The 57,671-nt window shown below is 65.4% G+C and carries 49 protein-coding genes and 3 pseudogenes (1 of these 52 running past the window's edge); 13 read left to right on the top strand and 39 right to left on the bottom strand.

The window, feature by feature from the left end:
• The 15 genes from lnt to murJ form a co-directional block, all read right to left on the bottom strand.
• A protein-coding gene (gene lnt / locus XI09_RS19990; RefSeq protein WP_271568359.1) for an apolipoprotein N-acyltransferase crosses the window boundary here: on the bottom strand, positions 1-1,588 show its 5' portion. Its footprint begins 26 nt before the window's first position; the window shows 1,588 of its 1,614 coding nt (coding positions 1-1,588); it begins with the start codon at positions 1,586-1,588; its stop codon lies off the left edge, out of view.
• Positions 1,585-2,703: a hemolysin family protein gene (locus XI09_RS19985; RefSeq protein WP_271568358.1), complete on the bottom strand. Its 1,119-nt coding sequence runs from the start codon at positions 2,701-2,703 to the stop codon at positions 1,585-1,587. The genes lnt and XI09_RS19985 overlap by 4 nt, the downstream gene beginning before the upstream one ends.
• Before the next feature lies 1 nt (position 2,704).
• The gene (gene ybeY, locus XI09_RS19980; RefSeq protein ID WP_235885657.1) at positions 2,705-3,193 is read right to left on the bottom strand and encodes an rRNA maturation RNase YbeY; all 489 of its coding nucleotides are present in this window, start codon (positions 3,191-3,193) and stop codon (positions 2,705-2,707) included.
• Positions 3,194-3,276: 83 nt separating this feature from the next.
• Positions 3,277-4,272, bottom strand: coding sequence for a PhoH family protein (locus XI09_RS19975; protein WP_271568357.1), 996 nt, complete (start codon positions 4,270-4,272; stop codon positions 3,277-3,279).
• Between the two features lie 64 nt (positions 4,273-4,336).
• On the bottom strand, positions 4,337-5,734 hold the full coding sequence (gene miaB, locus XI09_RS19970) for a tRNA (N6-isopentenyl adenosine(37)-C2)-methylthiotransferase MiaB (protein ID WP_271568356.1): 1,398 nt from the start codon (positions 5,732-5,734) through the stop codon (positions 4,337-4,339).
• 167 nt (positions 5,735-5,901) lie between these two features.
• Positions 5,902-6,306: a hypothetical protein gene (locus XI09_RS19965; RefSeq protein WP_271568355.1), complete on the bottom strand. Its 405-nt coding sequence runs from the start codon at positions 6,304-6,306 to the stop codon at positions 5,902-5,904.
• Positions 6,307-6,322: 16 nt separating this feature from the next.
• The gene (locus XI09_RS19960) at positions 6,323-7,006 is read right to left on the bottom strand and encodes an HAD family hydrolase (RefSeq protein WP_271568354.1); all 684 of its coding nucleotides are present in this window, start codon (positions 7,004-7,006) and stop codon (positions 6,323-6,325) included.
• A gap of 174 nt (positions 7,007-7,180) precedes the next feature.
• Complete coding sequence (locus XI09_RS19955; RefSeq protein WP_011083619.1) at positions 7,181-7,636, bottom strand: Fur family transcriptional regulator; 456 nt, start codon at positions 7,634-7,636, stop codon at positions 7,181-7,183.
• Between the two features lie 38 nt (positions 7,637-7,674).
• Positions 7,675-8,160, bottom strand: a complete 486-nt coding sequence (gene rimI, locus XI09_RS19950; protein WP_271568353.1) for a ribosomal protein S18-alanine N-acetyltransferase — start codon at positions 8,158-8,160, stop codon at positions 7,675-7,677.
• A complete protein-coding gene (tsaB, locus tag XI09_RS19945; RefSeq protein WP_271568352.1) occupies positions 8,157-8,852 on the bottom strand; it encodes a tRNA (adenosine(37)-N6)-threonylcarbamoyltransferase complex dimerization subunit type 1 TsaB in 696 nt (231 codons plus the stop codon). The genes rimI and tsaB overlap by 4 nt, the downstream gene beginning before the upstream one ends.
• A gap of 220 nt (positions 8,853-9,072) precedes the next feature.
• Positions 9,073-9,642 (bottom strand): NifU family protein, encoded by a 570-nt coding sequence (locus XI09_RS19940; RefSeq protein WP_271568351.1) that lies wholly within the window; start codon positions 9,640-9,642, stop codon positions 9,073-9,075.
• A gap of 163 nt (positions 9,643-9,805) precedes the next feature.
• Positions 9,806-10,300 carry a universal stress protein gene (locus tag XI09_RS19935; RefSeq protein ID WP_271568350.1) on the bottom strand — a complete coding sequence of 165 codons (495 nt, stop codon included), beginning with the start codon at positions 10,298-10,300 and terminating at the stop codon, positions 9,806-9,808.
• A gap of 67 nt (positions 10,301-10,367) precedes the next feature.
• Positions 10,368-10,646, bottom strand: coding sequence for a hypothetical protein (locus XI09_RS19930; protein WP_271568349.1), 279 nt, complete (start codon positions 10,644-10,646; stop codon positions 10,368-10,370).
• Positions 10,647-10,776: 130 nt separating this feature from the next.
• The gene (gene trpS / locus XI09_RS19925; RefSeq protein ID WP_271568348.1) at positions 10,777-11,829 is read right to left on the bottom strand and encodes a tryptophan--tRNA ligase; all 1,053 of its coding nucleotides are present in this window, start codon (positions 11,827-11,829) and stop codon (positions 10,777-10,779) included.
• A 208-nt stretch (positions 11,830-12,037) separates the two neighbouring features.
• Positions 12,038-13,573, bottom strand: a complete 1,536-nt coding sequence (murJ, locus tag XI09_RS19920) for a murein biosynthesis integral membrane protein MurJ (RefSeq protein WP_271568347.1) — start codon at positions 13,571-13,573, stop codon at positions 12,038-12,040.
• A 124-nt stretch (positions 13,574-13,697) separates the two neighbouring features.
• Here murJ and XI09_RS19915 point away from each other — a divergent pair, with 124 nt between their 5' ends.
• A complete protein-coding gene (locus tag XI09_RS19915) occupies positions 13,698-14,699 on the top strand; it encodes an adenosine kinase (RefSeq protein WP_271568346.1) in 1,002 nt (333 codons plus the stop codon).
• Between the two features lie 252 nt (positions 14,700-14,951).
• Here the strand turns inward: XI09_RS19915 and XI09_RS19910 are convergent, their stop codons facing one another.
• Complete coding sequence (locus tag XI09_RS19910) at positions 14,952-16,145, bottom strand: serine hydrolase domain-containing protein (RefSeq protein ID WP_271568345.1); 1,194 nt, start codon at positions 16,143-16,145, stop codon at positions 14,952-14,954.
• Between the two features lie 348 nt (positions 16,146-16,493).
• Between XI09_RS19910 and XI09_RS19905 the strand changes: the two genes are divergently transcribed.
• Positions 16,494-16,814 (top strand): hypothetical protein, encoded by a 321-nt coding sequence (locus tag XI09_RS19905; RefSeq protein ID WP_271568344.1) that lies wholly within the window; start codon positions 16,494-16,496, stop codon positions 16,812-16,814.
• Positions 16,815-16,997: 183 nt separating this feature from the next.
• Positions 16,998-18,491: an NAD-dependent succinate-semialdehyde dehydrogenase gene (locus tag XI09_RS19900; protein WP_271568343.1), complete on the top strand. Its 1,494-nt coding sequence runs from the start codon at positions 16,998-17,000 to the stop codon at positions 18,489-18,491.
• Between the two features lie 51 nt (positions 18,492-18,542).
• Here the strand turns inward: XI09_RS19900 and XI09_RS19895 are convergent, their stop codons facing one another.
• The 5 genes and pseudogenes from XI09_RS19895 to XI09_RS19875 form a co-directional block, all read right to left on the bottom strand.
• Entirely contained in the window at positions 18,543-18,818 is a 276-nt protein-coding gene (locus tag XI09_RS19895; RefSeq protein WP_271568342.1) for a hypothetical protein, read from the bottom strand.
• Between the two features lie 419 nt (positions 18,819-19,237).
• Positions 19,238-19,427: pseudogene (locus XI09_RS45790) on the bottom strand (hypothetical protein); the annotation flags it as partial.
• Between the two features lie 361 nt (positions 19,428-19,788).
• Positions 19,789-22,005: an SLC26A/SulP transporter family protein gene (locus XI09_RS19885; RefSeq protein ID WP_271568340.1), complete on the bottom strand. Its 2,217-nt coding sequence runs from the start codon at positions 22,003-22,005 to the stop codon at positions 19,789-19,791.
• 324 nt (positions 22,006-22,329) lie between these two features.
• The gene (locus XI09_RS19880; RefSeq protein ID WP_271568339.1) at positions 22,330-23,244 is read right to left on the bottom strand and encodes a phosphoribosylaminoimidazolesuccinocarboxamide synthase; all 915 of its coding nucleotides are present in this window, start codon (positions 23,242-23,244) and stop codon (positions 22,330-22,332) included.
• A 78-nt stretch (positions 23,245-23,322) separates the two neighbouring features.
• Positions 23,323-24,240, bottom strand: a complete 918-nt coding sequence (locus XI09_RS19875) for a pirin family protein (protein ID WP_271568338.1) — start codon at positions 24,238-24,240, stop codon at positions 23,323-23,325.
• A 295-nt stretch (positions 24,241-24,535) separates the two neighbouring features.
• Between XI09_RS19875 and XI09_RS19870 the strand changes: the two genes are divergently transcribed.
• Positions 24,536-25,597, top strand: coding sequence for an AraC family transcriptional regulator (locus XI09_RS19870; protein WP_271568337.1), 1,062 nt, complete (start codon positions 24,536-24,538; stop codon positions 25,595-25,597).
• Positions 25,598-25,946: 349 nt separating this feature from the next.
• Positions 25,947-27,374 (top strand): serine hydrolase domain-containing protein, encoded by a 1,428-nt coding sequence (locus XI09_RS19865; RefSeq protein ID WP_271568336.1) that lies wholly within the window; start codon positions 25,947-25,949, stop codon positions 27,372-27,374.
• 169 nt (positions 27,375-27,543) lie between these two features.
• Here XI09_RS19865 and XI09_RS19860 read toward each other — a convergent pair whose 3' ends face one another.
• A complete protein-coding gene (locus XI09_RS19860) occupies positions 27,544-28,914 on the bottom strand; it encodes an MmgE/PrpD family protein (RefSeq protein ID WP_271568335.1) in 1,371 nt (456 codons plus the stop codon).
• A 124-nt stretch (positions 28,915-29,038) separates the two neighbouring features.
• Here XI09_RS19860 and XI09_RS19855 point away from each other — a divergent pair, with 124 nt between their 5' ends.
• Positions 29,039-30,154, top strand: a complete 1,116-nt coding sequence (locus XI09_RS19855; RefSeq protein ID WP_271568334.1) for an FUSC family protein — start codon at positions 29,039-29,041, stop codon at positions 30,152-30,154.
• Between the two features lie 38 nt (positions 30,155-30,192).
• Positions 30,193-30,591 carry a VOC family protein gene (locus XI09_RS19850; protein ID WP_271568333.1) on the top strand — a complete coding sequence of 133 codons (399 nt, stop codon included), beginning with the start codon at positions 30,193-30,195 and terminating at the stop codon, positions 30,589-30,591.
• Between the two features lie 112 nt (positions 30,592-30,703).
• Here XI09_RS19850 and XI09_RS19845 read toward each other — a convergent pair whose 3' ends face one another.
• From XI09_RS19845 to rpsT, 13 genes and pseudogenes are all read right to left on the bottom strand, one after another.
• A complete protein-coding gene (locus XI09_RS19845; RefSeq protein WP_271568332.1) occupies positions 30,704-31,192 on the bottom strand; it encodes a DUF2867 domain-containing protein in 489 nt (162 codons plus the stop codon).
• Positions 31,189-32,583, bottom strand: a complete 1,395-nt coding sequence (locus tag XI09_RS19840; protein WP_271568331.1) for an MATE family efflux transporter — start codon at positions 32,581-32,583, stop codon at positions 31,189-31,191. The genes XI09_RS19845 and XI09_RS19840 overlap by 4 nt, the downstream gene beginning before the upstream one ends.
• Positions 32,584-32,670: 87 nt before the next feature.
• Entirely contained in the window at positions 32,671-33,966 is a 1,296-nt protein-coding gene (gene murA, locus XI09_RS19835; protein WP_271568330.1) for a UDP-N-acetylglucosamine 1-carboxyvinyltransferase, read from the bottom strand.
• Positions 33,967-34,099: 133 nt separating this feature from the next.
• Complete coding sequence (locus XI09_RS19830; protein WP_271568329.1) at positions 34,100-34,567, bottom strand: hypothetical protein; 468 nt, start codon at positions 34,565-34,567, stop codon at positions 34,100-34,102.
• Positions 34,568-34,767: 200 nt separating this feature from the next.
• Positions 34,768-37,203: a DNA topoisomerase (ATP-hydrolyzing) subunit B gene (gene gyrB, locus XI09_RS19825; protein WP_271568328.1), complete on the bottom strand. Its 2,436-nt coding sequence runs from the start codon at positions 37,201-37,203 to the stop codon at positions 34,768-34,770.
• 281 nt (positions 37,204-37,484) lie between these two features.
• Positions 37,485-38,168: a hypothetical protein gene (locus XI09_RS19820; RefSeq protein WP_271568327.1), complete on the bottom strand. Its 684-nt coding sequence runs from the start codon at positions 38,166-38,168 to the stop codon at positions 37,485-37,487.
• 140 nt (positions 38,169-38,308) lie between these two features.
• Positions 38,309-40,449: pseudogene (locus tag XI09_RS19815) on the bottom strand (hypothetical protein).
• 119 nt (positions 40,450-40,568) lie between these two features.
• Entirely contained in the window at positions 40,569-41,309 is a 741-nt protein-coding gene (locus XI09_RS19810; protein WP_271568326.1) for a hypothetical protein, read from the bottom strand.
• A gap of 91 nt (positions 41,310-41,400) precedes the next feature.
• Complete coding sequence (gene recF, locus XI09_RS19805) at positions 41,401-42,537, bottom strand: DNA replication/repair protein RecF (protein ID WP_271568325.1); 1,137 nt, start codon at positions 42,535-42,537, stop codon at positions 41,401-41,403.
• 88 nt (positions 42,538-42,625) lie between these two features.
• Positions 42,626-42,991, bottom strand: a complete 366-nt coding sequence (locus XI09_RS19800; protein ID WP_271568324.1) for an endonuclease domain-containing protein — start codon at positions 42,989-42,991, stop codon at positions 42,626-42,628.
• Positions 42,992-43,120: 129 nt separating this feature from the next.
• Entirely contained in the window at positions 43,121-44,239 is a 1,119-nt protein-coding gene (dnaN, locus tag XI09_RS19795) for a DNA polymerase III subunit beta (protein ID WP_271568323.1), read from the bottom strand.
• Positions 44,240-44,499: 260 nt separating this feature from the next.
• Positions 44,500-45,912, bottom strand: coding sequence for a chromosomal replication initiator protein DnaA (gene dnaA, locus XI09_RS19790; RefSeq protein WP_271568322.1), 1,413 nt, complete (start codon positions 45,910-45,912; stop codon positions 44,500-44,502).
• A gap of 1,282 nt (positions 45,913-47,194) precedes the next feature.
• Complete coding sequence (rpsT, locus tag XI09_RS19785; protein ID WP_011083654.1) at positions 47,195-47,461, bottom strand: 30S ribosomal protein S20; 267 nt, start codon at positions 47,459-47,461, stop codon at positions 47,195-47,197.
• A 362-nt stretch (positions 47,462-47,823) separates the two neighbouring features.
• On the opposite strand from rpsT, the gene XI09_RS19780 reads away from it, so the two are divergent.
• The 3 genes from XI09_RS19780 (at position 47,824) to XI09_RS19770 (ending at position 49,881) form a co-directional block, all read left to right on the top strand.
• Positions 47,824-48,141: a hypothetical protein gene (locus XI09_RS19780; RefSeq protein WP_011083655.1), complete on the top strand. Its 318-nt coding sequence runs from the start codon at positions 47,824-47,826 to the stop codon at positions 48,139-48,141.
• A 145-nt stretch (positions 48,142-48,286) separates the two neighbouring features.
• Positions 48,287-48,943 carry a peptide-methionine (S)-S-oxide reductase MsrA gene (msrA, locus tag XI09_RS19775; RefSeq protein WP_271568321.1) on the top strand — a complete coding sequence of 219 codons (657 nt, stop codon included), beginning with the start codon at positions 48,287-48,289 and terminating at the stop codon, positions 48,941-48,943.
• Positions 48,944-49,146: 203 nt separating this feature from the next.
• Complete coding sequence (locus tag XI09_RS19770; protein ID WP_271568320.1) at positions 49,147-49,881, top strand: polysaccharide biosynthesis/export family protein; 735 nt, start codon at positions 49,147-49,149, stop codon at positions 49,879-49,881.
• A 180-nt stretch (positions 49,882-50,061) separates the two neighbouring features.
• Here XI09_RS19770 and XI09_RS19765 read toward each other — a convergent pair whose 3' ends face one another.
• The 4 genes from XI09_RS19765 to XI09_RS19750 all read right to left on the bottom strand — a co-directional run bounded on the left by XI09_RS19765 (position 50,062) and on the right by XI09_RS19750 (position 52,874).
• Positions 50,062-50,544 carry a hypothetical protein gene (locus tag XI09_RS19765; RefSeq protein ID WP_271568319.1) on the bottom strand — a complete coding sequence of 161 codons (483 nt, stop codon included), beginning with the start codon at positions 50,542-50,544 and terminating at the stop codon, positions 50,062-50,064.
• Between the two features lie 250 nt (positions 50,545-50,794).
• The gene (locus tag XI09_RS19760; protein WP_271568318.1) at positions 50,795-51,466 is read right to left on the bottom strand and encodes a dienelactone hydrolase family protein; all 672 of its coding nucleotides are present in this window, start codon (positions 51,464-51,466) and stop codon (positions 50,795-50,797) included.
• A gap of 276 nt (positions 51,467-51,742) precedes the next feature.
• Positions 51,743-52,084: a hypothetical protein gene (locus XI09_RS19755; RefSeq protein WP_271568317.1), complete on the bottom strand. Its 342-nt coding sequence runs from the start codon at positions 52,082-52,084 to the stop codon at positions 51,743-51,745.
• 25 nt (positions 52,085-52,109) lie between these two features.
• The gene (locus XI09_RS19750) at positions 52,110-52,874 is read right to left on the bottom strand and encodes an alpha/beta fold hydrolase (protein ID WP_271568316.1); all 765 of its coding nucleotides are present in this window, start codon (positions 52,872-52,874) and stop codon (positions 52,110-52,112) included.
• A 375-nt stretch (positions 52,875-53,249) separates the two neighbouring features.
• Between XI09_RS19750 and XI09_RS19745 the strand changes: the two genes are divergently transcribed.
• From XI09_RS19745 to XI09_RS19735, 3 genes and pseudogenes are all read left to right on the top strand, one after another.
• Positions 53,250-53,741: a (2Fe-2S)-binding protein gene (locus XI09_RS19745; RefSeq protein ID WP_271568315.1), complete on the top strand. Its 492-nt coding sequence runs from the start codon at positions 53,250-53,252 to the stop codon at positions 53,739-53,741.
• Positions 53,738-56,031, top strand: a pseudogene (locus XI09_RS19740) (molybdopterin cofactor-binding domain-containing protein). The gene XI09_RS19745 and the pseudogene XI09_RS19740 overlap by 4 nt, the downstream one beginning before the upstream one ends.
• Positions 56,032-56,447: 416 nt before the next feature.
• The gene (locus XI09_RS19735; protein ID WP_271568314.1) at positions 56,448-57,542 is read left to right on the top strand and encodes an HD-GYP domain-containing protein; all 1,095 of its coding nucleotides are present in this window, start codon (positions 56,448-56,450) and stop codon (positions 57,540-57,542) included.
• Positions 57,543-57,671 lie beyond the last annotated feature (129 nt).

The raw sequence follows: 57,671 nt of genomic DNA, 5'->3' as shown, positions 1-57,671 counted from the left end.
GGCGGACCGCGAGAAGCACGGCCAGCGCGACGAGCACGGCCGCGGGCACGTCGCCCACCCGCGCATAGATCGTCGGCGGGATCGCGGCGGGCAGGTTTGCGTCCAAAATGCCTTCGACGCCGAGACCGAGGCTGGCGATGGTTCGTCCCGCCGGATCGATCACCGCGGAGATGCCGGTATTGGCGGAGCGGACCAGCGGCAATCCGAGTTCGATCGCGCGCATCCGCGCCTGCTCCAGATGCTGATAGGGGCCGGTCGAGATGCCGAACCAGCCGTCATTGGTGAGGTTCACGATCCAGCCCGGACGTTCGTTGCGACCGGCAACCTCGCCGGGAAAAATTGCTTCGTAGCAGATCAGCGGCAGCGCGGACGGCGCGCCGGCGACCGGCAGCGCATGCCGCACGGTGCCGGCGATGAAGCCGCCGCGCACACGCGTCAGCTGCTCGAAGCCGAGCTTCTCCATCAGGCCCTGGTAGGGAAGATACTCGCCGAACGGCACCAGATGCAGCTTGTCGTAGACCGCGAGCACGCTGCCGTCGTGATCGATCACGTAGATCGAATTATAGGCACGCGTGATCGGCGTTCCCCGCGGCAGATCGGGCGCGCGGACCGAACCCGTTATCAGCACCGTGCCCTTCGGCAGAAGCTCGGCGATCTCTGCCATCGCGTCGGCTTCGCGGGTCAGGAAGAACGGAAAGGCGGATTCCGGCCAGATCAGGATGGTGGCATCGCGCACGCCGGTCGATTGCGGTCCGGAGGCGCGGTCCGACAGCGCCAGGTATTTCTTCATCACCTCCGCCTTGGCGGCGTAGTTGAATTTCGCGTCCTGCTGGAGGTTCGGCTGCATCAGGCGCAGCTTGGCGCCCGCGACCATCGTGGTCGGATGCAGCGACAGGCGGATCGCGCCGAAGATGCTCATGACAATCAGAAGCGCGACTGCCGCGGCCGGCGCGCGCCAGGCCACGCGGCGATCGGGCGTGCGGTCGATCAGCGTCGCGGGGCTCGCAAAGATCGCCACCGTCAGGAACGTCATCCCCCACAGGCCGATCAGCGACGCCGTCTGCGCCAGCGGCAACGGCTCGGACAGCGCATAGCCGAACGCGTTCCAGGGAAAGCCGGTCAGCGCGTGACCGCGCAGCCATTCGGCGATGGTGAGGCTTGCCGCGAGCGCAAGCACGCGCGTGGCGTTCTTGGTCCAGAGCAGGCGTGCCAGCGCAAAGCCGATCGCCGTGAAGATGGAGAGATAGGCCGGCAGGCCCAGCACGGCGAACGGCGTCAGCCAGGCGAATACATCGGCATCGACGAAGAAGGCATAGCCGATCCAGTAGAGGCCGGGGACGAAATAGCCGAGCCCGAACCAGTAGCCGGTCAGCGCCGCGGCGGGGATGCCGCCGTATCGTCCAGCGCCGGCGCCGTCGATCAGCCAGACCAGCACCGGGAAAGTGATGAACAGCACGGGGAAGAGATTGAACGGCGCCAGCGCCAGCACCGACAGCGCGCCGGCGGCCATGGCGAGGAGGGCGCGCTTCCATCCCCAGGTGAGGATGATGGCAAGCGCAATCTGCCGGAGTCGCTGGAACGCGCTCACTGCGGGCCGGACCCGTCGCTTGGCGGCGGGGTCGGCGTGTCACCGGCCGGCGGTTGACCGCTCTCCGGCGCGGCCTCGCGGCGTCGGCTCTCGCGCTGGGTGCGCGGCGCGGGGCGTTCCTTCCGCGTCGAGATGCGCAGCCGCTTGACGCGGCGCGGATCGGCATCGAGCACCTCGACCTCGTAGTTGCCGGGGCCCGAGATCACCTCGCCGCGCACCGGCAGGCGCCCGACGAAGCTGACGAGATAGCCGCCCAGCGTCTCGACTTCCTCGCCGGCCTCGCCGGTGACGAAGTCCGCGCCGATCACGGTGCGGACGTCATCGAGGCTGGCGCGGGCGTCGGCGATGAAGGCGTTGTCCGGCAGGCGCACGATCGAGGGCGGCTCGTCGCTGTCGTGCTCGTCGTCGATCTCGCCGACGATCTGCTCGACGATGTCCTCGAGCGAGACCAGCCCGTCGCTGCCGCCATATTCGTCGACCACCAGCGCCAGGTGGATGCGCGTGGCCTGCATCTGCGCGAGCAGGTCGATCGCCCGCATCGACGGCGGCACGTAGAGCAGCTTGCGGATGATACGCGCGTCCTCGAGCGGCATCGCGAGATCGACGGTACGAAGGTCGAGGCCGGCCGGCAGCGGCTTCTTGCGCTTGGTCTTGGTGGCGTCCGACACGCGCGCCCGCGCGGTCATGAACGCGAGCAGGTCGCGGATGTGGACGATGCCGACGGGATCGTCGAGCGTCTCGTTGTAGACGACGAGGCGCGAATGGCCGGCGCTTTCGAAGCGGTCCATCAGCTCGCCGAGCGGGATGTCGCGCTTCACCGCGATGATGTCGGCGCGATGCACCATGACGTCGGCGATGCGGCGCTCGTGCAGACCGAGGATGTTGCGCAGCATGGTGCGCTCGACAGCGGAGAAGCCGGTGTCGTCGGGCGTCGAGGCGTCGAGCACGACCTGGAGATCGTCGCGCACCGACCCCGCCTTCCAGCCGAACAGCGTGCGGATCGCGCGCAGCAGCCAGCCTTCGGCGGTCGGACGCAGCACCTCGCCGGGTGCCACCACGACCGGCAAATTGGGCGTGTTGCGGGGATTGTCGTGGATCGGGTCGGAATCCGGCATCTCAGTGCGTCCCCGGGCGGTCGGCATAGGGATCGGGAATGCCGAGATGGGCCAGGATCTGCGTCTCCAGCGCTTCCATCTCCTCCGCGTCGTCGTCGTTCTCGTGGTCGTAGCCGATCAGGTGCAGGAAACCGTGCACGGCCAGATGGCTCAGATGGTGGTCGAACGGCTTCTTTTCCTCGTCCGCCTCGCGCCGCATGGTCTCGTAGGCGATCGCGATGTCGCCGAGCATGCGCGGCGCATCGCCTGGCTTCCATTCGCCCTCCGGCTGGAGCGCGGGAAACGACAGCACGTTGGTCGGCTTGTCGATGCCGCGCCAGTTGCTGTTGAGCGTGCGGATGCCGGCATCGTCGGTCAGCATCACCGCCACTTCCGCCTCCGCGACGTCTTCGTCGACGCTCTCGGCGGCGGCCGCGACCGCGCGCTGGATCACGGCTTCGGAATCGGGTTCGCGCTGCCAGCAATCGGCGACGACGAGGACCTCGGTCATGGGAAGGTTGGGGTGTGACATTGTCTTTGTTCGGAACGAAAAGGCGCTTGCGTCCGCGCCCATATGGTCCGGCTGTTGTCCCGTCAGGATTTACCGGTCGCCGGCCGCTGCGGCGACCCTTCATAGGCGGCGACGATCCGCGCCACGAGCTCGTGGCGGATCACGTCCTCGGCTTTGAAATGAACTTGTGCAATGCCTTCGACACCGTCCAGCAGGCGGGTTGCCTCGGCGAGGCCCGATGTCTGGCCGTTCGGCAGGTCGATCTGCGAGGGGTCGCCGGTCACGATCATGCGGCTGTTCTCGCCGAGACGGGTCAGGAACATCTTCATCTGCATCGACGTGGTGTTCTGCGCCTCGTCCAGGATGATGGCGGCGTTGGTCAGCGTCCGGCCGCGCATGAAGGCGAGCGGCGCGATCTCGATCTCGCCGGTCTGGAGCGCCCGCTCGACGATGCGTGCGTCCATGAGGTCGTAGAGCGCGTCGTAGATCGGGCGCAGATAGGGATCGACCTTCTCACGGAGATCGCCGGGCAGGAAGCCGAGCCGCTCGCCGGCTTCCACCGCCGGGCGCGACAGGATGATCTTGTCGACCTCCTTGCGCTCGAACAGTTGCGCGGCATGCGCGACCGCGAGCCAGGTCTTGCCGGTGCCGGCCGGGCCGATGCCGAACACCAGCTCGTGGCGCTTCAGGGCGCGGATGTAGGAATCCTGCGCGGCGGTGCGTGCGCGCACCGGGCGTTTGCGCAGATTGATGCTGTCGAAGGTCGACTTGGCCGACTTGGCGTCGAACTCGAACAGCGAGCCCTGCGCGATCACGGCGCGGATCGCGCCTTCGACCTCGCCCTGGTCGAGATCCTGTCCCTTCACAGCCTGGGCATAGAGCGTCTCCAACACGCGCCGCGCGGCATCGCAGCCGTCGCGTGTGCCGCCGATGGTGATGTGGTTGCCCTTGGAATCCACGACCACGCCGAGCCGCCGCTCGATCTGCGCGAGGTTCTGGCCGTAGGGGCCGACCAGCGCGGATGCGGCGCGATTGTCGTCGAAGTCGATGACGACCTGGGTCTCGGGCGGAACTTGCATGTCGCGGTCAAATTTGCGGCTGGGAGCGATAGAAGACGAATCCGATGCGCTTTTTGGCAAGGGTTCAGGCTCCCGTGGCGATGGATGATAAAGCGGGCTCGCGCGCAACGCGCGCTGTGGCGAGCTCGCCGAGGAAGCTGTAGCGCTCGAGGCTGTCGATCCGCACCGGCAGGATTTGTCCGATGATGTCGGGCGAGGCCATCACATGCGCGGGCTGGAGGAAGGCGGTGCGGCCGACGATCTGGCCGTCCTTGCGCGCCGGACGCTCGAACAGCACGTCGACGGTTGAGCCAATCGCGGCCTTGTTGAAGGCCGATTGCTGGCTGTCGATCAGTTCCTGGAGCCGCTCCAATCGCTGGTCCATCTCGGCGGGGGACACCGTCTCCTGCATGTCCGCGGCCGGCGTTCCCGGCCGGGCGGAGTATTTGAACGAATAAGCCGCAGCGTAGCCGATTTGCGTGACAAGCGCGAGGGTGGCGAGAAAATCTTGCTCGCTTTCGCCGGGGAAGCCCACGATAAAATCTGATGAAAAAGCAATGTCTTGGCGCGCGGCCCGGAAACGGTCGATGACACGCCGATAATCATCGGCGGTATGTTTGCGGTTCATGGCCGCCAGAATCCGGTCCGAGCCCGACTGCACCGGCAGGTGCACGAAGGGCATCAAGGCCCCGAGATCGCGATGGGCGGCAATCAGACTGTCATCGACGTCGCGGGGATGGCTGGTCGAATAGCGCAGCCGCGCGATACCGGGAATCCCTGCCAGATGTTCGAGCAGCCGGCCGAGCGGCCAGGTTTTTCCGTCCGGTCCCTCGCCGTGATAGGCGTTGACGTTCTGCCCGATCAGCGTGAGCTCGCGCACGCCGTTCTCGGCGAGCCGCTTCACGTCGTCGACGATCCTTGCCACGGGGCGCGACACTTCGGCGCCGCGCGTATAGGGCACGACGCAGAAGGTGCAGAACTTGTCGCAGCCTTCCTGCACCGTGACGAAGGCGGAAATGCCGCGCGCGCGGATCGCGTCGGGCTTCGGCTGGGCGAGGAAGCCGAACTTGTCGGCGGCGGGAAATTCGGTCTCGATCGCGCGGCCTTCGTTGCCGGCGCGCCTCAAGAGCTCCGGCAGATGATGGTAGCTCTGCGGGCCGACCACGACGTCAACCACCGGCGCCCGGCGCACGATCTCCTCACCCTCGGCCTGCGCCACGCAGCCTGCGACCGCGATCTGCATCGCGCGGCCCCCGCGGGCGGCCTCGTCCTTGGCGACGCGCAGCCGGCCGAGCTCGGAATAGACCTTTTCGGAGGCCTTCTCGCGGATATGGCAGGTGTTGAGGATGACGAGGTCGGCGTCCTCTGCGCTGGCCGTCTCCACGAATCCTTCCGGAGCCAGCGTGTCCACCATGCGCTGGGCATCGTAGACGTTCATCTGGCAGCCATATGATTTGATGTGCAGCTTGCGCGGCGGCGTCATGGAACCCGAAAATGGAGGTGGAGGACGGCCTTCAGATATAGGCTGGAGGGGGGAAAATCCAGCGAATGGGCTCCTTGGAGGGATATTCCGGGGGCTACCCAGAGGGCAAAAACCCGGAATTCGCTCCAAAACCTCCGGAATCGGCCTCGCTTCGCCTGGATTCAGCGCTACACGCGAGGGGTGGCGAGCCATTCCCGCCAGAACTCTTCCTGAGCGTCCACTGACGCCGGGATCACATCAGGTCCCGTGTTGAAGATTTCGACGAGGTCGGGCGGGCGCGCATGAACGCCTTTCTTCATCCGATATGCTTTGAGCCCCGCGCCCATGTCCCTCGCCATTCCGGACGGATACACGTTGAGGCTGGCGCCGTAGCAGAACGGAATGAGCCCCTCAGGCTCGAGCTGACGGCGGATCAAGCTTAGCGCCTCGAAAAAGTCCGGGGCCTCGGCTTCGATCATCTTACCGCGATAAGCGCAGGTCAGCTTGCAGACGGGACCGATTTCGTACTCGGTGAATACTGCCCTTTCGTCGTCACCGGCGCCGATCAGAGCGATTTCGTGCTGCTCGTCCATGGTGTTGATACGCTCTTTACGACCGAAGCTCGGCCACGGCTACGTTCCGCCGGACGAGCTCCGGCAGCTGGTGCATGTCGGCAAAGAGCAGGTCCGCGCCGGCCTGGCGCAGCGTCTCGGCATAACCGTCGCGGCAATGGCTGCCGCCATGGAAGCCAAATACGGTCATGCAGGCCGCCCGCGCGCCGGCGATGCCGGCAAGGCTGTCCTCGATCACGACACAGCGCTCAGGCGGGACGCCCATTTCCTTCGCGGCAAACAGGAACAGGTCCGGTGCTGGCTTGCCGTTTGTGACCTGCGAGGACGAGAAGATATTCGGCGCAAGGCGTTCATAGAGGCCCGTGCTTCCGAGACTCACCCGCATGCGCGGATGCGAACCGCTCGAGGCAACGCAGACACGTTGCGTCACGACGTCGAGCACGTCGTGGATGCCACGGATCGCTTCGAGGTCGGCTTCGAATGCGCGAAACAGCTCGTCCTGCAGATCGCCGTGATAGGCCTCGGGCAGCTTGCGGCCGAGTTCGGTTTCGATCTCCAGGTTGGCCTGTTTTGTCGAACGGCCAAGGAAGCGCTCGGACACCTGCTCCGATGTGATCGGATAACCGTGGCGCGTCAGCACGTCTGCATGCGCACGACAGGAGATCACCTCGCTGTCCACGAGCACGCCGTCGCAATCGAAAATGATGAGGTCGATGGGCACTTCAGCTCGCGGTGCGGGTGGTGTCACCTCTCCCGAAGGGAGAGGTCGGCGCGAAGCGCCGGGTGAGGGGATCAGCTCTCTCGTGGGACCCGAGGCCCCTCACCCGATTTGCTTCGCAAATCGACCTCTCCCCGTCGGGGAGAGGTAAAGAGAGGCCGCCGAAAGATCTGTTCATCAAGACGTCGGCTTGTCGTCGTCGAGCGGGACGCAATAGAGCTCGAGCCGGTGATCGACCAGCTTGTAGCCGAGCTTGCGGGCGATCTCCGCCTGCAGCTTCTCGATCTCCTCGGAGGTGAACTCGATCACCTTGCCGTCGCGCAGATTGATGAGGTGGTCGTGGTGGCTGTCGCGCATCGTCTCGTAGCGCGCGCGTCCCTCGCGAAAGTCATGGCGTTCGATGATGCCGGCATCCTCGAACAGCTTGACGGTGCGATACACGGTCGAGATCGAGATCTTGTCGTCGACGGCGACACAGCGCCGGTACAATTCCTCGACGTCGGGATGATCGACCGCCTCCGCGAGCACGCGGGCGATGACGCGGCGCTGCTCGGTCATGCGCATGCCGGTGGCGGCGCAGCGCGCCTCGATGCCGGACGCCTTGGATGCAGAAGAGGGTTTCAGTGCGGTCATGATCTGTCTGCCTGACGGGGCGCTTTCTGCCATCAATGTTACGACAAGTCACGCCGCATCAGAAGGGCGTTCAATTGTTCCCCGTTTGCCTGCTTATAGTAGCGTTCGCGGCGCCCGACCACCACGAATCCGCACCCCGCATAGAGCCGCCGTGCCGGCTGGTTGTTTTCCTCGACCTCGAGAAATATCGTGCGCACTCCGCGCCCGGCGAGGTGGCCGAGATGGCTCATCAGCAGCGTGCGGGAGAGGCCGCGGCCGCGATGGGCCTGGTCGACCGCGATCGAGAGGATCTCCGCTTCGTCCGCGCCGATCCGCGACACCGCAAAGCCGATGGTCTTGCGGCCGAGGCGCAGCCGATGCACCAGCGTATTGCGCTCGCTGATCATGCTCTCGAACTCGCCTTCGCCCCAGCCATGCGCGAAGGAGGCGCCATGAAGCTGCGCGAGCCGCACGGCATCGCGCGCGGAAGCCGGCTCGACGGCGGCCGTGCCGCCGCGCCACCATTCCGACAGCCAGCTCATCACGAGGTTGCGGCGTGAGCTGCGAGCGGGGGCTGCGCTGCTGGTTTTGCATCGGGTGCGCGCAGATAGAATGGCCGCGCCGGATTTGTCTCGGGATCGGCGGCAGCGCCAAGCCATGCGACCCAGCCGATATCGGGCGCGGGCTGCGCATCGATCGCGACCGGCTGCGGTGCATCCTTCGGCCAGCGATCGGCGAGGATGTTTGCGGCATTGCCGACCAGATGCGGTGCGCCGAACTGCGAGGCCGCGATCGCCTCGTCGATGGGAGTGACGCCCGGCGGCACCAGCTGGCTACCGTCGCCGGCGACGATCTGGAAGTAGACGTGATCGTGCCGCGCATCGATCGCGGAGATCACCGGCGCCGATTTGCTCTGGCCGACGACGGTGGCGGCATAGGCCGATAACGTCGTCAGCCCGACGGCCGGCCGCTTGGCCGCGAGTGCAAGGCCGCGTGCCGCCGAAATGCCGACGCGGAGGCCCGTGAAACTTCCCGGGCCGACGGTAACGGCGATGCGGTCGAGCGCGGTGAAGGCGAGATTGGCCGATTGCATGACGCGCGCGATCATCGGCATCAGCGCCTCGGCGTGGCCGCGCTTCATGAGAAGCTGCTCCTGCGCAAGGAGCTCGCCGGCGTCGGTATCGAGCACGGCGGCCGCGCACGCTTCCAGCGCGGTATCGATGGCAAGGATCAGCATGAGAGAGCGAATAGCGAGTGGCGAATGGAGAGCAGTCTAGCGAACCAAGCGCCTATCCGCCATTCATCACGCACGATTTGCAGGCCTCCAAAATGCCCTACGACAACTGTCATTCCGGGATGGTGCGTCAGCACCAGACCCGGAATCTCGAGATTCTCAGGCGCGCAACTGCGCGCCGGGGCTCGGTCCTTCGGACCGCCCCGGAATGACGACTTCGTCGTCACATCGGCCGGACTTCGACCACGTCGGGCACGAAGTGCTTGAGCAGGTTCTGGATGCCGTGCTGGAGCGTCGCGGTCGATGACGGGCAGCCGGAGCAGGCGCCCTTCATGTTGAGATAGACGATACCGTCCTTGAAGCCGCGGAAGGTGATGTCGCCGCCGTCATTGGCGACCGCCGGACGCACCCGGGTCTCGATCAGGTCCTTGATCATGTCGACCGTCTCGGCATCGGCCTCGTCGAAGAACTCGTCCTCGTCGTCGAGATCGGCATCGCTTTGCGCCGCGCCGTCGGCGAGCAGCGGCGCGCCGGACATGTAGTGCTCCATGATGGCACCGAGGATCGCGGGCTTGAGCTGCTGCCATTCACCGTTCGCCTTGGTCACGGTGATGAAGTCCGATCCATAGAACACGCCGGTGATACCGGGCACCTCGAACAGCTTCTCGGCGAGCGGCGAACGCGCCGCGGCTTCGCGGCTCGCAAATTCCATCGGGCCGCCGTCGACCACGACGCGGCCGGGAATGAATTTCAGCGTGGCGGGATTGGGGGTGGCTTCGGTTTGAATGAACATGGTTTTCTCCAGACGTCGCCGGTTCAAGGCCGGCGCGTGGCCTATCCACTAGCAGATGGCGACGGCGAACGCACGATCAAGGGGTGAGAGCGCCTGTTTTGCAGTTATATCAGCGAGTTAAGGTGCTCTTCCCCTCCCCCTCCAGGGGAGGGGAAGAGGCAGCCTATGACAGCGAATCCACGCTTTGGTCGCTCAGCGCGCCGGAAACGATCGTCACGGGAACGGGGAACGTGCCCAGCGCATATGTGAGCAGCGAGACCAGTGGCCCGGGGCCTTCCGCACCGGGATTGGCAGCGAGCACCAGCATGGCGATGTCGGGGTCCTCGTCGATCACCGCGAGCAGCTGTTCCATCGGCGCGCCTTCGCGGATCACCCGTTCCGGCGTGATCGCGGCAATGCCGTTGGCGCGGCCGGCGGCGCGGTCGAGCGCGGCTTCCGCCGCCTCATGCGCTTCGGCGCGCATGATGTCGGCCACACCAAGCCATTCCTGGGTCTGCTGCTCGGGCTCGATGATGCGCAGCATCACCACGCCGCCGCCGGCGCGGATCGCCCAGCGGCTGGCGTAATAGACCGCGCGGTCCCATTCGGCAGTGTCGTCGACAATGACGAGGCATTTGGGCTTGTGACCCGGCTCGAAGCAAAGTCGCTTGTTGGTCATGCATGTCCCGGCGTGTGCACGGCCGACATGCTGCCACGCCGTAGCGGCCTTCGACAAGCGGCGTCGCTTAGGCCGAACGATCCCATGGGATCGGTGCCGGCGCCTTTGCGGCGGCCACGCTTTCAGCGTCGCCGGGTTGTACCGAAATGATGTGCCGGTATTCGAACGGAAGCTCGGTTCCGTGCCAGAATTCATCGTTCTCGGCGACGGAATGCGGTTGATTGGCAAGCATGCCGATATAGCCGTCCGGCGTGCGCTCGCGGACGATGACCCACATCCGTTCGACGGCCGGATATTCGTCGCCCTCTACGGTGATTTCGAAGATCAGCTTGGCGTAATCGCCCACCCGGAGCATCTTGCGGACGGCAAGGTCCGGAATGTGAAAGGTCGCGGGAGCCTCGCGATGACGCTCCTCGCCGTCATTGAGGCGCCAGCCGTCTCTATGAAGGTCTGGCGCTCTCATCGACGTGTTCTCGCTAGCGCCGGCGGATGAAGCCGACGATGTCCTTCGAGAGCTTCATGGTCTCGTCCGCGATGGCCCGCGCCCGGTCGGAACCCTCGTTCAGGATCGCGTCGATATGGCCGGGGTCGGCGACGAGGCGCTTCATCTCGCCGGCGATCGGCGCGAGCTTGGTGACGCACAGCTCCGCCAGCGCGTTCTTGAAGTTGGAGAACTGTCCGCCACCGAAATCGCGGAGCACGTCGGCCTTGGAGCGGCCGGAGAGCGCCGCGAAGATGCCGACGAGATTGTCGGCCTCGGGGCGGGCTTCCAGACCCTTCTCCTCGGTCGGCAGCGGCTCCGGATCGGTCTTCGCCTTGCGGATCTTCTGCGCGATGGTGTCGGCGTCGTCGGTGAGGTTGATGCGCGAATTGTCCGAGGCATCCGACTTCGACATCTTCTTGGTGCCGTCGCGCAAGCTCATCACGCGCGTCGCCGGGCCCGTGATGAAGGGTTCCGGCAGCGGGAAGAACAGGCCGTCATTGGCGCCTTGGGCGCGGATCGAGTCGCCGAAGTCGTTGTTGAACTTCTGCGCGATGTCGCGCGAGAGCTCGAGATGCTGCTTCTGGTCCTCGCCGACCGGCACGTGCGTGGCGCGGTACAGCAGGATGTCGGCCGCCATCAGCACGGGATAGTCGAACAGCCCGACGGAGGCGTTCTCGCGGTCCTTGCCGGCCTTTTCCTTGAACTGGGTCATGCGGCCCAGCCAGCCCATGCGCGCGACGCAGTTGAAGATCCAGGCGAGCTCGGCATGGCCGGAAACCTGGCTCTGGTTGAACACGATGTGCTTGTTCGGATCGATGCCGCTCGCGATGAACGCCGCGGTCACCTCGCGGGTGTTGCGCGCGAGCTCGGCCGGGCCGCCCCAGACGTCCACGCCTTGCGTGATCGCGTGCATGTCGACGACGCAATAGATGCAGTTGTGGGTTTCCTGCATCCTCACGAAGTTGACGATCGCGCCGAGGTAATTGCCGAGATGCAGATTGCCCGTCGGCTGGACGCCCGAAAAGACCCGTTCAACGAATGGCATGGCAAGCTTTTCCTAGAAGGTACCGGCCGTCGTTTCCAACAGCGGCGCTGCCCCGTCAAGGGCAATTCCACCTCTCCCATAGGGAGAGGTCGCGCCGTAGGCGCGGGTGAGGGGTTAGGCTCCATCGTGAGACCAAGTCCCCTCACCCGATTTGCTGCGCAAATCGACCTCTCCCGATGGGAGAGGTGAAGACCGGTCGGCGGACGCTCTAATGTGCGGGCCGCCTCAAGGCGGCGGCCGCCTCGCGCCAGGAGGCTGCGCCGAGGGTTTGCAGGAGCAGGCCGTAGACGGCGATTCCGGCCGCGATCTGCACGCCCAGCACGATGAATTTGATGACGCCATGCGCTTCGGCAGGCACCAGACCCGCGGTCAGCCAGAGCAGGGCGCCCATGGCGGAAGCGGCGAGCACGATCCGCGGCAGCCGCTTGCGGGCGCTTGCATCGACCGAGAAGCCGAATTCGCGCGTGCCCTTGCGCAGCAACGAGAGCGCGCTGCTCCAGGCGCCGGCCGCGATGCTTGCAGCGATTCCGCTTGCACCGAAGAAATGGCCGAGGAGAACCGCAAACACGATCGCGACCGCAAATCCCTTGGCCGTTGCGAGCAGCGGCGTCATCGTGTCGCTGCGGGCATAGAAGGCCGGCGACAGCGCCTTGATCAGCACATGAGCCGGCAGGCCCAGCGCCAGCCACATCAGCGCGCGCGCGGTGGCCGCGCTGTCATCGGCGCCGAAGGCGCCATGCTCGAACAGCAGCCGGACGATCGGCTCGGCCAGCACGATCAGGCCGAGCGTTGCCGGCAGCGCGAGCCCGGTCGCAAGTTCCAGCGCGCGCGATTCCGCATGCGCCACCGCGTCGCGGTCGCCGCCGGTGACGGCGCGTGTGAGCTCCGGCACCAGCACCGTGCCCATGGCGACGCCGACGATGCCGAGCGGCAGCTCGATCAGGCGGTTGGCGAAATAGAGCCAGGAGACGGCAGAGGGCGTGGCCGAAGCGATGATCGCACCGGCGACCATCAGCCATTGCGGGCCCGAGCTTGCGATCATGCCGGGAATGGCCTTGGCGAAGAAGCCGCGCATCTCCTTGTCGAAGTTGACGCGCAACGGCGTGGCGAGGCGGCCGCTTCGCTGCGACAGCAGCATGGCGAGTTGCAGAAGACCAGCGATGCCGACGGTCGCCGCCAGCATCCACGCGGCGGAGGTTGCATCGGCATGCCAGACGAGCAGCACCGCAATCGCAGCGATCAGGGCGATGTTGAACAGCAGCGGCGAGAACGCCGTGAGGGCAAAACGTCCTTGCGCGTTGAGCAGCCCCATCAGCACCGTGACGGGGCCGGCGAAAGCGAGATAGGGCAGCATCAGCCGTGCGTTCTGGACGGCGAGATCGAGGGTGCTGCTACCGAGGAATCCCGGCGCGATCACCGTGATGATCAGCGGCATCAGCAGCGCAATGACGACCGAGATCGCGATCAGGGCCGCGCTGACCGTGCCGAGCACGCGTCCCGCGAAGGCAGATGCAGCCGCCTCGCCATCGCGGTCACGGACGCGCAGCCAGGCCGGGATCAGCGCCGCATTCAGTGCCCCTTCGCTGAGCAGCCGCCGCACCACGTTGACGAGCTGGAAGGCGGCCAGAAACGCATCCGCCACCGCGCCGGTGCCGAGCAGGGCGGCAATCATGGAATCGCGCGCAAAGCCCAGCAGTCGCGAGGCCAGTGTTCCCGTCGAGACGGTCAGGAAGGAGCGGATCATTGCGCGTGCATAATACCGTGGCTTGCCCGCAAAGGCCGGGTCGTGATAGGCCGCGAGCCAGATTTCAGGCCGACAGGAAGCGGATTTTCCCGGCAATCGCAATCCGGCAACAGGATCAAGGTGAATGGCTGACGTGAAATATGACGTTCTCGGGATTGGCAACGCGCTGTTCGATGTCCTGGTCAGGACCGACGAGGCTTTTCTCGCCAAGCACGGCATGACCAAGGGCAGCATGTCCCTGATCGACGAGGCGCGGGCCGCCGCCATCTACCAGGACATGGGCCCGGCGACGGAAGTCTCGGGCGGCTCGGCCGCCAATACCATCGTCGGCATCGGCAGCCTCGGTGCGCGTGCCGCCTATGTCGGCAAGGTCAAGGATGACCAGATCGGCGCGCTCTACGTCCACGACATCCGCGCCGCCGGCGTCGCCTTCAACACGCCCGCCGCGAAGGACGGCCCCGCCACCGGCTGCTCCTACATCCTGGTCACGGGCGATGGCGAGCGCACCATGAACACCTATCTCGGTGCGGCGCAGGATCTGTCGCCGGCCGACATCGACCCGGCCGAGATTGCGAGCGCCGGGATCGTCTATCTCGAGGGCTATCTCTGGGACCCCAAGAACGCCAAGGAGGCCTTCGTCAAGGCAGCCAAGATCGCCCATGACGCCAGGCGCAAGGTGGCGCTGACGCTGTCGGATTCCTTCTGCGTCGATCGCTATCGCGACGAGTTCCTGTCCTTGATGCGCAACGGCACCGTCGACATCGTCTTTGCCAACGAATCCGAGCTGCATTCGCTCTACATGACCTCGGACTTCGACACGGCGCTGAAGCAGCTGCGCAATGACGTCAATCTCGGCGTGGTCACCCGCAGCGAGAAGGGCTGCATGGTCGTCTCGGCGGAAGACGCCGTTGCCGCGCCGGCTTCGCCGGTCAAGCAAGTGGTCGACACGACAGGCGCCGGCGATCTCTTCGCCGCCGGCTTCCTCTATGGCCTGGCGCGCAACCTGCCGTACAAACAATGTGGCGAGATCGGCGCGCTCGCGGCGGCCGAAGTGATCCAGCACATCGGCGCGCGACCGCAAGTGTCGCTGAAGGAATTGGCCGAGCAGCGCGGGCTGACGGGGTAGACCCGTCTCTCTCCCCCGTCATCGCGATCGCAGCAATCCAGAATGTTTCTGCGGTGGCAGACTGGATTGCTTCGCTACGCTCGCAATGACGATGGGGAGGCACGCTCGTGCCTCATCCTCCGCTGTCATCGCCCGGCTTGACCGGGCGATCCAGTACTCCGAGACGTCAGTGGTTTATCGAGAAGCTGCGGCGTACTGGATTCCCCGCTTTCGCGGGGAATGACAGTTTTCGCGTGGTGAGATCAGCGTCCCTCACGCCGCCTTCTGCCCGCTGCCCGCATCGAGCCCGGCATAGACCCCGCGTTCGAATGCCGCGAACGTCTCCAGGCACTTTCCGTCCGCGAACGGCAACACCTGCATCAGAATCACGCCGGTGACGTCGCGCGACGGGTCGATCCAGTAATAGGTGTTGGCGAGGCCCGCCCAGGCGAGGCTGCCTGCGCTGCGCCCCTCGGCCGTCTTGGCGGTGTTGATGAGGAAGCTGAGGCCCCACTTCTTCGCCTGCTCCGGATAGAGATCGACGTCGTTGGTGTACATCGGCGCCACCGAGGTCATCTTGGTGACGTTGAGATCGCCGATGTGGTTCTGCCCCATCGTCGCGACCGTTTCGGGCTTCAGCACCTGGTTGCCGTTGCCGCGGCCCTTGTTGAGGATCATCTGCGTGAACTTGATGTAGTCGGCCGCGGTTGCATAGAGGCCGCCGCCGCCCATGCAAAATTCCGGCGCCTGCTCGAGCTCGAACGGGATCGATGCGAGTTGGCCGTCCTCACCGCGTGCATGCATGCCGACGAGGCGCTTGCGCATGTCGTCGGTGATCTTGAAGCCGGTGTCGCCCATGCCGAGCGGGGTAAACAGATTGTCGCGCAAGTAAGCATCGAGCCGCTTGCCGCTGACGGCTTCCACCGCCTTGCCGACGAAATCGATGTTGATGCCGTATTCCCAGCGCGTGCCGGGATCGGAGGCGATCGGCGTCTTCAGCGCGGCGTTCTGGCAGGTGATGATACCCGGCGTTCCGGTCTTCTCGAGATAGACGCCCATATTGCCGTTCCACATTTCGTAGCAGAAGCCGGCGGTGTGGGTCATGAGCTGGCGCAGCGTGATCGGTCCCTTGGCCGGCCGCAGCTTCGGCTCGCCCTTGGCGTCAAAGCCTTCGAGCACCTGCGGCTTGGCGAGGTCGGGCAACACCTCACCGATCGGCGCGTCCAGCGACAGCTTGCCTTGCTCGACCAGCTGCATCGCGCCCGCTGTCGTCACAGCCTTCGTCATCGATGCGATCCAGAACACGCTGTCCGCTGTCATCGCGTCGGGCTTGGACAGATCGCGCTTGCCGAACGCGCCCTGATACAGCTCGTCGTTACCGCTGGCGGCGATGGCCACAACGCCGGGAATCTCCTTGGCGTCGCTTGTCTTACGCAGAATCTCGTCGATCTGGGCTTGGCTTCGCATACGCATTTCCTCCGGTTTGATTATTGTTGGAAGTGATCGATTGTCCTCCTGCGTGCCCCGCGCGGCAAGCGCGTCCCGATGCCTCCGCCGGTCGCGATGTCGTGACTTGACGGCCCGCGCCCCGCGCAGGACGACAAGGCGGCTCAACTGCAACACTCCGTCACAATCTGTGGTGGATGGCCGCAACGAGCCGTGACCGCGGATGGGCTCTGGCGATATGTTTCGCGTGTTTGAAGCACCTGAAACATTTTGTGCGTTGCGGCGTTTGGCAACGGGCCCAATCAGCCGCGGACGTTAGGACTTGATACAAATTTTTGCGGCCGGCACCGGCCGCGAGGGGGACCTCTGATGATTTCAACCTGGAGCGAATGGAAGCGCTATCCCCGTCCCGGACGGGGCGACAATCTCGAGGCGCCGATCTCGCCCGGCATTTACGAGGTCCGCATCGCCGGCAGCGGTGCGCTCTACTCCTTCGGTGCGGTCGACAATCTGGCGCAGGCGCTGGCGCTGCTGCCGGTCGGCTCGAAGTCGTGGTTTGGCCGCCGCGACACCTCGGGCGTTCCCGATCTCGAATACCGGACCTGCGCGACCTCCTCGAAAGCCGACGCCAAGGCCGCCGCCGAGCGCATGATCGGCCGGCGCGAGACCTATATGAGCGGGGCGGCCTAAACAACGACGAGACCAGGTTGACCTGCTGCGGCGGGCACGATGCCTTACCGCTCCCCGCCGGGGAGAGGTAAGGGATCGCCGCTGCCAGCTTAGCTCCCATCTGATGTGCGTTGCGGGGCGGTGCATTGTGCGCCGTCTGTCCCTATATTCCGGGCCGATCCGAACGCTCCGAGGAGTAACGCCATGACCCCGACCGCCGCCGCACGCGCCCAGCACACCACCGCCACCCTGCGCGACCGGTTGAAGGACCCTTCGCTGCTGAAGGAAGCTTGCTACATCGACGGCGCCTGGGTCGGCACGCCGGGCTTCGCCGTCAACAATCCCGCCACAGGCGTCGAGCTCGCAAAAGTTCCGCAGCTTGGTGCGGACGATACGACCAAGGCGGTCGAAGCCGCCGAGCGCGCCTTTCCCGCCTGGGCCAAGCTCACCGCCAAGCAGCGCTCCAACATCTTGCGCAAATGGTTCGATCTGATCGTCGCCAACCGCGAGGACCTCGCGCTGATCCTCACCTCCGAGCAAGGCAAGCCGCTCTCCGAGGCGCTCGGCGAGGTCGATATCGGCGGCGCCTATATCGAGTTCTTCGCCGAGGAAGCGCGCCGCGTCTACGGCGAGACCATCCCGACCCAGCGGCCCGATGCGCGGCTGCTCGCGATCAAACAGCCGATTGGCGTCTGCGGTGCGATCACGCCGTGGAATTTCCCGAACTCGATGATCACGCGCAAGGTCTCGCCGGCGCTGGCGGCCGGCTGCACCGTGGTGCTGAAGCCCGCCAACGAGACGCCGCTGTCGGCGCTGGCGCTGGCCGTGCTCGCCGAGAAGGCCGGCGTGCCCAAGGGCGTGTTCAACATCATCACCGGTGATGCGCCGCCGATCGGCAAGGTGCTGTGCGAGCATCCCGCGGTCCGCTTCGTCGGCTTCACCGGCTCGACTGCCGTCGGCAAGATTCTCTACCAGCAGGCCTCCGTCGGCGTGAAGCGGCTCGGCCTCGAGCTCGGCGGCAACGCGCCCTTCGTGGTGTTCGACGACGCCGATATCGATGCGGCGGTCGAAGGCGCCATCGTCTCGAAATACCGCAACATGGGCCAGACCTGCGTCTGTGCCAACCGCCTCTACGCCCAGGACAAGATCTACGACGAGTTCGTGCAGAAGCTGTCGAAGAAGGTCGCGGCGATGAAGATCGGCGACGGCACCGAGAGCGGCGTGACGCAGGGCCCGCTGATCAACATGAAGGCGGTCGACAAGGTCGAGCGCCACATTGCCGATGCCGTGAAGCGCGGCGCCAAGGTCGTTACCGGCGGCAAGCGCAGCGAGCTCGGACGCTCCTTCTTCGAGCCGACCGTGCTTGCCGACGTCAAGCCGGACTCGCTGGTGGCACAGGAAGAGACGTTTGGCCCGCTCGCGCCGGTGATCCGCTTCAAGGACGAGGCCGACGTCATCGCAATGTGCAACGCCTCGCCGTTCGGTCTGGCCTCCTACTTCTACTCTCGCGATCTCGGCCGCGTCTGGCGCGTCGCCGAAGCGCTGGAGTCCGGCATGGTCGGCGTCAACACCGGCCTCATCACCACCGAGGTCGCGCCCTTCGGCGGCGTCAAGGAAAGCGGCCTGGGGCGCGAAGGCTCGCGTCACGGCATGGAAGAATACGTCGAGATCAAATACGTGATGATGGCGGGGGTGTAACCGCCAATCGATGCTGCGCGCCGGCGATTTGAATTCGCCGGCGCGAATGCATCAGCGGCACACGTAGGCGCCGTTCACATATACGCGGACGCATGCTGTGCTGGCCGCTGCCGCACCCACGGCCGCTCCCCCTACGACGGCGCGCCGCGTGGTTCGACGCGCGACGCCGGCGACGCTTGCCGGGGTCGCCGGTCGTCCGACCCTGGCTTCAGCGGCTTGAACGATGAGAGTGATGCCGTCGTCGTGTGACCAATTGATCGAGCCGAAAATTCCACAGCCGAGAACGGCTGCAACAAGTAGCATTCGCTTGGTGTCGATCAGCTTCATGGCAACCTCCCTCGGGATATCAAAGCCGAGTGATCAGCATTCCTTTGTCATTTGCTCCCGGCTTGATCTGGATCAAAGCAGGAGGAATTGCAGGAGCGGCTTGCCCGCTGTTGCGAGGCGCGCGTCTTCTGGCAAAGGCGCAAGATGCAGGAGACGGCTCGAAAGCCACCTCCCGCTCATGCGTTTGTGCCATTACTGACAGCGATACATGCGGCCGTCGTCCATCTTGGTCAGCGTGCCGGGTGCGCAGACCATGCCGTTTCGCTTCCGCCAGTCCTCCGTGGAGTAGCCGTAAGCCGCGTAAGGACCACCACCCGCATAATAGCCCGTACCGGCCCCCCATCCAGGTGAGGTCGCGGCAATCGCGGCGGATGTGCCAACTGCTGCGGCGCCTGCCCCGACTGCGGCGGCACCGTATACGGCGCGCCGCGTCTGTCGACGTGCCACGCCAGCAGCGCTCACGGGAGTCAGCGGGCGACCGACCCGCGCCTGTGCACTGTCGACCGACATCGAGACGCCGTACTCCTCAGTCCAGGTGAAGGAGAACAACGCCGCGCAGGCGAAGGTCGAGACCGCTAGTGCAATTCTTGTCGCACACGTACGTGTCATGTTTCTTCTCCATGGCTGTTTTCCAAATGCGCTTTCGCTGTCCAGGGGCCGTTGCGCGGTCCCTGGAGGTCTTCCTCGCGCTGGTCTGGAGCGGCGTGCAGCCGAAGTAGCGATTGCGATAGGAGAAGCTTCATCGAGGCACGCCGTGTCGTGCTCGGAGAGCCAATGGCAGGCAGGATCATACTGGAAATCGGCGCCGGCCGCTATTGAGCCAACGCACGGCAATGGGTCACGCCAACTGCCTTATCACAGGGCCTGACGACACAAATCTCACGCGGCGAGCGAGCGCAGCGAAATCCGGGATTCGCGCCCCTCACAAGAAACCCGGATTGTCTTGCGCTCCATCCGGGCCACGCCTTCATCATCGCCGCAGCACCGCGATCGTCCGGTTCGCAAAGGTCAGCCGCTCGGCCATGACCGACACGAAATAGGTCAGCAGCTTGTGGCTGAGCGCGGGGTCTTCCGCCTTGATGGCGTCGAACTGGTGTGCGGTGAGCACGTAGAGCACGCTGTCGACCTCGGCCTGGATCGTCGCGCTGCGTGGGGTCTGGGCGACCAGGCCCATCTCGCCGATCGTGGTGTAGCGGCCGAGGCTGCGCACCCGCGTGGTGCGGTCGTCGTCGGCGGGGATCATGATGCCGACGCGGCCGTCGAGAATGAAGTGCATGGAATCGGCCGCTTCGCCCGCCCGCACGATGACCTCGCCGGCCCCGACCTCGAGGCGCTGGCAGCGGCGGATCAGCTCATCGGCATCGTCCTCGCTGTCGAGAATCCCCGTGAACCAGTCGCGCAGGCTCGCCTCCTCCTGCGCCAGTTCCTGATGCTGCGCGATGAGCTCGTTCTCGCACCACTCCAGCGCATGATCGAGCTCGGGAATGACGGTGACACCTTCGCCGATGAAATCGCTGGAGCGCAGCACCTTCTCGGCCGCGGCCGACACATGCACCAGGATCAGCTCGACGCCGAGGTCGCCGGCGCTGCGCTTGATCTGCGCAAAACTGTAGGCGGCTGAGGAGTCGACGCCGGTGACGAGCTTGAAGTCGAACAGCAGATAGCGGCACTCCGGGCGTTCATGCAGCAGTAGCTTGACGTGCTGAAAGAGCCGGTTGGCGGACCCGAAGAACAAATAGCTCTGGAGATTCAGGCCCTGGATCTTGCCGCCATGAGCCAGCAGCACCTCCTGGTCGTCGCGCGAGCGGTCGAGCGAAGAGCGATATTCGGCGCCGTCAAAGCTGTATTTGATCGATTCGACCCGCGCCGCGCTGAACGCGAAGGTCGCGCAGCCGATGATCACGCCGATCAGGATGCCCGGCACGAAACCCCAGATGACGATGATCGCGATGATGGCGACCAGCGACAAATATTCGAGCTTGGAGAGCCGCTTGCGCGACTCGATGAGCCATTTGTGGAGCTGGTCGGCGCCGAGATAAAGCAGCAGGCCGCCGAGCACGAATTTCGGCATGAAGCCGAGCAGCTCCGGTGCGACCGCGAGCATCAGCAGTGATATGGCCGCAACCGTGAGGCCGGACAGGCGTCCGCGGCCGCCGCTGCTGAAATTCAGGATCGAGCGGCTGACCGAGATACAGCCGGCATAGCCGGCGAGCGCGCCGCTCAGGATGTTGGCGGCGCCGGTGATGTTCAGCTCGCGCTCGAGATTGGCCTCGCGGTGCACGGCGACCTCGATGCCGGTGGTGTTGAACAGGGTGCTGGAGGCGGCAACGAAGATGACGGCGACGACGTTGCCGAGCAGGTCCGGCACGGCGGACCACGGATAGTGCGCGAGGTCGTCGGTGTGCCAGGGCACCATGAAGGTCGCCGGCGGCGGCGGCTGGAAGGTCCAGCCCAACGCGCGCGCCTCCTCCGGCGAAATCCCGGCGATCCACAACGCCAGATGTGCGGTGAGCATGCCGCCGACCAGGATGATCGGCAATCCGAACGCGTTGCGCGAGCGGTGCCACGTCAGATAGAGCACCAGCGCCATCGCGCAGGCGGCGCCCAGCTCCGAAAGCGTGACGCCGTTGGTGAAGTGCAGCAGAGTGGCAAACTGCACGGGATGATCGGTGATCACCCGGATCGCGCCCATGACGATCAGGAGTCCGGTGGCGCCGAGGAAGCCACCGATCACCGGATAAGGCACGTAGCGGATGGCGCGGCCCATCCGCGTCAGGCCCAGTCCGCACAGCACGACTCCCGTCAGCACGGTCGACAGGCCAAGCGTGATCAGGACGGGCGAGAGCAGCGGTGCCGACAGGTTGGCCGCTTCGATGCGTTCGACCAGCGAGGCGGCCAAAATGCCCGTCACCGCGGCGGTCGAGCTGTCGGGGCCGGCGACCGCGAAGGGCAGGGAGCTTCCCAGCCCGATGACAACCGCAAATACGGCGGAGCTGATGAAGGTCGCGGCGATGCCGTAGGACAGATAGGGCGACAGCGGGCCGGTGAAGATCAGCAGCGCGTAGGAAAGCCCGAAGGTGACGGTCAGGACGCTGGCGGCGCTCCCGCCCAATATATCATTCAGCGCACGCTTGAGGGACGGACTGACCCCGGTGACCGGACCGAGGCTAATTGCTGGATCTGTCACGCCGTGGCACCCGCCCCTGAGAAAAGTCTCGTCCGAGACGTAGACGACTACGGACTTAGCGCAACAGGATTCTTGTAACTATGAAATATCCGACAGTTCCGCCCATATCATGTGAACGGCCAATCATGCGTGAGGGATGGAATAGAGCCGGATGGACAATGCCGGAGCGGCACACCGACCCATCCACGTCGTTGCGAGCCAACGGGTCCGCGTAAAGCGCGGCCCGATGACAGGCTCCGCGAAGCAATACAGAATCTCTCCGCGGAAAGACTCTGGATTGCTTCGCTGCGCTCGCAATGACGAGTTTGTGGCGGCAGCCGCTGCCTAAATCTTCAGCTCTTTCCCCGTCACGCGCCGATACGCCTCCAGATACCTTTTGCTGGTCGCCTCCACCACGCTCGCCGGCAGCGGCGGCGGCGGGGCGTCGCCGTTCCAGCGGCCGGCGCGGCGCTCGACGTCGAGATAGTCGCGGAGCGGCTGCTTGTCGAAGCTCGCCTGCGGTTGGCCGGGCTTGTAGGCACTGGCCGCCCAGAAGCGCGAGGAGTCCGGCGTCATCACCTCGTCGATCAGGATGATGCGGCCGTCCTTGTCGCGGCCGAACTCGAACTTGGTGTCCGCGATGATGATGCCCTGCTCGCGGGCCAGCTCCTCGCCGAGCGTGTAGATCGCGCGCGTCATGCTTTCGAGCGTGTAGGCTGTCTCGTCGCCGACCACCTCGCGCATCCGCGCGATCGTGATGTTCTCGTCATGGCCGGTCTCGGCCTTGGTCGCCGGGCTGAAGATCGCCGGCTCCAGCTTTTCGCTCTCGACGAGGCCCGCCTTCAGCTTCTCGCCCGCGAGCGTGCCGCTGGCCGCATATTCCTTCCAGGCCGAGCCGGAGAGATAGCCGCGGATCACGCATTCGATCGGAAACACCGTGGTGCGGCGGGAGAGCATGGCGCGGCCGAGAATCTCGGCGCGGTGCGGCTTCAAGGCGGGCACGGCCGCGATGATCTCGTCGGTGTCGGCGCTGATCATGTGATGCGGCACCACGCCTTCGAGCTCGCCAAACCAAAACGCGCTGATCTGGGTCAGCACCGCGCCCTTCATCGGGATGGTCTCGCCCATCACGACGTCGAAGGCGCTGATGCGGTCGGTGGTGAGGAGCAGCAGGCGGTCGTCGTCGACGGCGTAGATATCGCGCACCTTGCCGCGCCCGATCTTGGGGAGGGGCAGGTCGCTGGAGAGCATGGTGGTCATCAGCAAAGCTTTCGCAGACAGGGCCTTCGGGCAGGAAATCCGGCCGCACCGGACAGCGCGGCCGGACACCGGATTAGCCTATTCCGGCAGCGGAATGAACTCATGTTCCTGCGGAACCGCCGCGAAGCGGCCGGTTTTCCAGTCCTGCTTGGCCTGCTCGATCCGCTCCTTGCTGGAGGAGACGAAATTCCACCAGATGTGGCGCGGGCCCTCCAATGCATCGCCGCCGAGAAACATCATGCGCGTTGCCTTGAGCGCCTTCACGGTGATGCGGTCGCCGGGCCGGAAGATCAGCAGCCGCGGCCCCTCATAGCGCTCGTTCGCGATCTCGACCTCGCCGTCCACCACGTAGATCGCACGTTCCTCATGATCGGGGTCGAGCGGCACGCTCGCGCCCTGGGCGGCGGTCACTTCGGTGTAGAACCAGGGCGAGACCATCGTAACAGGCGAGGTGATGCCGAAGGCGGAGCCCGCGATCACCCGCGCGGTGAAATCGCGCTCGGAGATCATCGGCAAATCGCCCGCGCCGTAGTGCTGGAACGACGGCGCAATCTCTTCCGATCCGGCCGGCAGTGCGATCCAGCTTTGCAGGCCCAGCATCTTCTGGCCCGAGGCGCGCTGCGCGTCCGGCGTGCGCTCGGAATGCGCGATGCCGCGGCCGGCGGTCATGAGGTTCATCGCGCCGGGCGCGATCTCCTGGACGTTGCCCTCGCTGTCGCGATGCATGATCGAGCCGTCAAAGAGATAAGTGACGGTGGCAAGCCCGATATGCGGATGCGGCCGCACGTCCATGCCCTTGCCGGAGACGAACTGCACCGGGCCGAAATGGTCAAAGAAGATGAACGGTCCGACCATCTGCCGCCTGCCGTGCGGCAGCGCGCGTCGCACGACGAAGCCGTCGCCGAGGTCGCGCGTGCGCGGCACGATGACGAGATCGAGCGCATCGCAGGACATGGGATCGCCGAGCACGGGATCGTTGGAGGGTTGCCAGCTCATGGTGGACTCCTTTTGACTTTCTTGGGCGCAATCGTAGCAGGATTTGGCGTCGCCGTCGCGACAAAGCCGGACAAGATGTTGTGGGGGGCGGCGGTGCCACATTCTCAACTGTCATCGCCCGCGAAGGCGGGCGATCCAGTACGCCGCGGCCCATCGATTCAATCATTGCCGTCTCGGAGTACTGGATCGCCCGGTCAAGCCGGGCGATGACACCTGTGGTGCGGATGGTCCTTGAAAAAGCCGGCTCAACGAACGATGTTCGGTTGATTTCATCCGAGACTGTTCGCATCGCCCGATGACCCTTGCTGCCCTCGAGGACGCCTTTCGCGCCGCCAGCGTCGCGCTGCTGCTGATGCTGGCGGCGTCGCTGTTACAGGACTTTCGCAAGGTGCTCGCAGCCCGGCTCGGTGCGGCCTTCGCGCTGGGCTCGGCCGCGCATGCGGCGAGCTATTCGGTGGATGTCACGTCGCGGATCCCGCTCCTGCATGCACCGCTGATCGCGTTGTCGACCGGCACCATCGTGGTGTTCTGGCTGTTCACACGCTCCCTGTTCGACGACGAGTTTCGCCTGCGCTGGTGGCACGGATGGGTCTGGGCGCTGGTGACGGCCTTCAGCTTCGCAGGCTGCGTCTGGATTGCACCCAGCGGCCATGTGCGGTTCTCGGTGACGGTGGTCAATCTGATCGTGCTCGGTTTCATCGCGCTTGCGGTCGGGCAGATGATCGCCTCCTGGCCGGCCGACCTGGTCGAGCGCCGCCGCCGCGTTCGTGTCTTCATCGTCTGCATAACCGCGCTCTATGGCGGGCTGAACGCGGTGCTCCAGATCGTCGTCGCCGGCCACCACGTCGGCGATGTCGCCGAAACCATCAATGCCGGCGTGCTCGCCGGCACCGTTGCGGCGATCGTCTATGCCATGATGCGCGTTGACGGGGCGGATCTGTTTCCGGCCGCGGCGGAGCCCGCACCGCCGATTGTTTTCAGTCAGCCTGCGGCCGATGACGCCGCCGATCAAAAGCTCATCGACGTCCTGATGCGCCTGATGGCGGACGAGCGGATCTATCGTCAGGAGAACATCACCATCGGCGTCCTGGCGGGCCGGCTGAAAATTCCCGAATACCGGCTGCGCCGGCTGATCAACCAGCGGCTCGGCTACCGCAACTTCAATGTGTTTCTGAACAACCACCGCATCGAGGAAGCCAAGGCCGCGCTCGCCGATCCCGCCCAGGCCGAGGTCCCCGTCATCACCATCGCGATGGACGCCGGCTTCCAGTCGCTCGGCCCCTTCAACCGCGCCTTCAAGGCGGTCACCGGCGTGACGCCGACGGAGTACCGGCGGCTCAAGGTCGGAGTTGCATGACGAGTTCTTCGCCTCTCCCCGCCTGCGGGGAGAGGCCGGAATTTGCGAGAGCAAATTCCGGGTGAGGGGGAGCCTCCGCGAGTCTTACTGTCACCGTCCCCGCGGAGGCTCCCTCTCCCCAACCCTCTCAGCGCGAGCAAAGCTCGTCGCGGCCCCGCAAGCGGGGAGAGGGAGCGCATTGCGGGCGTGGCGGCAATTTCGTCGGATTATAAGATATTGAAATAATTAGTGTATTTCAGAATCGGCCAACCCGCGCGGTTTCGGCGAGGCCGATTTCCAAATCCGGCGAGCGGTCATCGGCCCGCTCCGGCTTCCTCCCCGGCACACCTCTCGAAGCCGGAGAAAGCCCGTGACCCGCCGCCGCAAGATCGTCCTCCTCACCACCACCATCGCCTGTGCCGGCCTCGCGCTCGGCGCGGCGAGGGCCCACGACGTGCCCAAGATCGCCACCGGCTTCGTCGCCGACATCCTGTGCTCCGAGACCTTCGTCTCCGGCCTCGATCCCAGGCGCAATTTCAGCGAGACCACCGATGCGATGCCCGGCACCGGCCTGATCACCTGGGCGATGAATTTGCAGATCGATCGCGCCCGTAAGGATGTCACGGTGTCCCTGTTCGGCATCGGCCGCAGCCATGCCGTCTATCGCGAGGGGCTCGGCTGCACACTGGAGCACGGCGCGGCGATCGCCGACGTCACGGTGCCCGCGGACGACAGGCAGCCGGCGCTGCTGCCCGAGATCGCCGGCCCCGCGATCGTGCCGCCGCAAAGTCCCGAGCTTGCCGCCGCGCTCGACCGCGCCTTCGCGGAGCCCGCACAGCCGCCTTATCGCCGCACCCGCGCGGTCGTCGTGATGAAGGCGGGCCGCATCATCGCCGAGCGCTATGCGGACGGTATCGGACCGGAGACGCCGCTGCTCGGCTTCTCCATGACGAAATCGGTGATCTCGGCGCTAACAGGCGTGCTGGTGCGCCAGGGCAAGCTGAAGCTCGATGGGCCTGCGCCGGTCGCGGCCTGGAAAGATCCGAATGATCCGCGCCACGCCATCACCGTCGATCAGCTGCTGCGCCACACTGCGGGCCTTGCGCTCGGCAGCTCCTTGCAGGCCTCGCTCGGCTCCGCCTTCGAGCCCGTCAACCGGATGAAGTTCGTGGAATCCGACATGGCCACCTATGCGGAGAGCATCCCGCTTGAGACCGCGCCAGGCACCGCGTGGAACTATCACGACGGCAACATCATCATTCTCTCGCATCTGATCCGTAACGCAGCCGGCGGCAACCCGTCGGACGCGCTGCGCTTCGCGCGCCGCGAATTGTTCGCCCCGCTCGGCATGCGCCATGTCACGCTTCAGCTCGACGGTGCCGGCACGGTCGAGGGCTCCAGCGAGATGCTGGCGTCCGCACGCGACTGGGCGCGGTTCGGCCAGCTCTATCTCAATGACGGCGTCGCCGGCGGCAAGCGCATCCTGCCGGAAGGATGGGTGAACTATTCGGCGACGGCGACGCCAAACGCGTGGGTCGGCATCGGCGCCGGCTTCTGGACCAACCAGGGCGACAGCTTTGGCGCGAACTTTCGCATCACACACGGCTGGCCGCGCGATGCCTTCTTCGCCAAGGGCACGATCGGGCAGTACACGATCGTGATTCCGTCGGAGCGCCTGGTGATCGTGCGGCTCGGCCGCTCGCCGAACTGGCCGCCGCAAGCCGACGGCGTGTTCGATCTCGTGCACGACGTGGTGGCCGCAACGCGCGAGAAGGGGAAGCTGGCGGGGGTGAACTAGCCTTAACCTCTCCCCGCTTGCGGGGAGAGGTCGGATGCCCCCGGCGATGCGAAGCATCGTCCGGCGCGATCTGGGTGAAGGGGGTACAGGTCTCACGATCATCTCATCTGGGGAGAGAGCCCCTCACCCCAACCCTCTCCCCGTAAGAACGGGGAGAGGGAGATGAAGCTCACTGCCTCCCCAGCTCCGTCGCCTTCGCCACGCGATCGAACCGCTCCAGCGTCAGGATCGCATCCGCGAATTTCTCCGCGCGTGCATTCAGCACCGGGCGCGCCAGCGTCAAAAATTTCTGCTGCATCGCCTGCGCATCGGGAAACGAGTTCGGCTCGCCGGAGGGATCGGCATAGAGCCGCTCGTGCACGCCATCGTCCGTCGTGATGCTGACGCGCGCACCGAACGGATGGGTGCGGCCGATCTCGAGCCGGTCGTCCTGCACCACGTCGAACTTGTCGGCGAGCGCGTCGATGGCGGCATCGCCAAGGCGGTTGTAATCGTCCCAGCCGAATGAGCCCTGGTCGAGCGCGAGCGCGCCGGTGAAGAACATCGAGAACTGGCCGCCGACGATCGAGGTCGGATGCCGCTTGGTCGCGGCATCGCCGGTCAGGGTGATGCCGTTGCGATGCAGGCCGATCTCGACGCGCCTGACCTGGTCCGGCGTCAGATTGTGCTCGCGCCGCATGGCGATCAGCGCGTCGATCGCGGCATGGGTGTAGCGGCAGCTCGGATACGGCTTCACACCGATCTTCATCGTCTCATAGGTCTTGCCGAGCCCGGCCACGGCCTTGTCGGGATGCGCATCGTCGGTGTAGCCGGCGAGCAGGCCGTGCTTGCCCTCGACCGATTCGGTCGCGCCGACGAAATCGTTGCGCGCCAGCGTCGCGGCGATCACGCCGTTCATCGCGGCGGCGCCGACCTGGTAGCGCTTGTTCCAGGCGCCGTTGACCAGAAATTGCAGCGAGCCCGCGGCCTGGCTGCCGGAGACGCCGAAGGCGGCGATGATCTGCTTTTCGCCGAGGCCGAACAGTTTTCCGGCCGCAGCTGCCGCGCCATAGGTGCCCGCAGTCGCGGTCGGGTGGAAGCCGCGCGCATAATGCGAGGTCGGGTCGAGCGCGTTGCCGAGCCGGCAGCAGACTTCATAGCCCGCCACGATCGCGGTCAGCACGTCGCGGCCGGAAGCGCCGACCATCTCGCCGACGGCGAACGCGGCCGGAACGACCGGCGCGCTCGGATGCAGCGAGGAATCCGCATGCGTGTCGTCGAAATCGAGGGAATGGCCGAGCGCGCCGTTGAGGAGCGCCGCGACCGCCGGCGTCCAGGTCTTGCTGTCGCCGAACACGGTAGACTCGCCCTTGGTGTCGAGCGCGAGCGCCTCCAGCATCTTCAGGATCGACGGGGTGGATTCCGCTTCGCGCCTGGCCCGGATCGCGCTGCCGAGGAAATCCAGCGTCAGCACCTTGGCGCGATCCAGCACTTCCGCCGGAATATCCTGGTATTTCAGATTGAAGACATAGGCGGCGAGCGTTGCGGTTTCGTGGGCCATCGTGTTTCCTCGTTTTGGCGCGCAAGTTAGGCGGGCTGATTTGGCCTTTCAAGCGGCGTTGGGGCCGCGGGCATCAGCTATGCTTCTGCCTGGCTTTACGAGGATCGGACCGGGACATTCGACGATGGCACTCGCACGACAGGTGTTCGACCGGATCAGGTCGCGGCGGACGCAGCTGGGGCTCGCGATCCGGGTCACGGTGGCCGCGACCGCGGCCTATGCGATCGCCACCGCGCTGCATCTGCTGCTGCCGCTCTGGGCGGTTCTGACCTCGCTGATCGTCACCCAGATGAGCGTCGGGCGCTCGCTCAAGGCGACGCGCGACTACATGCTCGGCACCATCGGCGGCGCCATCTATGGCGGCGCCATCGCCATCCTGATTCCCTACTCCAGCGAGGCCGGGCTGCTGGGGCTTCTGGTCCTCTCGGTCGCTCCGCTCGCCTTCATCGCCGCGATCAATCCGAGCCTCAGCGCGGCGACGGTCACGGCCGTGATCGTGCTGCTGGTCCCGACCATGCATCACTCCGACCCCATGACCTCGGCGATCGATCGCGTCAGCGAGGTCGCGGTCGGCGCCATCACGGGACTGCTGGTCTCGTTCCTGGTGCTGCCCTCGCGCGCGGTGCGGCAGATCCGCGCCAGTGCGGCAAAACTGCTCGAGCTGATCGCGGATGCCTTCACCGAGCTGCTTGCGGGCCTGACGCGCGGCCGCGACAACGACGCGCTGCACCGGATCCAGGACGGCATCGGCACGGCGATGGTCGGTCTCAATACGATCGGCGCCGAGGCCGAGCGCGAGCGCGCCGCGCGCCTGTCGAGCGGGCCCGACACCGGTCCCTTGCTGCGAACGGTCCTGCGGCTGCGCCATGACGTCGTGATGATCGGCCGCGCCACCGTGGTGCCGCTGCCGGCCGAGGTGCAGATGCGGCTTGCAGCTCCCTTGACGGAAGTCTCGACCGTGATCGCGCGGTTCCTGCGTTCGGCCGCCGCGGCCTTGCGCGAAGGCGCCGGCGCGCCGCCGATCCATCCCGTGCATGTCGCGCTTCAGCACTACGCCGAGGCGGTTGCCGCGGTGCGCCAGGACGGTCTGATCCGTGGCCATTCCAGCGACACCGCCGAGCGCTTCTTCGCCATCGGCTTCTCGCTGGAGCAGATGCACCAGAACCTCTGCGATCTCGACCGCGTCGTCGGCGAATGGTCGGAAGCCTCGACCGACAAGTCCGCGCGCGTGGCTGAGTAGAACAGATAAACGAGCTCAAGACGAAGAAAGGAGAGACCATGTTAGGGAACGCGAAGGTGGCAACCCGGCTTCCGGCAAAAGACCTGAACCGCGCTCGGGCATTCTACTCCGAGAAACTCGGGCTCGAGCCGATAGAAGAGCGTGCGGGCGGACTCCGCTATGTCTGCGCGGGGGGCGAGTTTGCGATATTCATCTCGGCCGGAATGCAATCCCACACGCACACACAGATGGGATGGGAAGTCGAGGATATCGAGGCAACCGTACGCGAGCTGCGCGCGCGGGGAGTCGAGTTCGAGGAGTACGATCTGCCCGGCCTGAAGACCGTCGAGGGGATTGCTGAGATTGCGGGAAATTACCCCAGCAAGGGTGTTGGAGAGCGGGGCGCCTGGTTTCGCGACAGCGAAGGTAACTTGCTCGGGGTGGGGCAGCCGGTGTGAAGTTGACGGGCGACCGCGTCGCCTTCGAGGGAACACACGCCCTACCGCCGCGTCGGGCCCTTGTCCTGCATGCGCGGACTGCGGAACGAGACGAAGAGATCGACGGACAGCGTCATCTCGCCGGCTCCGCGATTCGCCCCATCATGCCGCGGACCACGACCTTGTGGAACGGCATGATCAGCGTGAGGTAGGTCCGGCCGAGGAGGTTGTGCGTCCGCACCAGCGTGGTCGAGGTGACCTGGCGCTCCGCCGCCGTGCCGGCGACATCGACCACGATGCGGAAGTCGAGATGAGAATCGTCGAACCCGGCGACCAGCCGCTCGGGCGTTTCGCTCAGCACCGGAAACAGGCCGATCAGGCCGCCGGGGGCCGGGGCGCCTTCGCCCGATGTCTTCAGCCCGAACGGTCTCACCAGCATGTTGCGCAGGCGCACGAGCGCATCGACCCAGCGCGGTCCGTGCAGAACCATCCGCACGCAGGCCTCGCGGGCATTCACCGCCGTCGCGCCGATCTCCACGCGAAACGCATCGATGAACTGCGCGCCCGCCAGCAGCGTGCCGGCGTCGACATTGGGGGGGACTTCGCGGACTGTGCCTATCATCCCGTCAGTCTGCGCGCCAGCATCCGGAAGCGCAAGACCAGGAGGCCGGCATAGACGAACGTGCCGGTCGAGAACCCGATCCAGACGCCGACCGCGCCCAGCCCGGCGTGGAAAGCCAGGACCCAGGCGACGGGAAAGGCGATGCACCAATAGCCGATCGCCGCGAACACCAGTGTCATCCTGGTGTCATTGATGCCGCGCAGCGCGCCGCCCATGATGGTCTGGAGGCCGTCGGCGATGAAGAAGGTCGCGCCGACCAGCAGCAGTGTCGCCGTCAGCTCGACCGTTGCCGCGCTGGCCTCGCTGCTGCCGAAGAACAGCCGCCCGAGCGCGTAGCGGCCGAGGATGATGGCAACGGTCAGGGCCGAGACCAGCGCTACGCCAAGCACCGCCGCGACGAGGCCTGCACGCCTCACCGCGGCCGGGTCGTCGCGGCCGAAGGCATGGCCGACGCGGACCGTCGCCGCCATGCCGATGCCGAGCGGGACCATGAACAGCACGGCCGTGACCTGAAGCGCGATCTGGTGGGCGGCAAGCGCCGAGGTCGAGATCAATCCCATCAGCAGCGCGGCGGACGAGAACAGGCCATATTCCAGCAGCAGGGAAAACGAGATCGGTGCGCCGACCGCGATGAGCTGGCGCATCAGGGGCCAGTCGATCCGCCAGAGATGGGCGAGCGGGCGGTAGTCCGCGAATGGTTTTCGCCATGCGGCGATGGCGAGCACGGCGAGGAAGGTGCCGAGGTTGACGAGCGTGGTCGCAAGCCCGGCGCCGAACAGGCCGAGCTCCGGCAGGCCGAACAGGCCATGGATCAGGACATAGACCAGCGCGGCATTGACGGGGATCGCCGCGACCGTGATCCACAGCGGCGGCTGCGGCCGGTTCACCGCGCTCATCATGCTGCGCAGCGCGATGAAGCCCAGCGCCGGCGCGATGCCCCAGGCGAGGCCATTCAGATAGCGCTGGGCGAGCGCCGCCGACTGCGGCGCCTGTCCGAGAGCGATCAGGATGTGTTCGCCATAGAGCGGCGAGGCCATCATCGGCAGCGAGATCAGCAGCGCGACCCACAAGCCGACGCGTAGCGAGCGGCGGATACGCCTGACGTCGCCGGCGCCGAACGCCTGCGCCGCCAGCGGCGACACCGCAGCCATCAATCCGAGCCCGAAGGTGAAGCTGACGAAATAGACCGTATGCGCCAGCGCGGCCGCCGCGACCGCATCCTCGCCGAGCCGGCCGATCAGCGCGAGATCGGTCGTCATCATCGCGATCTGCCCGAGCTGCGTCAGCATCATCGGCACGGCCAGCCGCAGCGTCTCGACGAACTCTTCGGCGAGAAGGCTTGGCGGCACGCCGGCTTGCGGCCGCGGACGAGGCTGCACGGTGTCGAGCATGGCCGGTCAATAACACAGCCGCACGTCGAAAACATGGCTCATGTTTCTTCTCCCTCTCCCCGCTTGCGGGGAGAGGCGAAGAGGCACTCAGCCCTTGCGCTCGGGCACGCGCTTGATCTTCGCGCCCAGCGCGTTCAGCCGTTCCTCGATGCGCTCGTAGCCGCGCTCGATCTGGTCGGCGTTGTTGATGGTCGAGGTGCCCTCGGCGCAGACGGCGGCCAGCAGCATCGCCATGCCGGCGCGGATGTCGGGCGAGGTCATCGGCGCGCCGCGCAGGCGGCTGGGACCGGCGATGATGGCGCGATGAGGATCGCAGAGCACGATACGCGCGCCCATCGCGATCAGCTTGTCGACGAAGAACATCCGCGATTCGAACATCTTCTCGAACATCAGGATCACGCCCTCGCATTGCGTGGCGGTGACGATCGCGATCGACATCAGATCGGCGGGGAAGGCCGGCCAGGGCTGGTCCTCCAGCTTCGGCACGTGGCCGCCGAAATCGTCCTGGATCTTCAGCGTCTGGTTCGAGGGCACGATGAGGTCGTCGCCCTCGACGCGGCAGACGATGCCGAGCCGCTCGAAACCCATGCGGATCGAGCGCAGATGCTCGACACCGGCGCGCACGATGCGAAGCGGCGAGCGCGTCACGGCGGCAAGCCCGATCAGCGAGCCGACCTCGATATGGTCGGGCTGGATCCGGTAGGTCGCTTCCCCCAGCGTCGCCGGCCCATGCACGATCATGGTGTTGGTGCCGATGCCCTCGATCCTGGCGCCGAGCGCGACCAGGAAGTTGGCGAGGTCCTGCACATGCGGCTCGGAGGCTGCGTTGCGCAAATAAGTGACGCCGTCGGCGGCGACCGCCGCGACCAGCGCGTTCTCGGTCGCGGTGACGCTCGGCTCGTCCAGGAACACGTCCGCGCCGGCGAGCTTTGGCGCGCGGAATTCGAGCCGGTCGGTCGCGGTGACTTTGGCCCCCAACTGTTCCAGCGCCAGCACATGGGTGTCGAGCCGGCGGCGGCCGATGACGTCGCCGCCGGGCGGCGGCAGCATCACCTCGCCGCAGCGGGCGAGCAGGGGGCCTGCGAGCAGGATCGAGGCGCGGATGCGGACGCAGAGCTCGGGGTCGAGATCGGCGGCGCGGATGCTCTTGGCATGGATATGAAGCGTGTTGCGGGCGGTCCATTCCGCCGCCGCGCCGACCGAGCGGATCAGCTCGACCAGCGTCTCGGTGTCTCGGATCCGCGGCACGTTCTCCAGCGTCACCGGATGCTCAGTGAGCAGCGCGGCGGCGATGATCGGCAGTGCCGAATTCTTGTTGCCGGACGGCTCGATCGAGCCCGAGAGCCGGTGACCGCCCTCGACGATGTACTGGATGGGCGCCACGGTGGTTCTCGCTGTCCTGTTGGGTGGGGCGGGCCTGTTTCGGGCGGAAACTACAGAGAATTGAGCGCGGGAGCAATTGCGCTGGCCGGTGTTCAGAGTCCGGGCCGTCACCTCCGAAGAGGCTGCCAGCCCCTCAAAACAGCCCGATGATATTCCCCACGACATACAGGATCGCGATCAGGATCAGCGCGCCGATCATGACAAAGGAGATTTCGATCGCGATGGCGCCGGTGCCGAGGACGGCGGCGACGCCAGCGAGGAGCCGTTCCTCCCGGAAGATCAGCGAAAGAACCGACAGCAGGATGGCGAGCAAGCCGAGCGAAATCGCTGTGGCGGATGCTGTTTCGCTCCAGCTTCGCCCCGCCGATTTTTCGACCTTCGGCGCCTGATACTCCACGCCCTTCACGCGCGCGATCACGCGTTCCTTGATGCGATGTCCGGTGTCGACGATGATCTGGTCAGCCGGCGGCGGTGGAAACACCATCGGCACGACCCAGTGCGGCAGCACAGCCGCCATCAGCGCCAGCATACCGACAATGCTGCCGATGATGCCAAGCCGACGGGACGGTACGGCGGAACTGGGCGTGGTTGAACTGGTCATCGCGTGGCATTTCCCGGCCGGAACTGGCCTTGCGGGTTCATGCCACTTCGTCGCGATGGCGGGTGGTGAGGTTCAGGGATGCTGGGATTGGTTTAGCCGTCATGCCCGGGCTTGTCCCGGGCATCCACGTTCTTTGTTCCGCGGAGCAAGGCGTGGATGGCCGGACAAGCCCGGCCACGACGCTGTGAAAGCAGCGAGCCCTAGATATCGATCGTCGCGCTGAGCGAATGTTCCTGGATGAAGTCGCGGCGCGGCTCGACCACATCGCCCATCAGCTTGGTGAAGATGTCGTCGGCCTCGTCGACCTCCTTGACCTTCACCTGGAGCAGCGAGCGCGCATTGGTGTCCAGCGTTGTTTCCCAGAGCTGCTCCGGGTTCATCTCACCCAGTCCTTTGTAGCGCTGCAGGGTGACGCCCTTGCGGCCGGCGTCGGTGACCGCTTCGAACAGATCGACCGGACCGTGGACCGTGTGCTCGACGTCCTTGCGCCGCAGGTTGCCGGGGCGGGCATAAACATCCTGCAGCTTGGGCGTAAATTCGTCGAGCTTGCGGGCCTCGGCCGAGCCCAGGAACGCGGAGTCAATGATCGCGACGTCCTTGACCCCGCGCACAGTGCGCTCGAACTGGAAGCCCTGGCCTTCCACGTAGTGGCCGACCCATCCGCGTTCGACATCCTCGGCCTGCTTGTCCAGCCGTCCGGCGATGTATTGGGCGGCCGCGGCGGCCTTGTCGGGATCGCCGTAGATGTCCTTGTTCAGCACGCCAGTGATGGCGGCCTGCTCGACGACCTTGCGGTTGTAGCGGGTGTGCAGATTGCGCAGGATGCTGCGAACGACTCGGGCGTCGTCGACCAGTCCGCGCAGGTCACGGCCGCTGCGGTCGCCGCCGGTGCCGGGCGTGAATATGCAATCATCGAGGCCGGTCTCGATCAAATAATCCTCCAGCGCCCGCTCGTCCTTCAGATACTGCTCGGACTTGCCTCTGGAGACCTTATAGAGCGGCGGCTGGGCGATGTAGAGAAAGCCGCCGTCGATGATGTCGCGCATCTGGCGGTAGAAGAAGGTCAGCAGCAGCGTGCGGATGTGGGCGCCGTCGACGTCGGCGTCCGTCATCACGATGATCTTGTGATAGCGCAGCTTCTCGATCGAGAACTCGTCGCTGATGCCGGTGCCGAGCGCGGTGATCAGCGTGCCGATCTGCTCGCTTCCCAGCATCTTGTCGGGACGCACGCGTTCCACGTTGAGGATCTTGCCGCGCAGCGGCAGCACCGCCTGGAATTCGCGGTTGCGGCCCTGCTTGGCGCTGCCGCCTGCCGAGTCACCCTCGACGATGAAGAGTTCGGACTTGGCCGGATCCTTTTCCTGGCAGTCGGCGAGCTTGCCGGGCAGCGAGGAGACCGAGAGCGGGCTCTTGCGCGTCAGCTCGCGCGCCTTTCGCGCGGCTTCGCGGGCGGCTGCGGCCTGGATCACCTTGCCGACGATCATCTTGGCTTCGCTAGGGTGCTCCTCGAACCAGGCCTGGAGCGCCTCGTTGAGCACGTTCTCGACCACCGGACGCACTTCCGAGGACACCAGCTTGTCCTTGGTCTGCGACGAAAACTTCGGATCGGGCACCTTGACCGACAGAACGGCGGTGAGGCCTTCGCGGCAATCGTCGCCGGTCAGCGCGATCTTTTCCTTCTTCGCATTGGCCTCGGCATAGCCGTTGACCTGGCGCGTCAGCGCGCCGCGGAAACCGGCGAGATGGGTGCCGCCGTCGCGCTGCGGGATGTTGTTGGTGAAGCACAGCACGTTCTCGTGGTAGCTGTCGTTCCACCACAAGGCTGCCTCGACGCCGATGCCGTTGGCTTCCGCGCGCACCATGATCGGCGCCGGCACGATCGCCTTCTTGTTGCGGTCGAGATATTTGACGAATTCCTCGACGCCGCCGGAATAGTGCATCTCCTCGCGCTTCTCGACCGCGTGGCGCATGTCGGAGAGCGCGATGTTGACGCCGGAGTTGAGGAAGGCGAGCTCGCGCAGGCGGTGCTCGAGTGTGGCGAAATCATATTCGATGTTCTTGAAGGTGTCGGGCGAGGCCAGGAACGTCACCTCGGTGCCGCGCTTGCCCGGCGCGTCGCCGACCACCACCAGCGGTGCGACGGCATCGCCATGGGCGAACTCGACGTAGTGCTCCTTGTTGTCGCGCCAGATGCGCAAGCCGAGCTTGCTCGACAGCGCGTTCACGACGGAGACGCCGACGCCGTGCAGGCCGCCGGAGACCTTGTAGGAGTTCTGGTCGAACTTTCCGCCGGCATGGAGCTGGGTCATGATGACCTCGGCCGCCGAGATGCCTTCACCCTTGTGGATGTCGACGGGAATGCCGCGGCCGTCGTCGCGCACGGTGACGGAATTGTCGGCATTGAGCACGACATCGACGCGCGTGGCGTGGCCCGCCAGCGCTTCGTCGATCGCGTTGTCGACGACCTCGTACACCATGTGGTGCAGGCCCGAGCCGTCGTCGGTGTCGCCGATATACATGCCCGGGCGCTTGCGGACGGCATCGAGACCCTTGAGCACGCGGATCGATTCCGCCCCGTAATCGCTCGGATTTGAGGGCTCGTTTTCGGCAGGCGTCTGCCGAGCAGGTTCTGTCATGAGAGGCCTTCGAGATGTCGCCCGAATCAGCCGCGCAAAAAGGCGCTGATGTGAGGCTATTTGTGCCATGAAAGACCGCTTGCGCCTAGCGCAAAGTATCCTCCGGCAACCCTTTGACTAAATAGGGATTTTTGGCCGGTTTTCAAGGCTCCCGAAGGCCGATTCTGGGCACCGCAAAAAGCGCGATTCGGACCCTCCTTTTCACCCCCCGAAGGCGTGGATCTTGCGGGGCGGAGAAGCGCGTTCCGAGATGCCGCGGCGCCCCGGAACTCGCCACGGGTTCAGTATATCTGATCCGGCTTCTTATCGTCGCTGAGGCCCCAGGCCTCGCCTGAGGCCAGGGTGACGGTATCGGTGCGCACCAGAAGGCCCGACACGCGTAGCTCGTAGGAATACGTGCCCGGCGGCAGATCCAGCACTTGTGGATGATTTTCGCCGCCAGCGATCTTGATGGTTTGATCGTTGATCACAAGCGAAGCCACGTCTGGCCTTAGATAGCCGAATATCAGCCGCGCTTGTCCGGGCGTCGGCAGGACATCGGCCTTGGCTGCGGCCTCCGGATTCCGTTGCGCCAGACTGACCGTGGTCTCGCCCTTGGCGCGGCCAAGCTTCAGCACGGCTGGGCCCTTCGGGGAAACAAAGGCCAGTTGCACGCGATCGGCGGCGATCATTGCGTCATCCGGCTTCTCCTGCCAGCCGCGCTGTCCGAGCTCTCTGCGGTAGAAGGCGAGCACCTCGCTGAGCTCCGCGGGCACGCGCGCTTCGATCTCGAGCCGGAGCGGGGCCTTGGCGTCATGCGCGTGCGTGGTGCGGAATTGGCTGAAGCTGCTTTGCTTCGGTGCCGGCATGTCGACGTCGGGATCTGCCGTCAGCGGCTCCTTCGAACAGCCTGCGAGGAGAGTGAGGGCGCACACCAGCAGCCGCCATCGTGGCGGAACTCTCGTCCCGCGCTTGACCGTTGTCATGCTCCATCTCCGAGAATGTCGCGCGTTGTGATCTTCGCGCGATGCAGCGGCTGCGACACTGTCGCCGCCGCCTCTGGACGACTAGTCGCCCCGCGAACCAGCCAGGTTCAACCCGGCCGTGACAGGCGCAGGCGGCGGGATCAATACATCTGCAGCGGCAACACGTCGCCGCTTGGGCCCACCATCAGGCCCCAGGCATCCCCGGCGGCGACCGTAAGGGTCTCGGCGCGGGCAGGACGGCCCGGGAGGCGCAGCGCGTATTGGTACTTACCGGGCGCCAGATCGAGCATCGGACCTTTCGGCGATTGCGGCCCGCCGGCGCCGGCCGCGATCTTGATGGTCTGCTTGTTGATCGTGAGCGATGCTTCCTTGTCGCCCATATTGCCGATCATCAGCCTTGCCTGTCCCGGTTTCGGCATGATGTCCGCCTTGGCCGCAGCATCCGGATTGCGCTGAACCAGGTTGATCGTGGTGCTGCCGTCCTTCCGGCCGAGCTTCAGCAGCACCGGACCTTCGGGAGAGGTGTATGCCAGTTCCGCCCGCTCCGCCGCGATGGTGGCGCCGTCACCCTTCTCCTTCCAGCCGAGCCGGGTCGTTTCGGCGCGGTAGAAGGCGAGGACGTCAGGCAGCTCGGCGGGAACGACGGCTTCAAGCTCGCGCCGGAACGCCACGTCGTTGCCCGGCAGTTTTGCCGCGCCGGCCATGGTCGCAGTGCTTTGCTTCGGCACCGGCAGCGCAGCGTCGGGATCGGCCGTCAGGGGCTCGGCGGACTTGGTCGCCCCTGCCTTGGCCATTGCCGGCTTGGCTGCGGCCATCACCAGCCCCGAGCCATTGGCGCTGACACTCACCTTCGGCCCCATCTGCATCACGGTGACGGAGATTGATTTGCCGCCTTTGGAAAATTCCGCGACCGCCATGTTCGGCTGGTTGATGACCGAAGGCTGTTCCTTCCAGGCGCGGCACGGTAGAAGGCCGTGAGCGCTTTCACGGACGAACCAGAGGAGAATTCGAGCCGGCCTTCATTGCCGTCGAACTTCACGCCCTCGGCGGTTTCGGGCAGCGGCACCGGCGTGTTGCTGTTCGCGACCGCGTTCAGCGGCGCATCGGACAGCGTTGCCGCCTGCGCCCTGCGCCGCGCTTCGTCGGCGGCAATGACCTGCTTGGCCGCGGCTTCCGCGTCCTTGAAGAATCTATCGTCGGCTTCCTTCTTGGCCTTGGCGCGCGCGGCGAGCACGGTCTCCTTCACCTGTGCCGCCAGATCAACCATCGTGAAATCATATTTGCGGCCGAGCCGCAGCACGCCGGTCTCTTCCACGGAGGAGAATTTGAGCGCGACTTCATCGCCCGCAGCAAGAGGAGCATTTCCCTCTTCGGTCCAGCCGCGCGCGGCAAGCTCCCGACGATAGAAGGCGAGCACGGCCGGCATGTCGGCAAGGGCCGCGACCTTGACGCTGTGCCGATCCGACCTGGCGTCGCCGCTGCCCCGGGCGGACTTGAGCGGATGGGGTGTCGGCAGGCCGGACATCTCCTCTGCCCGAAGGTCGGTCGGCAGTACGAACGGTGCGATCCTGATCTGGACATTGGTCCGGCCGTCCTCCCGGCGCGTCAGCGTCAGCATCACCGGTTTCTGCCGATAGAAGCCTGTGCTGTCGTCATCGTCATGGCCGAAGAAGGCGCGCGCGCCGTTCGGAATCGTCTCGCTGATATCCGCGTTGGGCCAGCGCGCAGCCGTCTCCGCCGTCAGCTTCTGCCAGCCGATCGCGCTCATTTCCCTCGCGTAGAAATCCTGCGTCGCCTCGAGCGTCTCAGGTGCAATGCAGCCCAGATAGGGGCGGGTGCCGTCGAAGACGATATCGGTCGCGCCTTGCGGAAACGGCACGTTGGATTGGATGCGATCGCCCGAGTAGTAGACCATGGACTGGTCGGGCCGGCCGAGCGCTTGCGTAAAGGAGACGTGGAGCCCCTGCCGCCCCTTCTTGAAGCTCAGTGCCGTGCTGGTTTCCTCCAGCGGAAGCACGTAGGACACCCAGCCATCGGCGCTCAGGAGCTTGCGGACCGCCGCCGACGTCACGGCCTCCACGGTTGGCATGCGATATTGCAGACTGTAGCGATCGGAGCGCGAGGTGTCCTCGACACCGCCCTCCAGGCGCGGCAGCGCGTGAACGTCGACAATGGCCTCGTCGGCGCTTGCGGGAAGTGCAGCGCTCGCCATCAAGAGAAGACCGCACGCAAGCAGCCGCCAGCGGGCCGGGACTTGCATCCCGCGCGGGATCATCGACATCCTCGAAAACTCCTGGATTTCGCGCGGGTCTTCATCCCCAGCGCAATGGCAGGCTGCGACATCGTCGGCGCGGCCTCAGACGACTAGTCGCGGCAGGAACCGCGCAGGTTCAACAGGGCTCAATACAGAAGGAGTGGCGACCAAGCCTCTCCGTCGCGCCCGACCGTGAGCTCCCAGGTGTCGCCGGCAGCGAAGTTGAGGATATTCGTGGTGGCTGGGTGGCCCGGCACGCTCACCTCGTAGGAATATTTGCCGGGCTGCAGGTCCAGCGACACGGCATAGGCGCCGGCGGCGCGCTTGATGGTCTGGTCGTTGATCGTGAGCGTGGCTTCGGTCTCGCTGATATTGGAGAACACCAGCATGGCCTGGCCGGGCTCGGGCATGACGTTCGCCTTGGTCGCGACGGATGCGTTCTTCTGCACGAGGTTGACCGTGGTGCCAGAGTCCTTGCGGTCGAGCGTCAGCATGCCGGGCCCGAGCGGGGAGACGAAGGCGAGCTGGACGTGATCGACGGAGACCACCCCATCGTGCTGCTCCTGCCAGCCGAGCTTTCCGAGCTCGGTGCGGTAGAAGGCGAGGACGTCGCGGAGCTCGGCCGGCACGGTGGCCTCTAACTTGGTGCGAAGCGGCGTTTCAACGCCCTGGACGACGGTGGTGTGGATTCCTCTGTAGCTGTAACGGGTCGGCGCAGGCAGCTTGGTGTCGGGATCCGGCGTGAGCGCGGCCGAAAACAGCGCCGTCAGATGCGGCACCCAGGCGCCGGCGCCTGCCGCGAGCATGCAGCTTGCGAGCAACACGAGGCCGCACGCAAACGCCCGCCATTGTGCCGGGACCAGCGCCCCGGGTCCTACCGTCCGCATCTCACTCTCCAGGGATGTCGCGCGTCACGTCATCGCGCGATTGCAGACAGCTAGTCGCGGCGAGAACCGGGCCGGTTCAATAGCGAGGGGCTCACCGCCGGGCGGAGACGCGTCCGCTCTCGACGTCAAAGACCTCGCCGCCGCTGCCGATCTCGGCGAAGGCGGCCGGGTCCGCGCCGGTCAGCCAGACCTGCGCGCCGAGCTTCTTCAACTCGTCGAACAGCGCGGCGCGGCGGTTCGGATCGAGATGGGCGACGACCTCGTCGAGCAGCAGCAGCGGCACGATGCCGGTCATCTCGGCGACCAGGCTCGCGTGCGCCAGCACGAGGCCGATCAAGAGCGCCTTCTGCTCGCCGGTCGAGGCATCGCGCGCCGGCATGCCTTTCGGCGCGTAGATGACCTGGAGATCGGTCAAATGCGGGCCGTCGGTGGTGCGGCCGGCGATGGCGTCGCGCGGACGGTTGTCGCGCAGGATCTGGCGGTAGCGGTCCTCGACCGACGTCGCGGTCTCCTGGAGCAGCGCGTTCTCCATCCAGCCGTCGAGCGCGATCTGCGCCGACGGAAAGGCGGAAGCCTGCGCACGCGCGTTCAGCATGCCGGTCAGCCTTGCTGCGGTCTGGCCGCGGGTCGCGGCGACCGCGACCGCAAGCTCGGCGGTCTCGCGCTCGATCGCGTCGCACCAATGGTCGTCGTAATTGCGCGTCTCGAGCAGGCGGTTGCGCGAGCGGAGAGAGCGCTCGAGCGCGGAGATGCGGCTGGAATGCTCGCTGTCGATCGCCAGCACCAGGCGGTCGAAGAAGCGCCGTCGCTCGGAGGCCGCGCCCATGAACAGCCCGTCCATCGCCGGCGTCAGCCACACCATGCGGATGTGGTCGCCGAAGGCGTTCGCCGAATTCACCGGCTCGCGGTCGATGCGGCAGCGCCGGCTCACCGGGCTATCTGCCCGCGGTGCGTCGATGCCGGTGCCGAGCGTGGCGAGGCCCAAGGCGCCCTCGACCTGCGCCGACACCGCCCAGGAGCCGTCGCCCTGATTGTCGGCAACGTCCTCCAGCGTCGCGCGCCGCAGGCCGCGCCCCGGCGACAGGAACGAGATCGCCTCGATGCAATTGGTCTTGCCCGCTCCGTTCGGCCCGACCAGCGCCACCATGTCAGCCGCCGTCTCGAGCCCCGCCGCCCGATAATTGCGAAAATGCGTCAGCGTCAGGCGATGAATGCGGGAAGGGGTCATCAGTTATTCGTCATGGACGCGATTCTCCCCTCTCCCCTTGTGGGAGAGGGTGGCGCCTCACGCAGTGAGGCGACGGGTGAGGGGTATCTTACCGCCCGGCAAGCTTTGCAAGGATATCCTCCAATACAGAAGCGGGCTGCAGTAGCACGTCATTGTTCCAGTAACGCGCTATCGAGAAACCTTCCGTGGAAAGTGCGGCGTCACGAGCTGCGTCACGCTGCGATTCCGCGTGCTGACTGCCGTCGATCTCGATCACAAGGCGCTTCTCGAAACAGACGAAGTCCAGAATGTAGTTCTTGAAGGGGACTTGCCGGCGAAATTTGTAGGTAGATAGTCGACGCTCCCTGAGCAGCCGCCACATTGCCGCTTCCGCATCAGTCGGCTCGCGCCGCATATTCTTCGCAAACTCGCGGAGATGCTTGGGGACCGGCCGATGGGACGGCTCTTGCGGCACTAACCCCTCACCCGACTGCGGCCGTGGCCGATGGCGGAGGAGCCTCTCCCACAAGGGGAGAGGGCGCAGCAACGCGCATCGCGCCTGGACTACGAGAGATTGCCCGGCATCGACGCGGAGCCACCACCCTCACACCCGCATCGGCATCAGCACGTACAGCGCGCTCTTGTCGTCGCGATCCTGGACCAGGGTGGGCGAGCCGGGGTCGGCGAGCCTGAGGGTCGCGACCTCGCCTTCGATCTGGGCGGCGATGTCGAGCAGGTAGCGGGAGTTGAAGCCGATATCGAGGGCGTCCGAGGCGTATTCGACCTCGAGCTCTTCGGTCGCGCTGCCGGAATCCGGGTTGGTCACCGACAGCACCAGCTTGCCCGGCGACAGCGACAGCTTCACCGCGCGGCCGCGCTCGCTCGAGATCGTGGACACGCGGTCGACCGCGTTCTCGAAATCCTTCTTGTCGACGACGAGCTCCTTGTCGTTCCCTTGCGGGATGACGCGGCCGTAGTCGGGGAAGGTGCCGTCGATCAGCTTCGAGGTCAGCACGACGTTACCGATCGTGAAGCGGATCTTGGCCTGCGACAGCTCGATCGTCATCTCGGCGTCGGTGTCCTCGATCAGGCGCTGCACTTCACCGACCGTCTTGCGCGGCACGATGACGCCGGGCATGCCGTCGGCGCCCTTGGGCTGGACCAGGTCGAGCTGGGCGAGGCGGTGGCCGTCGGTGGCGACGCCGCGCAGGGTCGCGGCCTTGGCGGTGCCGGCGGCATGCAGATAGATGCCGTTGAGATAATAGCGCGTCTCCTCGGTCGAGATCGCGAACTGGGTGCGGTCGATCAGCCGCTTGACGTCCTTGGCGGCGAGCGAGAAGGAATGCGACATGTCGCCGGCGGCCAGATCCGGGAAATCATTCTCCGGCAGCGTCTGGAGCGTGAAGCGCGAGCGGCCGGCGCGGATCGCCAGCACGGCGCGGTCGCCGTCGGCCTCGAGCACGATCTGGGAGCCGTCCGGCAGCTTGCGCACGATGTCGTAGAACATGTGCGCCGGCACGGTGGTGGAGCCGGCGGTCGCGGTTTCCGCGGGCAGCGTTTCCGTCACCTCGAGGTCGAGGTCGGTCGCCTTCAGCGACAATTTCGCGTTCTCGGCCCGGACCAGCACGTTGCCGAGGATCGGAATCGTGTTGCGGCGCTCGACGACGCGGTGGACATGGCCCAGCGATTTCAGGAGTTGCGCGCGTTCGACCGTAACCTTCATTGCACTACTCGCCCGATCCCCAAGGAAACACACGTTGAAAGGCCGGGCGGCCGAAAAGCGCGCCGCGGCACCGAAGACCCCGACAGGCCGGGGTCTCCAGCCGATATGACCAAAGCCGTCAGGGTCGCGCAAGGTGGCGCGGATGGCCCCCGGATTCAAGGGATCGGGGGGCAGTTCCCCACGATTTACAGCCCAAAACGAAGCCGCCGCCCTGGCATGGCCGGGGCGGCGGGAGAATGGCGGGAGGCAGCCCTAGGCGTTTATTCCTGAAGCTGGCGCTTCAGCGACTCGACTTCCTCCGACAGCGCGGTGTCCTTGGAGACCAGCGCCTCGATCTTGCGCACGGCGTGCAGCACCGTGGTGTGGTCGCGTCCGCCGAAACGGCGGCCGATTTCGGGCAGCGAGCGCAGGGTCAGCGTCTTGGCGAGGTACATCGCCACCTGGCGCGGGCGGACCACGTTGGCGGTGCGGCGCGAGGACAAGAGGTCGGAGCGGCTGACATTATACTGCCGCGCCACCACGCGCTGGATGTCCTCGATCTTGATCCGCTTCGGCTCCTGCGGCCGGACCAGGTCGCGCACCTCGCGCTCGGCCATCTCCAGCGTCACCGGCTGGTTGTTGAGCTTGGAATGCGCCAACAGCCGGTTGATCGCGCCTTCGAGGTCGCGGCCGTTATGGGTGATGGTGCGGGCGAGATAATGCAGCACCTCCTCCGGCACGTCGAACGTCGCATGATGGGCGCGGGCGGCGGCGACGCGCGACTTGAGGATGCCGTGGCGCAGCTCCTCGCCGAGCGAGCCCATCTCGACCACCAGGCCGCCGGCCAGCCGCGAGCGCACGCGGTCGTCCAGGCTTTCGAGATCGGACGGCGGACGGTCGGCCGCGATCACGACCTGGCGGCCGGCGTCGATCAGCGCGTTCAGCGTGTGACAGAACTCCGCCTGCGTCGACTTGCCCTGCAGGAACTGGAGATCGTCGATCACCAGCACGTCGATGCCGCGCAGCGCTTCCTTGAAGGCGAGCGCCGTCTGCGTCTTCAGCGCGGCGACGAAGCCGTACATGAATTTTTCGGCCGTGAGATACAGCACCTTGCGCTCGTTGCCGGAATTGCCGGCCCAGGTCACCGCCTGGAGCAGATGCGTCTTGCCGAGACCGACGCCGGCATGGATGTAGAGCGGGTTGAACATCACAGGATCGCCGCGGCGCCCCTCGGCGACCTGGCGCGCGGCCGCATGGGCCAGCGTGTTGGAGCGGCCGACGACGAAGCTCGCAAAGGTCAGGCGCGGATCGAGCGGCGAGCCGCCGAGCGCGTCATGATTGGCCGAGACCGGCGCGGTCGCGGTCGAACGCAGCTCCGGCGCGGGCGCACGGCGTGTTTCGACCGGCACTGGGGCTTCCTTCGGCGGCGCGACCGGGCGCACCGCGGAGCGAACGGTGAGATCGATGCGATGCACTTCCGGCATCTCGGCCTGCCAGCACGACAGCACGCGCTCGGCATAATGGGCCTGGATCCAGCTCTTCAGGAAGCGTGTGGGAACCGAGAGCCGCACGCTCTCATCCTGCACGCCTTCGAGATCCATGCGCGCAAACCAGCTCGTATAGACGTCTTCGCCCACGTTCGAGCGCAGCCGACTCTTCACGCGTGACCAGCGATCCTGTTCCGATGTGTTCATCGTCAAAAACTTCTCTTGAGAGATATAGTTGCGTTGCGAGCGCCATGCAGGGTTCCTGCCATAGGGGTCCTGGCATGGCGCGACCTCAAAGCGAGTCCATCGTCAGGCACGGCTCGACCGTTCGGCGAGAACGCCGCGTCCGATCAGCGATGTCAGAGATGGAGGGGTCGCGAGGTCAGCGCGTACTCGGCGCTCCGTCACACGCGGGAGGCTGGGTGTCCGACGGATTTAGAACGGCATCGTTGGAATGGGAAACTTGTTTCAATACCGCGTTCTGTCCGTAAGACATGATACCTCCCCGTCCTGCCGTGATTGCTCACGGCAAGGTCCTGCGTGTCCTGAAGACACCCGCGGCCAAAGTCGCCGATGTCCTGCCCGTCTGCACTGTTCGTTCGCCCGGCTTCGCCAATCACGCCTGTCGAGGTAGCCTCAAGATGTCTCTCGTTTGCGCTTGGATCTCGCTTGGAGACATTCAGACAAAGAGCTACCATTCCCATGTTGCTATGGGTTTTGAACCGACAATCGCTTGTTGAAGCGTCGCCAACGTGCACACCGCCGCCGATTTGCACGCTCGCCCCGTTTCCAAAACCGCGCTGGTCTCAAGATCGTGGGCGCCGCGAACGACTTAAGGAATACACTAAGCGGAAAGACTCGCAACGAAATTGATTCACACTTGAGGCATCAAAAATCTTGACCAGCGTTAACGCCGCGCGCGACTTGTGCACAGGCTCGTGAGCAAGTTTTTGGATTCGTGCACAGAATCGAAAATGCGGCGCGTCATGTGACAATTGCCCGTCACCGCCAAAAATTTTTTACAAAATCGTCACGCGCGCGACGTGTGGACGAATTTTCCAAATGCTTGTGATCGCTATGTCGATAAGTGATTAGCGAGTCATCGTTTTTTGAGTCTCGTTTCACAGGGTAACTCCATCGCGAGATGCGTTCCGGTGAAACTACGGTGTGCAGAACTTGGCGCGCGTGCAGATGCGAGTTAGCCCTGCCTCGCAAGGGTTTTTCGCACTGCACTGAAAGTCTCTGCTGTTGCAATATCACCCGCAAACAAGACTGCAGGTAAAATCACGGAACGCATCATAGTGCGGAGATGCAAATCTTCCAATCGAAGATTGGCCGGCGCGTGACTGCTTGCGTGAATATGACAGGCAACAAAAAGCCCGGCGCGAGGCCGGGCTGATTGACGAACGCGATGTCCAGCGGATCAACCGATCGGATGATTGCAACCAGATCGCTTGGCGAACCTGGCTCGCGAACTTGCTTGGCGAACCTACTTGGCGAGCTTGGCGATCTGCGCGGTGAGCCGCGAGACTTTGCGGCTGGCATTGTTCTTGTGAATGATGTTGCGCTGGGCGGCGCGCATCAAGGCGGGCTCGGCATTCGCCAGCGCCTTCACGGCGGCGGCGCGGTCGCCGGTCTTAATGGCTTCCTCGACGTTGCGCACGGCGCCGCGCATCTGGGTGCGGCGCGACTTGTTGACGGCGGTGCGGCGGGCGATCTTGCGCGTCGCTTTCTTGGCGGAGGTGGTATTGGCCATGGTCTCAATGTCCTTTGCGGGTACCGGTCGCGTCTTGGTCGGGTAGCGCCGGCTTGCTTGACCGCGGAATCGACGCTCGGATTTAGGGTGTTCGGTTCAAGGCTGTTCCCGGAACACGAGGCCTCAAAGAGCCTGCAACTGCTCAAAGAACAGCGGCGGCAGGATTGCGCCCGCCGCCAGTTGGCGCCCTTATAGAGAGGGTCTTTGGCACCGTCAACGCTTTCAAGGCTTGGAAAACCGGCCCCGGGCGGTCTGGATGGGTGCCGTAACGCCCTGAAGAGGTTGAATTTCTGCCGCCTTGCGGCTATTGGCTGGCGGCGTTTCTTGGGGTCCTCCGACCGGACGACCATATAAGGTGAGGCATGATCCGCGGCTTTTTCCGACTGATTGGGCTGCTGCTGCTCGCCGGCGGGTTCATTTTCATGGTCTATGACGGCGCCCGCTGGGTGGCCGACCAGACCCTCAAGTTCACCCGGTTCGGCCAGTTCTGGAACGACATCAATCAGGCCAGCCAGTCGGCGTTCCGGACCTGGGTCGAGGCCAAGGCGCCCTGGCTCTGGACCTCGGTGATCCGCCTCGTGCTGGATCAGCCGGTGTTCGCCGTCCTCGGCATCCTCGGCATCCTGCTGATGATCCTGTTCCGCCCGCGCAAGCCGCTGATCGGCTATTCGCGGGACTGAACGCCGCAGATCAGGGCGCCGTAACAAGGCTGCCCCTTCTCGCGTAAATGCCTATATTCCCACCTGATCGCGAGCACGCCGCCTGAGCGCCCGGCTTTTCGAGCTGGCTCACGCGACGGACAGCTCGTTCTTCGGAGATCCGTCCATGCTGTTCATGCGCAAGACCACCGCATTGCCGAGCGCAACTGAGGCGCTGCCGGGCCGTGCGCAGGCCATCCCGACCGCAACCACCCATTTCGTCAACGGCAGCAAGTTGCAGCCGCCTTATCCCGCCGGCCTCGAGCAGGCGGTGTTCGGGCTCGGCTGCTTCTGGGGTGCCGAGCGCAAGTTCTGGGAGCTTGGCGATGGCATTTACACCACCGCCGTCGGCTATGCCGGCGGCCACACGCCGAACCCGACCTACGAGGAGACCTGTTCGGGACGCACCGGCCACACCGAAGTGGTGCTGGTGGTGTTCGATCCGAAGAAGATTTCCTACGAGAAGCTCTTGAAGACGTTCTGGGAGAGCCACAACCCGACGCAAGGCATGCGCCAGGGCAACGACGTCGGCACGCAGTACCGAAGCGCCATCTACACTTACTCGGATGCGCAGAAGAAAGCGGCCGACGAGTCGAAGGCGCTCTATCAGAAGGCGCTCGCAGCCAAGGGCCTCGGTGCCATCACCACCGAGATCGCGCCCGCCGGCGCATTCTATTTCGCCGAGGACTACCATCAGCAATATCTGGCAAAGAATCCCGCCGGCTATTGCGGCCTTGGCGGCACCGGCGTGTCCTGCCCGATCGGCGTCGGCGTGAGCGCGTAGGCTAGCTCCGGACTCGTCATGGCCGGGCTTGTCCCGGCCATCCACGTTCTTCGTGCCGCAAGAGAAGATCGTGGATGCCCGGGACAAGCCCGGGCATGACGGAGTGTGGGTCCGCATCGTCGCGACGCCAAAGCCCCGCTCAACGCTTTATTAACCATAACCGGTGCATCACTGGAGCCGTCTCGTTTCGAGGGATAGGTCCGGTGCCGGTTGCACGCGCGTTTCGATGGTCGATTTTGGCAGCGTCCCTGGCAGCGTCCGCCGCGCTTGCCCTTGGCGGCTGCATGCAGACCGCCGGCCCCGTCGCGGTGATGCAGCCGCGCGCCGATCTCGATTCCATGGCCTATGGCCAGCCCTACAACGCGCCGCAGCCGGTTGTCGTCGCCGACACTGGCGGCGCCATCGGCGCGCTGCGCAATTCCTTTGCCTCCGCGCCTGCGCCGATGCCGGTCGGTTACGCCGCGCCGGCCCGCTATGACGCCTCCTACCATCTCGATGCCGGCGACAAGCTGCGCGTCGTGGTCTATGGCCAGGAAGGTCTCACCAACAGCTACGCGATCGATGCCGGCGGCTCCATCACCATGCCGCTGATCGGCGCGGTGCCGGCGCGCGGCCGCACCACGGCGGGTCTCGCCGGCGAAATCGCCGCACGCCTGCGCAACGGGTACATCCGCGAGCCTTCGGTCGCCGTCGAGATCGAGGCCTATCGTCCGTTCTTCATTCTCGGCGAAGTCACAGCACCCGGCCAATATCCTTACGTGCCGAACATGACGGTCGAAAGCGCGGTCGCGATCGCCGGCGGCTTCTCGCCCCGCGCCAAGCGCGACGTGGTCACCGTGACGCACACCGAAGCCGGCGGCGCCATGCGCGCCGTGGTTCCGCTCGGCACGCCCTTGAGCCCCGGCGACACCGTGTTCGTCGGCGAACGCTGGTTCTAGCTCTCGGTCAACCTCTTCCCCCTCGTCATTCCGGGGCGCGACAAAGTCGCGAGCTATGATGCGCAATTGCGCATCAGAGAATCCATCGCGCCACCAACTCTGGAGCTCGATGGATTCCGGGCCTGCGCCTGTCGGCGCATCCCGGAATGACAGCAGGGATGATGTCGGCGACCTCGCGACCTATCTCCTGAAATCAAGCCGCCCGTTCGGAAAACATCCGTCGATGCGTGCCGCATCGACCACGAGCCCGATCCACGGCCGCGTGATCGCAGGATTGGTCAGATTGATGTACTTGCCGACGAGGCGGCCGGCGTCCTCGCGTGCAGCGTCGATCAGCCCGTGCCGGCGGCCATTGTCCCAGTCGAAGCGCAGATAGACCCGATTGCCCACGACGCGAACGTCCGCGCGGCCCTGCTTCCATGTCTCCGGCGCATCGCCCGCAATGGTCGGATCGGCACCGCCGTTCCAGCGACTGGCCCAGATGCCCTCGAGTGGGTCGAACGATGTTGGAATGGACGCCCAATGCCCCGCATTGCCGTCGGCGCCATCGCCGGCCAGTGTGGCGGTCGCGGCATAGTCCATGACTTCTGAATCGTCCGAGCCCGGGACGTCCATCGTGCCGAAGGGATTGCGGATGATGAGGTTCGTATTGGCGTGCTGCATGACGTTTCTCCCGGTGTGTGTTGGCTTGATTGGCCAACCCTACCGCCGGGTGTGAGGTCGCGCCCACCCGATTCCCGCTTGAGGAGCGGCGCCTTCTCTCCTCTCGTCATTCCGGGGCGCGACGACGTCGCGAACTATGATGCGCAATTGCGCATCAGAGAATCCATCGTGCGCCAGCGTTGGTGGAGGTATGGATTCCGGGTCTGCGCCTGTCGGCGCATCCCGGAATGACGGCGGTGAGGATGAAACGCTATTTCAAATGCTTCGCGAAAAATCCCATGCTGCGCGGCCAGGCGATGTCGGCGCTCGCCTTGTCGTAGCTCGCGCGCTCGTCGCAATGGAAGCCGTGCTGGGCGCCCCGATAGATGAAGACCTCGACATCCGGCCGTTTCGCCTTGATGGTCTCGACGTCGGCCAGCGGGATGCCGGCGTCCTTCTCGCCAAAATGCAGTTGCGTCGGCACCTTCGGCGTCTCCTCTGCAAAGCGCACGACCGCGCCGCCATAATAGCCGATCGCGGCCTTCAGGCCGCTCAATCGCGTCGCCGCGACGAAGGCGACACTGCCGCCGAGGCAAAAGCCGATGATGCCGACCGGGCCGACGCTTCTGACCGCATCGATCGCGGCCTGGGTGTCGCGCAGCATCGCGGCCCAGTCGGGACTGGCTACGAACTTGCGCGCTTCGGCGATCTCATCGGGCGTATAGCCCGACTGGAAGTTCGGCGAGGTGCGGTCGAAGATCGACGGCGCGATGGCGACATAGCCTTCCCCGGCGAGCCGATCGCAGACCGAGCGGATGTGATGATTGACCCCGAAAATTTCCTGGATCACCACCACCGCGCCCTTGGGGCTGCCTGCGGGATCAGCGCGATAGGCGCCGAGCTGGAAATTATCGGAGGCCGTCAGCTTGATGTCTTGTCCCACGCGGGTTGTCCTCTTCTTGGTTACTACAAACTCTAATCTCTCACCTCATCCTGAGGAGCGCGCCCTTGCGCGCGTCTCGAAGGATAGAGGCCCCTTGAGGGTTCGATGTGGCCGATTATCGCCGCTCGCTCCACAAATTCGTCATGCCACGTCTTCGTTTCCGCGTCAGAAGAACGTGGATGGCCGGGACAAGCCCGGCCATGACGGTGTGGCAACGTCAGTGCATAACGGCGCCGCCGCCATATACGATCGCCCTGCGCCATGAGGCGTGACACATCACTCCCACATCCAGTTCTCGCCGTAATCCTCCTTCCATCCCGCCAGCCGTCCATGACGGAATTGCAGGAACAGGCGGTGGCGGTAGGGGATCAGCCCGCTGCCGCCGATGTTGCGAAGCGCGAGGTAGATCTCGTTGCCGGGACGACCCCGCACATATTGCAGCGGCTGCCCCAAAGCGCGTGCGGTCTGCTCGGCGTCCATGCCGAAGGCGAGCGGCGTGTTGTTCGACAAGGTCGCGACGAAGGGCTGGCGCGGCGGCATGGTGCCAAACGGCTCGGCCTGCACCGACGCCGGGAAAAGTGTCGCCATGACGCCCGCAACCAACATCGCTCGCTTCATCGCCTCAGGTCCTCGTCCGGCCGGCCTATTGCGGCAAGTTCTTCAGGAAAGGCAGTACCGCGTCAACAAATGCCTTGGGCTGATCGATGTTGACGGCGTGTCCGGCGGCGGGGATCACGACCTTTTGCGCGCCGGGGATCTTGGCCGCCATGTAGTCGGATGCGGCGAGGAACGGCGTGTCGTCGGCGCCGACCACGATCAGCGACGGCACTTTGATGTCGGGCAAGAGCTCGATCACCTTCGCATCGCGCTGGGTCAGCATGCCGCGTGCGGCAAGCGCCAGCCCCTTGGCGTTGCGATGGCTTGCGGTGGCGCGCTCGCGCGTCGCCGCCTTCAGCACGTCGAGACCTTCGCGATCGAGCCTGTCGGCGGTGGCAAGCGCCCGTGCGTTCCAGGCCTCGCGCGCATCGTCCTTCTTGAAGCCCGGACCGGTGTCGATGATCAGCAGCGCGCGGACGCGTTGCGGATACGCACGCGTGAAGGCCAGCGACATGTAGCCGCCGAGCGACAGCCCGCCGATGATCGCGCGCTTGGCACCGATGGCATCGAGGATCGCCGCCATGTCGCCGACCGTGAGCGCTTCGCTGTAGGCCTTGGGGTCATCAGGATAGTCGGATTGGCCGTGGCCGCGCATGTCCCACAAGACAAGCCTGTGGTCCTTTGCCAGCGCATCGATCTGTTCATGCCACATCGCCGAGGTCGATGAGTAGCCGTGCGTGAGCAGCAGCGGCGGCCCGTCGCCATGGACCTCGTAATGGATTCCGACGCCGTCCCGATCGATCCTTGGCATTCCGCCACCTTTTCGTTTGTTTCCTCGGCGCCGGCGCACGGGGTTCACCTCTCCCCGCTGGGGAGAGGTGAACACTGCGCGACAACGCGCCCCAATCGTAGTCTAACCCGCAGGGTTACTCGGAGGAAACCGCCGCAGTCGCGATCGCACGCATGCCTGATGCGATCTCCGTTGCGTTTAGTGGCTGCGTCAGCGCCGTTCTCGCAACGCACAACAAGCTGACGCCGCGATGATTTCGATCAATTCCAGATTGCATTTGCCTCTGCGGCGGAACGCGATCATTCTTGCCACCAAGGCCGGCGCCAGCCCGGTGGGCGCCGGCCAACACAAGTTGCCGCCGTAAGCGGCTTCATGCACCGGCAGGGGAAGACGCCTATGCCAACTCTCACCATCAACGGGCTGAGTCTGTCCGTGGATGCGGCGAACGACACGCCGCTCCTCTGGGCGATCCGCGAGCAATTGCAGATGACCGGCACCAAGTTCGGCTGCGGTGCCGGCCTGTGCGGTGCCTGCACCGTGCACGTCAACGGCGAAGCGGTGCGCTCATGCCAGACCATGGTCGGCGACGTCGCCGGCAAGAAGATCACCACCATCGAAGGCCTCTCCGCCAAGGGTGATCATCCGCTCCAGAAGGCATGGATCGCCGAGCAGGTTCCGCAATGCGGCTACTGCCAGTCCGGGCAGATCATGCAGGCGGCGTCGCTGCTCGCGAAGAATCCCAATCCGACCAGGGAAGAGGTCGTCGCACATATGGACGGCAATCTCTGCCGTTGCATGACCTATTCGCGGATCCAGAAGGCGATCATGCGCGCCGCATCCGAGATGCGCACCGCATCCGCGACGGGCAACGAGCGGAGGCCCACATGAATAAGCACGTGAACGACGTCGCCCCTGAGACGACCGATCTCAGCCGCCGCTCATTCCTCGTCGGCACCGCCGCGACCGGCCTCGTGCTCGGCTATGCCGGCGTGCCCGGCATCGATCCGGCATCGGCCGCCGCGCCCGCCAATTTCGAGCCGAGCGTCTGGTATGCGATCTCGCCTGACGGTCTCGTCACCGTGACCTGCGGCAAGGCCGACATGGGCCAGCACATCGCCTCCACCATGGCGCAGATCGTCTGCGAGGAGCTGGGCGCGAAATGGAGCGACATGCGCGTGCAGCTCGCCTCCAACGATCCGAAGTTCAACGATCCCGTTCTGGGCGCGCAGATCACCGGCGGCAGCTGGTCGACCATGATGAATTTCGAGGCGATGAGCCGGGCGGGCGCGGCCGGTCGCATCGCGCTGACGGAGGCTGCCGCTGCAGCCATGGGCCTGCCGCCCTACTTCAAGGATCAGCTCGTCGTGCGCGACTCCATGGTCTCGCATCCGAAGTCGAAGAAGCAGATGTCGTTTGCCGACATCGTCAAGAGCGGCAAGGCGACCAAGACCTTCACGCCGGACGAGCTCAAGGCGATCAAGCTGAAGACGCCGGATCAATACACCATGATCGGCGTGTCGGTGCCGCAGCTCGACATCCCCTCCAAGACCAACGGCACGGCCAAGTACGGCATCGACGTGATGCTGCCGGGCATGGCCTACGGCAAGGTGGTGACCCCGCCGGTGCGCTTCGGTGCCACGGTGAAATCGGTCGACGACAGCGAAGCGAAGAAGGTGCCCGGCTTCATGAAGGCCGTCATCCTCGACGACAAGACCGGAACCACCTCCGGCTGGGTGGTCGCGGTGGCCAGCACCTATGCCAACGCGCGCAAGGCGGCGGATGCGCTGAAGATCGCCTATGACGGCGGTCCGAACGCAAAATTGTCGAGCCAGTCGCTGCTCGACGAGGCCAAGCGGCTCCAGGGTCTCGAGGATTCCGGCCAGTTCTTCGTCAAGGACGGCGATCCCAATGCGGCCTTCGGTTCGGCGCCAAGGTGGTGGAGGCCGAGTACACCACCAGCATCAACATCCACGCGCCGCTGGAGCCGATGAACGCCACCGCGGAGTTCAAGGGCGACATCCTGCACATCTATTCCGGCAACCAGTTCGCGACGCGCTCCGGCGCGATCGCCGCAGGCGCGGCCGGGATCGATCCGAAGTTCGTGGTGATGCACCAGCATTGGCTGGGCGGCGGCTTCGGCCGGCGTCTCGATGCCGACATGATGGTTCCGGCCGTGCAGGCGGCGAAGGCGGTCGGCAAGCCAGTGAAGGTGATCTATTCGCGCGAGAACGACATGACGATGGATTTCTCGCGTCCGCTCACCTACCAAAAGGTCAAGGCCGGCGTCGACGGCGACGGCAAGCTCGTCGCGCTCAGCCACGACGTGGTCTCGGCCTGGCCGACCGCACGCTGGGGAATCCCCGATTTCCTCACGCCCTCGGTCGACAAGAAGGGCCCGCTCGACTCCTTCACGGTGAACGGGGCCGACTTCTTCTACACCGTGCCCAACCATTACGTGCGCGCGATCAAGAACGAGCTCGCGCACAACGCCACGCCGTCCGGGCAGCTCCGCTCGGTGGCGCCCGGCTGGACCTTCTGGGCGGTCGAAAGCATGATCGACGAGATCGCGGCTGCGACCGGCAAGGATCCCGCGCAGCTCCGCATTTCGCTGCTCGACGGCGCCGGCAAGAACGACGGCGGCGCGCAGCGGCTGCGCAACACGCTGCTCGCCGCGATGGGGCTGTCCGGCTACGGCACCAGGCAACTTCCGAAAGGCGAGGGCATGGGCGTCGCCTGCGTCTCGTCGCAGGAACGCGCGACCGCAAGCTGGACGGCGTGCGTGGCTCACGTCGCCGTCGCATCATCGGGTGCAGTGACCGTGAAGAAGCTCACGGTGGCAACCGACGTCGGCACACAGGTGCATCCCGATAACATCCGTGCCCAGGTCGAGGGCGCGGCGCTGTGGGGCTTGTCGCTGGCGATGTACGAGAAGGCAACGCTCAAGGACGGTGGCATCGAGCAGACCAATTTCGACAGCTACACGCCCTTGCGCATGAGCCAGATGCCCGAGGTCGCGGTCGCCGTGATCGCCAACGGCGAGAAAGCCACCGGCGTCGGCGAGCCCGCCGTGACGGTGGTCGCTCCCGCCATCGGCAACGCCATCTTCAACGCCAGCGGCGCCCGCGTGCGGGCGTTGCCGATCACGGCCGAAGCCGTGAAGGGCGCGATGAAGGCGTAAGCCGGTCGAAGGCTGCCAGAGAAAATCCGCCGGAGGGCAACCTCCGGCGGATTTTTTGCTTTCGGTTTCGAGAGGTCGTCATGCCCGGGCTTGTCCCGGGCATCCACGTTCTTCGTGCCACTGGCCAAGGCCGTGGGTGGACGGGACGTAGGCGAGCGGAAGCGACGCCGTCCCTTGGATGGCTATGCCCGGCCACGACGGAAACTTCATCGCCCCAAATTCCCCTTTATCTTCAACGGCCGTTCTACTGTGCATGGGGTTGTTTTCGCCGTTTTGATTGGAGCCGTCACGGGAACCGAAATCCGTAAAATTGCAGCCAATTGCGGAAGGTTCCATTGAGCACGCCTCTTAAGGGCCGGAGAACCTGATCCGGCTTAGGCTTTCGCCGGAAACACTCCCGTGCTCTTGGGGAAGCCATGAACGCCTCAGTCAAACCCGCCGCCAAACGCCGGCTTCTTCTCGCCTCCGACCGGAGCGACGAAAGCACCGAGCTTGCCAGCATCTTGAAGGCGGTCGGCGATGTCTCGACGGTGACGACCCAGGACATCCCCGAGAAGCCCTCGCGCGATCTCTCCGGCCTCGTGGTCGATATTAATCTGCGCTCGCCCGAGAGCGTGCAGCGGGTGCGCAACAAGCTGCGCGGCGATGCCTATCGTTCGATGCCGCGGCTGTTCGTGCTCGCCGATGCTCTGCACCACGGCACCATGCAGGCCTGGGCGCTGGGCGCCACCGACACGATCTCGCGGCCGCTTCAGCCCGATGCGATTCTGCAGCGCATCCGCGCCGCGTTTCCCGACACCGCCAGCTATGACGCGACCGATCGCGGCAAGACGCTCAACCGCGGCGTCGAGGCGGCGCACGCGGTGCTCGCCAAGATGTTCGAGAAGCTGCCGCTCGGCGTGCCCCTGACCTTCGACGACGTCATCGCCGCCGAGAGCAAGATCCTGAAGGCGATGAAGCACTCCTCGCTGCGCGAGTGGCTCACCACGGTCGGCTGCCACCATGTCGGCAGCTATCGCCACTGCCTGTTCGTCACCGGCTTTGCGGTCGCCTTTGCGCAGCATCTCGGCATGCGCGAGGACGACCAGCGCCGCCTCACCCGCGCCGCACTGCTGCACGACGTCGGCAAGGCCTTCGTTCCCTCCGTGCTGCTCGACAAGCCCGGCAAGCTCACCGACGAGGAGATGGACGAGGTGCGCCAGCATCCGCGCCGCGGCTACGACGCGCTCGCGGCCCAGGGCGGTTTCCCGCCGGAGATGCTCGACGTCGTGCTGCATCACCACGAATTCCTCGACGGCAGCGGTTATCCCAACGCCCTGTCGTCGAATCAGATCAGCGACATCGTACGGCTGACGACGATCGTCGACATCTACGCCGCGCTGGTGGAGAAGCGCGCCTACCGCATGCCCTTCACCCACTCCCGCGCCTTCACGATGATGGAAGGCATGGGCGGCAAGCTCGACCAGCAGCTGCTGCAGGCATTCCGCCCGGTGGCGCTGGGATCGTTCTGACCTCGGTGTCGGCGCCGTTTTAGCGGCGCTATTGCCACACGCTCGGTGTCGTCCTGGCGAAAGCCAGGAGGTGGATTCACACTCGAAGTGCAACAGTTGAGAGGAGAAGGCCTCTGCCGGGGTTCTGAA

Source organism: Bradyrhizobium sp. CCBAU 11386 (genome assembly GCF_028128955.1).
Classification (GTDB): Bacteria; Pseudomonadota; Alphaproteobacteria; order Rhizobiales; family Xanthobacteraceae; genus Bradyrhizobium.
The sequence above is the reverse complement of the archived record's forward strand: the minus strand, read 5'-3'. Positions and strand labels throughout refer to the sequence as shown.

What these genes read in the sequence shown, in the direction of transcription:
- gyrB (WP_271568328.1), bottom strand. Translation starts at nt 37,203, where the DNA reads ATGACAGAACCTGCTCGGCAGACGCCTGCCGAAAACGAGCCCTCAAAT.
- recF (WP_271568325.1), bottom strand. Translation starts at nt 42,537, where the DNA reads ATGACCCCTTCCCGCATTCATCGCCTGACGCTGACGCATTTTCGCAAT.
- XI09_RS19955 (WP_011083619.1), bottom strand. Translation starts at nt 7,636, where the DNA reads ATGACCGCACTGAAACCCTCTTCTGCATCCAAGGCGTCCGGCATCGAG.
- XI09_RS19895 (WP_271568342.1), bottom strand. Translation starts at nt 18,818, where the DNA reads ATGAAGCTGATCGACACCAAGCGAATGCTACTTGTTGCAGCCGTTCTC.
- XI09_RS19875 (WP_271568338.1), bottom strand. Translation starts at nt 24,240, where the DNA reads ATGAGCTGGCAACCCTCCAACGATCCCGTGCTCGGCGATCCCATGTCC.
- XI09_RS19820 (WP_271568327.1), bottom strand. Translation starts at nt 38,168, where the DNA reads ATGACAACGGTCAAGCGCGGGACGAGAGTTCCGCCACGATGGCGGCTG.
- XI09_RS19860 (WP_271568335.1), bottom strand. Translation starts at nt 28,914, where the DNA reads ATGGCCCACGAAACCGCAACGCTCGCCGCCTATGTCTTCAATCTGAAA.
- XI09_RS19935 (WP_271568350.1), bottom strand. Translation starts at nt 10,300, where the DNA reads ATGACCAACAAGCGACTTTGCTTCGAGCCGGGTCACAAGCCCAAATGC.
- dnaN (WP_271568323.1), bottom strand. Translation starts at nt 44,239, where the DNA reads ATGAAGGTTACGGTCGAACGCGCGCAACTCCTGAAATCGCTGGGCCAT.
- dnaA (WP_271568322.1), bottom strand. Translation starts at nt 45,912, where the DNA reads ATGAACACATCGGAACAGGATCGCTGGTCACGCGTGAAGAGTCGGCTG.
- XI09_RS19905 (WP_271568344.1), top strand. Translation starts at nt 16,494, where the DNA reads ATGATTTCAACCTGGAGCGAATGGAAGCGCTATCCCCGTCCCGGACGG.
- XI09_RS19845 (WP_271568332.1), bottom strand. Translation starts at nt 31,192, where the DNA reads ATGATAGGCACAGTCCGCGAAGTCCCCCCCAATGTCGACGCCGGCACG.
- XI09_RS19975 (WP_271568357.1), bottom strand. Translation starts at nt 4,272, where the DNA reads ATGCAAGTTCCGCCCGAGACCCAGGTCGTCATCGACTTCGACGACAAT.
- XI09_RS19810 (WP_271568326.1), bottom strand. Translation starts at nt 41,309, where the DNA reads ATGCGGACGGTAGGACCCGGGGCGCTGGTCCCGGCACAATGGCGGGCG.
- XI09_RS19840 (WP_271568331.1), bottom strand. Translation starts at nt 32,583, where the DNA reads ATGCTCGACACCGTGCAGCCTCGTCCGCGGCCGCAAGCCGGCGTGCCG.
- ybeY (WP_235885657.1), bottom strand. Translation starts at nt 3,193, where the DNA reads ATGACCGAGGTCCTCGTCGTCGCCGATTGCTGGCAGCGCGAACCCGAT.
- XI09_RS19855 (WP_271568334.1), top strand. Translation starts at nt 29,039, where the DNA reads ATGGCACTCGCACGACAGGTGTTCGACCGGATCAGGTCGCGGCGGACG.
- murJ (WP_271568347.1), bottom strand. Translation starts at nt 13,573, where the DNA reads ATGATCCGCTCCTTCCTGACCGTCTCGACGGGAACACTGGCCTCGCGA.
- XI09_RS19870 (WP_271568337.1), top strand. Translation starts at nt 24,536, where the DNA reads ATGACCCTTGCTGCCCTCGAGGACGCCTTTCGCGCCGCCAGCGTCGCG.
- rpsT (WP_011083654.1), bottom strand. Translation starts at nt 47,461, where the DNA reads ATGGCCAATACCACCTCCGCCAAGAAAGCGACGCGCAAGATCGCCCGC.
- XI09_RS19940 (WP_271568351.1), bottom strand. Translation starts at nt 9,642, where the DNA reads ATGTTCATTCAAACCGAAGCCACCCCCAATCCCGCCACGCTGAAATTC.
- XI09_RS19755 (WP_271568317.1), bottom strand. Translation starts at nt 52,084, where the DNA reads ATGAAGCGAGCGATGTTGGTTGCGGGCGTCATGGCGACACTTTTCCCG.
- miaB (WP_271568356.1), bottom strand. Translation starts at nt 5,734, where the DNA reads ATGACGCCGCCGCGCAAGCTGCACATCAAATCATATGGCTGCCAGATG.
- XI09_RS19880 (WP_271568339.1), bottom strand. Translation starts at nt 23,244, where the DNA reads ATGACCACCATGCTCTCCAGCGACCTGCCCCTCCCCAAGATCGGGCGC.
- XI09_RS19780 (WP_011083655.1), top strand. Translation starts at nt 47,824, where the DNA reads ATGATCCGCGGCTTTTTCCGACTGATTGGGCTGCTGCTGCTCGCCGGC.
- XI09_RS19900 (WP_271568343.1), top strand. Translation starts at nt 16,998, where the DNA reads ATGACCCCGACCGCCGCCGCACGCGCCCAGCACACCACCGCCACCCTG.
- XI09_RS19850 (WP_271568333.1), top strand. Translation starts at nt 30,193, where the DNA reads ATGTTAGGGAACGCGAAGGTGGCAACCCGGCTTCCGGCAAAAGACCTG.
- tsaB (WP_271568352.1), bottom strand. Translation starts at nt 8,852, where the DNA reads ATGCTGATCCTTGCCATCGATACCGCGCTGGAAGCGTGCGCGGCCGCC.
- XI09_RS19750 (WP_271568316.1), bottom strand. Translation starts at nt 52,874, where the DNA reads ATGCCAAGGATCGATCGGGACGGCGTCGGAATCCATTACGAGGTCCAT.
- XI09_RS19745 (WP_271568315.1), top strand. Translation starts at nt 53,250, where the DNA reads ATGCCAACTCTCACCATCAACGGGCTGAGTCTGTCCGTGGATGCGGCG.
- XI09_RS19910 (WP_271568345.1), bottom strand. Translation starts at nt 16,145, where the DNA reads ATGCGAAGCCAAGCCCAGATCGACGAGATTCTGCGTAAGACAAGCGAC.
- XI09_RS19735 (WP_271568314.1), top strand. Translation starts at nt 56,448, where the DNA reads ATGAACGCCTCAGTCAAACCCGCCGCCAAACGCCGGCTTCTTCTCGCC.
- trpS (WP_271568348.1), bottom strand. Translation starts at nt 11,829, where the DNA reads ATGCCATTCGTTGAACGGGTCTTTTCGGGCGTCCAGCCGACGGGCAAT.
- XI09_RS19985 (WP_271568358.1), bottom strand. Translation starts at nt 2,703, where the DNA reads ATGCCGGATTCCGACCCGATCCACGACAATCCCCGCAACACGCCCAAT.
- XI09_RS19830 (WP_271568329.1), bottom strand. Translation starts at nt 34,567, where the DNA reads ATGACCAGTTCAACCACGCCCAGTTCCGCCGTACCGTCCCGTCGGCTT.
- XI09_RS19915 (WP_271568346.1), top strand. Translation starts at nt 13,698, where the DNA reads ATGGCTGACGTGAAATATGACGTTCTCGGGATTGGCAACGCGCTGTTC.
- msrA (WP_271568321.1), top strand. Translation starts at nt 48,287, where the DNA reads ATGCTGTTCATGCGCAAGACCACCGCATTGCCGAGCGCAACTGAGGCG.
- XI09_RS19965 (WP_271568355.1), bottom strand. Translation starts at nt 6,306, where the DNA reads ATGGACGAGCAGCACGAAATCGCTCTGATCGGCGCCGGTGACGACGAA.
- XI09_RS19765 (WP_271568319.1), bottom strand. Translation starts at nt 50,544, where the DNA reads ATGCAGCACGCCAATACGAACCTCATCATCCGCAATCCCTTCGGCACG.